47 protein-coding genes and 1 pseudogene are annotated in these 48,796 nt (G+C 63.3%); 26 read left to right on the top strand and 22 right to left on the bottom strand.

Annotated elements, in window-relative coordinates; all coding sequences use genetic code 11:
• The 6 genes from AB0N24_RS24615 to AB0N24_RS24640 all read left to right on the top strand — a co-directional run.
• The coding region (locus AB0N24_RS24615; protein WP_364130348.1) for an aldehyde dehydrogenase family protein at positions 1–282 on the top strand (282 nt) is incomplete at its 5' end.
• Positions 283–716: 434 nt separating this feature from the next.
• Complete coding sequence (locus AB0N24_RS24620) at positions 717–1,148, top strand: universal stress protein (protein WP_364130351.1); 432 nt, start codon at positions 717–719, stop codon at positions 1,146–1,148.
• A gap of 172 nt (positions 1,149–1,320) precedes the next feature.
• The gene (locus AB0N24_RS24625; RefSeq protein WP_364130354.1) at positions 1,321–2,658 is read left to right on the top strand and encodes an MFS transporter; all 1,338 of its coding nucleotides are present in this window, start codon (positions 1,321–1,323) and stop codon (positions 2,656–2,658) included.
• A gap of 29 nt (positions 2,659–2,687) precedes the next feature.
• On the top strand, positions 2,688–3,584 hold the full coding sequence (locus AB0N24_RS24630) for an alpha/beta hydrolase (protein ID WP_364130357.1): 897 nt from the start codon (positions 2,688–2,690) through the stop codon (positions 3,582–3,584).
• A 169-nt stretch (positions 3,585–3,753) separates the two neighbouring features.
• Positions 3,754–4,656 carry an NAD(P)-dependent oxidoreductase gene (locus tag AB0N24_RS24635; RefSeq protein ID WP_364130360.1) on the top strand — a complete coding sequence of 301 codons (903 nt, stop codon included), beginning with the start codon at positions 3,754–3,756 and terminating at the stop codon, positions 4,654–4,656.
• A gap of 144 nt (positions 4,657–4,800) precedes the next feature.
• A complete protein-coding gene (locus AB0N24_RS24640; RefSeq protein WP_364130363.1) occupies positions 4,801–5,931 on the top strand; it encodes an NADH:flavin oxidoreductase/NADH oxidase in 1,131 nt (376 codons plus the stop codon).
• Positions 5,932–6,036: 105 nt separating this feature from the next.
• Here AB0N24_RS24640 and AB0N24_RS24645 read toward each other — a convergent pair whose 3' ends face one another.
• A complete protein-coding gene (locus AB0N24_RS24645; RefSeq protein ID WP_364130366.1) occupies positions 6,037–7,236 on the bottom strand; it encodes an acyl-CoA dehydrogenase family protein in 1,200 nt (399 codons plus the stop codon).
• A gap of 315 nt (positions 7,237–7,551) precedes the next feature.
• Here AB0N24_RS24645 and AB0N24_RS24650 point away from each other — a divergent pair, with 315 nt between their 5' ends.
• Both AB0N24_RS24650 and AB0N24_RS24655 read left to right on the top strand, forming a co-directional pair.
• Positions 7,552–8,385 carry an enoyl-CoA hydratase/isomerase family protein gene (locus AB0N24_RS24650; RefSeq protein WP_364130369.1) on the top strand — a complete coding sequence of 278 codons (834 nt, stop codon included), beginning with the start codon at positions 7,552–7,554 and terminating at the stop codon, positions 8,383–8,385.
• The gene (locus AB0N24_RS24655; RefSeq protein ID WP_364130372.1) at positions 8,382–9,779 is read left to right on the top strand and encodes a CoA-binding protein; all 1,398 of its coding nucleotides are present in this window, start codon (positions 8,382–8,384) and stop codon (positions 9,777–9,779) included. Before AB0N24_RS24650 ends, AB0N24_RS24655 begins: the two co-directional genes overlap by 4 nt.
• A gap of 83 nt (positions 9,780–9,862) precedes the next feature.
• On the opposite strand, the gene AB0N24_RS24660 is transcribed toward AB0N24_RS24655, so the two are convergent.
• From AB0N24_RS24660 to AB0N24_RS24675, 4 genes are read right to left on the bottom strand one after another with little or no spacing between them, the layout of a single operon-like run.
• Entirely contained in the window at positions 9,863–10,825 is a 963-nt protein-coding gene (locus AB0N24_RS24660; protein ID WP_364130375.1) for a MaoC family dehydratase, read from the bottom strand.
• Positions 10,822–11,667: a CoA ester lyase gene (locus AB0N24_RS24665; RefSeq protein ID WP_364130378.1), complete on the bottom strand. Its 846-nt coding sequence runs from the start codon at positions 11,665–11,667 to the stop codon at positions 10,822–10,824. Before AB0N24_RS24665 ends, AB0N24_RS24660 begins: the two co-directional genes overlap by 4 nt.
• On the bottom strand, positions 11,664–12,890 hold the full coding sequence (locus AB0N24_RS24670; RefSeq protein ID WP_364130381.1) for a CoA transferase: 1,227 nt from the start codon (positions 12,888–12,890) through the stop codon (positions 11,664–11,666). Before AB0N24_RS24670 ends, AB0N24_RS24665 begins: the two co-directional genes overlap by 4 nt.
• 46 nt (positions 12,891–12,936) lie before the next feature.
• On the bottom strand, positions 12,937–13,695 hold the full coding sequence (locus tag AB0N24_RS24675; RefSeq protein ID WP_364130384.1) for an SDR family oxidoreductase: 759 nt from the start codon (positions 13,693–13,695) through the stop codon (positions 12,937–12,939).
• A 122-nt stretch (positions 13,696–13,817) separates the two neighbouring features.
• On the opposite strand from AB0N24_RS24675, the gene AB0N24_RS24680 reads away from it, so the two are divergent.
• Entirely contained in the window at positions 13,818–14,546 is a 729-nt protein-coding gene (locus AB0N24_RS24680) for a GntR family transcriptional regulator (protein WP_364130388.1), read from the top strand.
• 104 nt (positions 14,547–14,650) lie between these two features.
• Here AB0N24_RS24680 and AB0N24_RS24685 read toward each other — a convergent pair whose 3' ends face one another.
• The 3 genes from AB0N24_RS24685 to AB0N24_RS24695 form a co-directional block, all read right to left on the bottom strand.
• Positions 14,651–15,445, bottom strand: coding sequence for an SDR family oxidoreductase (locus AB0N24_RS24685; protein ID WP_364130390.1), 795 nt, complete (start codon positions 15,443–15,445; stop codon positions 14,651–14,653).
• Positions 15,446–15,538: 93 nt separating this feature from the next.
• The gene (locus AB0N24_RS24690) at positions 15,539–16,012 is read right to left on the bottom strand and encodes a MaoC family dehydratase (protein ID WP_364130392.1); all 474 of its coding nucleotides are present in this window, start codon (positions 16,010–16,012) and stop codon (positions 15,539–15,541) included.
• A 186-nt stretch (positions 16,013–16,198) separates the two neighbouring features.
• Entirely contained in the window at positions 16,199–17,407 is a 1,209-nt protein-coding gene (locus tag AB0N24_RS24695) for a CaiB/BaiF CoA-transferase family protein (RefSeq protein WP_364130395.1), read from the bottom strand.
• Positions 17,408–17,553: 146 nt separating this feature from the next.
• Between AB0N24_RS24695 and AB0N24_RS24700 the strand changes: the two genes are divergently transcribed.
• From AB0N24_RS24700 to AB0N24_RS24725, 6 genes are all read left to right on the top strand, one after another.
• On the top strand, positions 17,554–18,513 hold the full coding sequence (locus tag AB0N24_RS24700) for a CoA ester lyase (protein WP_364130398.1): 960 nt from the start codon (positions 17,554–17,556) through the stop codon (positions 18,511–18,513).
• Positions 18,514–18,523: 10 nt separating this feature from the next.
• Positions 18,524–20,479: an AMP-binding protein gene (locus tag AB0N24_RS24705; protein ID WP_364130401.1), complete on the top strand. Its 1,956-nt coding sequence runs from the start codon at positions 18,524–18,526 to the stop codon at positions 20,477–20,479.
• A complete protein-coding gene (locus tag AB0N24_RS24710; RefSeq protein ID WP_364130403.1) occupies positions 20,476–21,642 on the top strand; it encodes an acyl-CoA dehydrogenase family protein in 1,167 nt (388 codons plus the stop codon). Before AB0N24_RS24705 ends, AB0N24_RS24710 begins: the two co-directional genes overlap by 4 nt.
• A gap of 1 nt (position 21,643) precedes the next feature.
• Entirely contained in the window at positions 21,644–22,411 is a 768-nt protein-coding gene (gene fabG / locus AB0N24_RS24715; protein WP_364130405.1) for a 3-oxoacyl-ACP reductase FabG, read from the top strand.
• Positions 22,412–22,452: 41 nt separating this feature from the next.
• Positions 22,453–23,664, top strand: coding sequence for an acetyl-CoA C-acetyltransferase (locus AB0N24_RS24720; protein WP_364130408.1), 1,212 nt, complete (start codon positions 22,453–22,455; stop codon positions 23,662–23,664).
• 113 nt (positions 23,665–23,777) lie between these two features.
• The gene (locus tag AB0N24_RS24725) at positions 23,778–24,623 is read left to right on the top strand and encodes an acyl-CoA thioesterase domain-containing protein (protein ID WP_364130410.1); all 846 of its coding nucleotides are present in this window, start codon (positions 23,778–23,780) and stop codon (positions 24,621–24,623) included.
• A 1,356-nt stretch (positions 24,624–25,979) separates the two neighbouring features.
• Here AB0N24_RS24725 and AB0N24_RS24730 read toward each other — a convergent pair.
• The 5 genes from AB0N24_RS24730 to AB0N24_RS24750 all read right to left on the bottom strand — a co-directional run bounded on the left by AB0N24_RS24730 (position 25,980) and on the right by AB0N24_RS24750 (position 31,280).
• Complete coding sequence (locus tag AB0N24_RS24730) at positions 25,980–26,900, bottom strand: cytochrome b/b6 domain-containing protein (protein WP_364130413.1); 921 nt, start codon at positions 26,898–26,900, stop codon at positions 25,980–25,982.
• Between the two features lie 451 nt (positions 26,901–27,351).
• Positions 27,352–28,335, bottom strand: a complete 984-nt coding sequence (locus AB0N24_RS24735; RefSeq protein ID WP_364130416.1) for an electron transfer flavoprotein subunit alpha/FixB family protein — start codon at positions 28,333–28,335, stop codon at positions 27,352–27,354.
• An 11-nt stretch (positions 28,336–28,346) separates the two neighbouring features.
• Positions 28,347–29,123, bottom strand: a complete 777-nt coding sequence (locus tag AB0N24_RS24740) for an electron transfer flavoprotein subunit beta/FixA family protein (RefSeq protein ID WP_364130419.1) — start codon at positions 29,121–29,123, stop codon at positions 28,347–28,349.
• A gap of 317 nt (positions 29,124–29,440) precedes the next feature.
• A complete protein-coding gene (locus AB0N24_RS24745; protein WP_364130421.1) occupies positions 29,441–30,862 on the bottom strand; it encodes an MFS transporter in 1,422 nt (473 codons plus the stop codon).
• Positions 30,855–31,280, bottom strand: a complete 426-nt coding sequence (locus AB0N24_RS24750) for a MarR family transcriptional regulator (protein WP_364130424.1) — start codon at positions 31,278–31,280, stop codon at positions 30,855–30,857. The genes AB0N24_RS24745 and AB0N24_RS24750 overlap by 8 nt, the downstream gene beginning before the upstream one ends.
• Before the next feature lie 97 nt (positions 31,281–31,377).
• On the opposite strand from AB0N24_RS24750, the pseudogene AB0N24_RS24755 reads away from it, so the two are divergent.
• A pseudogene (locus AB0N24_RS24755) lies at positions 31,378–31,634 on the top strand (thiamine pyrophosphate-dependent enzyme); the annotation flags it as partial.
• 64 nt (positions 31,635–31,698) lie between these two features.
• Here AB0N24_RS24755 and AB0N24_RS24760 read toward each other — a convergent pair.
• The 3 genes from AB0N24_RS24760 to AB0N24_RS24770 form a co-directional block, all read right to left on the bottom strand.
• Entirely contained in the window at positions 31,699–32,007 is a 309-nt protein-coding gene (locus AB0N24_RS24760; protein WP_364130426.1) for a hypothetical protein, read from the bottom strand.
• Between the two features lie 196 nt (positions 32,008–32,203).
• Entirely contained in the window at positions 32,204–32,992 is a 789-nt protein-coding gene (locus AB0N24_RS24765; RefSeq protein WP_364130429.1) for an SDR family oxidoreductase, read from the bottom strand.
• Positions 32,989–33,870 (bottom strand): helix-turn-helix transcriptional regulator, encoded by an 882-nt coding sequence (locus AB0N24_RS24770; RefSeq protein ID WP_364130432.1) that lies wholly within the window; start codon positions 33,868–33,870, stop codon positions 32,989–32,991. Before AB0N24_RS24770 ends, AB0N24_RS24765 begins: the two co-directional genes overlap by 4 nt.
• A 93-nt stretch (positions 33,871–33,963) precedes the next feature.
• Between AB0N24_RS24770 and AB0N24_RS24775 the strand changes: the two genes are divergently transcribed.
• The 9 genes from AB0N24_RS24775 (at position 33,964) to AB0N24_RS24815 (ending at position 42,198) form a co-directional block, all read left to right on the top strand.
• Positions 33,964–35,421 carry an MFS transporter gene (locus AB0N24_RS24775; RefSeq protein WP_364130435.1) on the top strand — a complete coding sequence of 486 codons (1,458 nt, stop codon included), beginning with the start codon at positions 33,964–33,966 and terminating at the stop codon, positions 35,419–35,421.
• A 104-nt stretch (positions 35,422–35,525) separates the two neighbouring features.
• The gene (locus tag AB0N24_RS24780) at positions 35,526–36,557 is read left to right on the top strand and encodes an alcohol dehydrogenase catalytic domain-containing protein (protein WP_364130438.1); all 1,032 of its coding nucleotides are present in this window, start codon (positions 35,526–35,528) and stop codon (positions 36,555–36,557) included.
• An 18-nt stretch (positions 36,558–36,575) separates the two neighbouring features.
• Positions 36,576–37,460: an aldo/keto reductase gene (locus tag AB0N24_RS24785; RefSeq protein ID WP_364130441.1), complete on the top strand. Its 885-nt coding sequence runs from the start codon at positions 36,576–36,578 to the stop codon at positions 37,458–37,460.
• Between the two features lie 20 nt (positions 37,461–37,480).
• Positions 37,481–38,506: an aldo/keto reductase gene (locus AB0N24_RS24790; protein ID WP_364130444.1), complete on the top strand. Its 1,026-nt coding sequence runs from the start codon at positions 37,481–37,483 to the stop codon at positions 38,504–38,506.
• Positions 38,507–38,546: 40 nt separating this feature from the next.
• Complete coding sequence (locus AB0N24_RS24795; RefSeq protein ID WP_364130447.1) at positions 38,547–39,542, top strand: aldo/keto reductase; 996 nt, start codon at positions 38,547–38,549, stop codon at positions 39,540–39,542.
• Between the two features lie 136 nt (positions 39,543–39,678).
• Positions 39,679–39,810, top strand: coding sequence for a hypothetical protein (locus tag AB0N24_RS24800; RefSeq protein ID WP_364130449.1), 132 nt, complete (start codon positions 39,679–39,681; stop codon positions 39,808–39,810).
• A complete protein-coding gene (locus tag AB0N24_RS24805; protein WP_364130452.1) occupies positions 39,807–40,169 on the top strand; it encodes a nuclear transport factor 2 family protein in 363 nt (120 codons plus the stop codon). Before AB0N24_RS24800 ends, AB0N24_RS24805 begins: the two co-directional genes overlap by 4 nt.
• Before the next feature lie 61 nt (positions 40,170–40,230).
• On the top strand, positions 40,231–41,811 hold the full coding sequence (locus AB0N24_RS24810) for a Na+/H+ antiporter (RefSeq protein ID WP_364130454.1): 1,581 nt from the start codon (positions 40,231–40,233) through the stop codon (positions 41,809–41,811).
• A 54-nt stretch (positions 41,812–41,865) separates the two neighbouring features.
• Entirely contained in the window at positions 41,866–42,198 is a 333-nt protein-coding gene (locus AB0N24_RS24815; protein WP_364130456.1) for a carboxymuconolactone decarboxylase family protein, read from the top strand.
• 50 nt (positions 42,199–42,248) lie between these two features.
• Here the strand turns inward: AB0N24_RS24815 and AB0N24_RS24820 are convergent, their stop codons facing one another.
• Together AB0N24_RS24820 and AB0N24_RS24825 are read right to left on the bottom strand one after the other, a co-directional pair.
• Positions 42,249–42,401: a hypothetical protein gene (locus tag AB0N24_RS24820; RefSeq protein WP_364130458.1), complete on the bottom strand. Its 153-nt coding sequence runs from the start codon at positions 42,399–42,401 to the stop codon at positions 42,249–42,251.
• Positions 42,402–42,572: 171 nt separating this feature from the next.
• Entirely contained in the window at positions 42,573–43,595 is a 1,023-nt protein-coding gene (locus tag AB0N24_RS24825; protein WP_364130461.1) for an aldo/keto reductase, read from the bottom strand.
• Positions 43,596–44,429: 834 nt separating this feature from the next.
• Between AB0N24_RS24825 and AB0N24_RS24830 the strand changes: the two genes are divergently transcribed.
• Positions 44,430–44,594: a hypothetical protein gene (locus AB0N24_RS24830; RefSeq protein WP_364130464.1), complete on the top strand. Its 165-nt coding sequence runs from the start codon at positions 44,430–44,432 to the stop codon at positions 44,592–44,594.
• 459 nt (positions 44,595–45,053) lie between these two features.
• Here the strand turns inward: AB0N24_RS24830 and eda are convergent, their stop codons facing one another.
• The 4 genes from eda to AB0N24_RS24850 form a co-directional block, all read right to left on the bottom strand.
• Positions 45,054–45,695, bottom strand: a complete 642-nt coding sequence (eda, locus tag AB0N24_RS24835) for a bifunctional 4-hydroxy-2-oxoglutarate aldolase/2-dehydro-3-deoxy-phosphogluconate aldolase (protein ID WP_364130466.1) — start codon at positions 45,693–45,695, stop codon at positions 45,054–45,056.
• Positions 45,688–47,103 carry a mannitol dehydrogenase family protein gene (locus AB0N24_RS24840; RefSeq protein WP_364130469.1) on the bottom strand — a complete coding sequence of 472 codons (1,416 nt, stop codon included), beginning with the start codon at positions 47,101–47,103 and terminating at the stop codon, positions 45,688–45,690. Before AB0N24_RS24840 ends, eda begins: the two co-directional genes overlap by 8 nt.
• Before the next feature lie 41 nt (positions 47,104–47,144).
• Positions 47,145–48,089, bottom strand: coding sequence for a PfkB family carbohydrate kinase (locus tag AB0N24_RS24845; protein ID WP_364130474.1), 945 nt, complete (start codon positions 48,087–48,089; stop codon positions 47,145–47,147).
• A gap of 44 nt (positions 48,090–48,133) precedes the next feature.
• Positions 48,134–48,796 (bottom strand): enolase C-terminal domain-like protein (locus AB0N24_RS24850; RefSeq protein WP_364130472.1); only part of this gene is annotated, 663 nt, incomplete at its 5' end.

Below are 48,796 nucleotides of genomic sequence, written 5' to 3' on the forward strand. Positions count from 1 at the left end.
CCGGTCCTGAGCGTGATCCGTTTCGCTGATGAAGAGGAAGCAGTGGAGATCGCGAACGACACGAAATTCGGTCTCGCGGCAGGGGTCTGGACCCGGGATCTTGCCCGGGCGCACCGGGTCGCGGCGAGGATCGAGGCCGGACAGGTCTACGTCAATGAATACTTCGCCGGCGGGGTCGAGACACCCTTCGGCGGGTTCAAGTACTCGGGATTCGGACGCGAGAAAGGCCTCGAAGCCATGAAAACCTACTCACACACAAAAACCGTCACCATCCGGATCTAGGACAGGGAACCCCGCGAACCGTGGTAATAGACAGCGCTGAAACGGTCGAAACCCGGTTTTGGTCGCCCCCGGCGCATGCAAGCATGCAGCTAACGGACGAGTGGCAGTCCTTGGCCGGAACATTCGTTGACGTCACGCGCAACGGGAAGCCGTACCGGCAAGGACTCGTAGACGCCGCCATGCCGGATGCATCTGGATTTTGGCTTGCCTCTGACGGTGTGAACACAAGAGAGTTCATCGACAGGACTTCCGGCTACCAGGCATGGACCAGCCTGTTTCCACGATCTAAGCACGATTGCAGCTGAGCTATTCCGCCCGGTCGCCAGCCCCATCGGAAGCTGGTAACCAACATACGACGACCGCTCAGACCCTCGAGGGGAAGAGCAAATGACAGAGTGCCAACAGGTGCGATCGCCTTGGAAAAGGAGCAAATTATGACCGGAACAGTTGTTGTCGGGGTGGACGGCAGCGAAACTGCCCGCAAGGCTGCAGAGTCGGCAGGAAACCTCGCCACGGCTCTCAGCGCATCCCTGCTCATTGTTTCCGCGTTCAGCAGTGACCGCGGCGACGTAATCGGCACAGGGAGCGACAAGTGGATAGTCTCCGATGCTGACGACGCTGAAACGGCGGCCAAGAATGTAGCGGCAGGCCTGACCTCCGCGGGCTTGAAGGTCACGTACTCCATCGCCAGGGGAAAGCCTGCCGACGTGCTCATCAGGGAAGCCGCGCGGGTGGGAGCGAGCGTCATCGTCGTCGGCAATCGCCGCATGCGGGGGCTCGGCCGGGTGCTGGGGAGTGTGGCCAACAGCGTGGCTCATAAAGCGACATGCGATGTATACATCGCCAACACCTACGACGTCGACTAGGGGTCAGGCACCAACCCCTGTCGGCGGTACGGCACCGGCGCCTTGACGACGTCGACCGTCTGGTGGGTTTTCCCACCCCCTAGGTCAGAGCCTCATCCGGGCAAAACGCGACACCCGGATTGCGAGGCAGCGGGGCGGCAACGGTGCTGCCCCGCATGAAGAGGAGGAAACCATGGATCAGCACGACCACAGCGTGGCTGTTGAAACAGTCACTGCTCGCACATCAGAGGTTGTCTCCCTCAGACGAAAGAATCGTCGAGTCGCGGCCGCCAGTATGGTGGGCACGCTCATCGAGGGATACGACCTGATCATCTACGGCACCGCGGCAGCGCTGGTGTTCCCACAGATCTTCTTCCCGGCTCTGGGAGAGGCGGCCGGAACCGTCGCGTCATTGGCGACCTTTGCGGTTGCCTTTGTGGCCAGACCTTTCGGTAGCGTGCTTTTCGGGCATTTCGGCGATCGCCTCGGCCGAAAAAAGACGCTGATCGCGACCTTGCTCCTGATGGGGGCCGCGACTGTGTTCGTCGGCCTGATCCCGCCGGCGTCGGTCATTGGTGTCGCCGCGCCGATCATCCTGGTGCTCGCCCGGATCGTCCAAGGCGTGTCCGCCGGTGGCGAATGGGCGGGCGCCGTTCTGTTCGTAGCCGAGCACGTACCAAAGGACAAGCGGGGCTTCTTCGCCATGTTCCCTCAGCTTGGTGCAGTTCTGCCGCTTCCCTTTGCCAGTGGAACCTTCCTTCTGGTCGACCTGATGATGGACGACGACGCATTCGTAAGCTGGGGGTGGCGACTTCCCTTCCTGGCAAGCGGACTCCTGATCTTCGTGGGTCTCTGGATACGGCTCAAGGTCGAGGAAACCCCTGTGTTCAAAAAGGAAGTCGCCCGTGGTGGCGCATCCAAGATCCCGTTCTTCGAAGCTCTAAAGAGCCAGCCGCGCCAAATATTCCTGGCCGCAGGAGTCGGCCTGACGGTCTTCTCGTTCGCGTACTTGTCGAGCACATACCTCACCAACTACGGGCTAACGACACTTAAACTTGAGCGCACGCCAGTGCTCCTGGTCGGAGTGTTGGGAGGGTTCGTGTACGCAATTGCTGTCGTCATAGGCGCAATCGCATCGGACCGCGTAGGCCGCCGACGCGTCATCGCCGGAGGCAACGCCGCCGGAGTAGTTTGGGCCTTGTTACTGTTGCCGATCCTTGAGGTTCAGTCTGCTGTGACGTTTGGGCTGGCGGTTTGTCTCACCTTCTTCATCGCTGGAATCATTTACGGGCCACTGGGGGCGTATCTTCCCGAAATCTTTCACACCCGTTACCGCTATACCGCAACCGGATTCTCCTACAACTTGACCGGGGTGGTGGGAGGGGGCCTGGTTCCACTCCTCGCCCCTGTGATCATTAGTTCATTCGGGGGGATCGCCTTCGGCATCACACTCGCTGTTATTTGCGGGATCGCCGCCACATGCACACTTGTACTCGGTGAGACTCGAGACACCGAGCTGGATGGATCCTGAAGCCGCCACAGCGGTCTTGGAGGAGTGATATGACTGTGGAACAAGCCGGACGCATCAATTTCGGCATTGATATTGGCGGAAACCCGGAGATCCTCGCGGCTCACTTCCACCCGGCGCGGGCTCCTTCCCTTGGGCTTGTGCAAGTCCTCATCCACGGCAACACGTATGACCATCGATATTGGGATGCCGGGGTCATAAACGGACAGAACTACTCCTACTGCAATTACATGGCCGAGAGGGGCTACGACATCCTCGCCATCGATTTGCCGGGATCAGGACAAAGCTCCAAACCTCACGGAGACTCAGTCGATTTAGAGTCAGTTAGTACGGCAATCGATAAAGCCGTCGAATCTATGCGCGGTCACGACGGCCCGCTTAGAGGGGCAGCAGGCAAAGTGGCCCTCGTAGGACACTCGCTCGGCGCAGTCGTGGCGGTTGACATACAAACCCGGTCTCAATGTGCCGACTTCGTGGTTGTTACCGGCACGGGATTTGGTCCGACTGGCGGTACGGCAACATTCGGGCCTGGGGTCCGCGAGGAAGCCATGAGGAATGACTATACTGCTTTACCGCCGTCGGAAAGGGCCCGAGTCTTCTACCATCCGCCCACCGCTGACCCGGAGGTCGTTCAATTCGACAATCGAATCCTCCGGGGGCAGATGCCTCGGCGCTTGTGGATGGACGCTCTCGCTGCGAGACAACGGAACTCCGTCTCCGGAGTTCCGGACCTCGAATGCCCTGTCTATGTACAACTGGGTGAATTCGATCCCGTCCTGCCTGGTTCGCTTGCCGGGGCCGAACGGCTGGCCTATGGCGCAGATGCTGAGGTGGCCGTGTCCCAACTCGAAGACATCGGGCACTGTTTCAACCTCCACCGCAACCGTGAGATTGGGTGGCATGAGATTGATCGGTTTCTGCGCGACTAGCCCTGCCAAGGCTGACGGAAGGAGCCGCGCGCCGGAGACCATCACGACCTCCAATGGCACTTGGTCGTGATGGTAAGTGCTACGTCCCACCGCATCATTTATGTGTATTTTCAGTCAAGCCCCTTGGTCCAGAGCACTTACCTAAGGAGCGCCTAAGAGAGGGTTGGTTATGGAGATCGGATACGTTGGCCTCGGCAGCATGGGCGGGGCACTCGCAGGGCGCTTGCAGCTGACGCACAACCTGCTGGTGCATGACCAGAACGAGGCTGCGGTCCACCGCTTGATGGAAGCCGGCTCGAGCGCCGCCGATAGCTTAACGGACCTCGGCGGCCGTTGCGAGGTAATCCTGCTTTGCCTGCCGACGTCCGATCACGTCCGAGCTGTCCTCTTCGGGGACGACGGACTCGCCGCCGCTGTCAAGCCGGGTACCCTCATCATCGACCAGACCACCGGAGACCCCCACGTAACCCGGGCCATGGCCGAGGAACTCGGGCGTCGCGGCGTTGCATTGATCGACGCCCCCGTGAGCGGCGGTGTGCGCGGAGCTGAGGCTGGCACAATAGCGATCATGGTGGGTGCGACCCAGGAACAGTACGACCGGGCCCTCCCAATTCTCTCCGCGATAAGCCCGAGCGTATTCCATGCCGGCGGTGTCGGTAATGGCCACGTGATCAAGTTGGTCAACAATGTGCTCTCCGCGGCGCAGCGCCTGCTCACTTTCGAGGGGATGGCTCTGGCGGCGAAGAATGGAGTAGAACCTTGCACCGCCCAAACCATTCTGATGGCCAGCGGTGGCCGGAATGCGTACATGGAGAAGATCATGGGGCCCAACGTTCTGAACGGGAAGCTGGCCGCGGGCTTCACGCTTGGGTTGGCCCACAAGGACGTTCGCCTTGCTTGCCAGTTGGGTGTCGACTCTGGTGTTCCGATGCTGCTGGGCAACCTGACGCGCGAGATATACCAGATGTGTATGAATGAGATGGGGCGCGACGCCCAGGTGGACACAGCCGCGCTGGTCGTCGATCGGATTGCGGGAACCCACGTCGTCCCCTCTGGTTATACCCTCGACTGACCACATTAGGCTGATTGGCGGAGCCATTGCCCAGGATGCCAGGAGTCCCCGGGCTGACGCCCAGCGTGGACGCTTCCAGCTGGGCTGGTCGACCCTGAGTGGTATCCGTGCGCCACACCACTTCATTCTCTGACAGGAGTCGGGTTGAGTTTACTTTTTGATCCCATCAAGCTGCGCTCCGTCGCGATACCCAACCGCATTTGGATGTCCCCGATGTGCATGTATTCGGCGGAATCCGAAGGGCCCCTCACGGGAGCTCCCACTGACTGGCATTTGACGCACTATGCCAGCAGGGCGGCAGGGGGAGCCGGCCTGATCATGGTGGAAGCAACTGCCGTTCGCCCTGACGGTCGGATTACCCCATGGGATCTTGGCCTCTGGAACGGCGAGCAGGAGCAGGCTTTCTCACGGGTCGCCACTGCGATCAGGCGGTGGGGGGCGATTCCCGCCATCCAGCTCGCGCATGCAGGACCCAAGGGCTCCTCCGACAAGCCGTGGCGCTCGGGCGCTCGCCTGCATTCCAACCAAGGTGGCTGGGAAACAGTAAGCCCAAGCCCGCTGCCTCTCAGCGACACGACGGCGCCTCACGAACTTGGACCCCGAGACATCGAGGAGCTTGTTCAAGGTTTTGCCGAGGCTGCCAGGCGCGCATTGACCGCCGGCTTTGAAGTCATTGAAATTCACGGCGCCCACGGATACCTCATAAATTCGTTCCTTTCCCCCCACACCAACCGGCGGGAGGATAAATACGGAGGATCCTTCGAAAACCGTATCCGCTTCGCCCTCGAAGTCAGCGATGCGGTCCGTGGCGTCATGCCCACGGGCCTTCCGTTGTTTTTCCGGGTGTCGGCCACCGACTGGCTTGCTGAAAGCAAAAACGATTCCCGCAGAAGCTGGACCCTGCAGGACACTATCCGTCTGGCTTCAACCCTGGGTGACCACGGCGTCGACCTTATCGACACCTCAACGGGAGGAACGGTATCGGACGTCGAAATTCCAGCGGGACTTGGATACCAGGTGAGATTCGCCGATGCCATCAAGAACGAAGCGGACATATCTGCAGCAGCGGTAGGCCTGATCGTGCATCCCGAGCAGGCAGATGAGATTCTCGCCCAGCAGCGCGCGGACGTGGTCTTTATCGGACGCCAGCTGCTGCGCGAGCCCTACTGGCCTCGACGCGTCGCCGAGGCCCTCGGGCGGCAGTCCGACTGGCCCTTGCAGTACGGCTACGCCGTGAGGCGCCGCCGCTCCAGTAAATCAAAACAGACGAGATAGAGCGGGGCGGCGTCCCCCGAGGCCACCCGTTGCCGTCATGACATCGCACACGCCCTGAGACAGAGCGTGTGCGATGGTCTTATGACCTTGTTCGAGCGTGGATCCTCACATCGTGATCTTGTAATCCTTGAGGAGACTGCGGCCAATGATCATCTTCTGGATGTCGGAAGTGCCTTCGCCGATGAGCATAAACGCGGCCTCGCGGTAGAGCCGTTCGATTTCAAACTCCTTGGAGTAGCCGTAGCCGCCGTGGATCCGGAACGACGCCTCCACGACCTCCTTGCAGTACTCACTGGCCAGCATTTTGGCCATGCCGGCCTCGACGTCGTTCCGCTCTCCAGAGTCCTTCTTGCGGGCGGCGCGTACGACCATGGCGTTCGCGGCTTCGACTTTGGTGGCCATCTCGGCCAGGCGGAACAGGATGGCCTGGTGGTCGGCAATCTTCTTACCGAACGTCTCGCGCTGCTGTGCATAGGCAATGGCGAGTTCGAACGCCCGGTTGGCGATGCCGACAGCGCGGGCGCCAACGTTCACGCGACCAACTTCCACACCGTCCATCATCTGGTAGAAACCCTTGCCGGGGGCGCCGCCCAGGATCTGGTCGGCGGAGATCCGGTGCTGATCGAGGAACATCTCTGTGGTCTCGACGCCCTTGTAGCCCATCTTGTCGATCTTTCCCGGAATGGTGACGCCCTGGGCGGTCTCTCCGAACCCGGGTTCCTTTTCCACCAGGAATGTCGTGAGGTTGCGGTACACACTCTCGGCGCCCTCGTCAGTCTTCGTCAGCACCGCGACGAGCGTGGATGTCGCGCCGTTGGTCAGCCACATCTTTTGGCCGGTGATTTCGTACGAGCCATCGGTAAGCTGCTTGGCCTTGGTCGAGACGGCGGCAACATCGGAGCCCAGGTCGGGCTCCGACATGGAGAACGCGCCGCGCACTTCGCCGGTGGCCATCCGGGGCAGATACTTCAGCTTTTGTGCTTCTGTGCCATGCTGCATGAGCAGGTAGGCGACAATGAAGTGCGTATTGATGACACCCGAGACGCTCATCCAGCCGCGCGCGATCTCTTCGACGACGAGGGCGTAGGTCAGCAGCGATTCGCCCAGCCCGCCATACTCCTCAGGAATCGTGAGGCCGAAAATGCCGAGTTCCTTCAGCCCCTCCACGATCTCGGTCGGATACTCGTCTTTGTGCTCGAGCTCAGTGGCGACCGGGATGATCTCCCGATCCACGAACTGCCGGACTGCCTGCAGAATCTCTTCCTGGAGATCGGTCAGTCCGTCAGTGGTCATGAGACGTCCCATAATTGCTCACGCTTCCTTATTCATTCAATAGGGGATCAAAGGCGATAGGCTTCCCTGTTATTTACCGACTATATACTATATGTTAAGTGAAGTGTATGAGCTGTGGAGGAGGATTTAAATGGCGGTGACTCCGTGGTGCCGCCTGCGCCCGGATGGCTGGCGTGCTGTACCCGGCCGCCGCGTGTTCAGCCGTGCGCCGCTCGCACACCGCAGGCTCGAGGTGTCACACCTCCCACCGTCTCAGATCGGCCACCCGCTGGGACACGCCATACGAGACCACCAAATCCCGATGGGTACTAATTGAAAGGTACGACCATGATCGAGTTGAAAGAGACAACCATGATCGAAAAGTACAAGGAGCAGTTCAAACGCCTCACCTTCGAGAATCACCAGCCCGGTGTTCTGGAAGTGGTGTTCGACGGCCCCGGCCTGAACGCCGTTGACGAGGCAACCCACCAGGAGATCCCGCGCATCTGGCCGGTCATCGATCAGGACCCTGACGTACGCGTTGTCCTGGTGCGTGGCGCCGGACGTGCCTTCTCGGCAGGCGGGAGTTTTGACCTCATCGACAAACAGATCGAGGATTACGGCACGCGGGTCCGGATCATGCGGGAGTCGCGTGACCTCTTCTACAACATCATCAATTGCAACAAGCCGATTATTTCTGCCATCCACGGCCCCGCCGTCGGTGCCGGTCTGGTGGTAGCACTCATGGCGGATATCTCGATCGCCGCCAAGGACGCCCGCATCATCGATGGCCACACCAGGCTCGGAGTTGCTGCCGGTGACCACGCCGCCATGGTGTGGCCCCTGCTGTGCGGCATGGCGAAGGCCAAGTACCTTCTGCTGACCTGCCGGGAGATCTCCGGGGAGGCCGCTGAGCGCGCCGGTCTGGTCTCGGTCACTGTGGATAGGGAAGAGTTGCTGGACACTGCGCGGGAAATCGCCAGCGAGCTGAGCGATGGAGCCCAGGAAGCACTCCAGTGGACTAAATACACCCTCAACCAGTGGTACCGGCAGAACGCCCCGATTTTTGACGCCGGACTCGGACTCGAGTTCCTCGGCTTCGGCGGCCAGGATGTTGTCGAGGGCGTTGCTTCCCACCGTGAACGTCGTGCTCCGAACTTCAACGGGGTTGTCGCCCCATGACCAGTGCCGCAGACCTCTTCTTCCGACCACGCAGCGTCGTCGTCTACGGTGCTTCCTCTGACCCGGACAAGCTGTCCGGGCGGCCCTTGGCCTACCTGCTCAAGTTCGGTTTTCCCGGAAAGGTCTTTGCCGTCAACCCCCACCGTGACCAGGTTCAGGGAGTCGATGCCTACAAAGACATCGCTGCTGTACCCGGGCCGGTAGACCTCGCGGTCATCGTGGTACCTGCCGCCGCGGTTCTGGATGCAGTGCAGCGCTGCGCCGACGCCGGGGTGGGTGCAGCCACCATTTTCGCGTCGGGTTTCGCAGAGACCGGCGACACCGGTACGCCCCTCCAGGACGAGATCACCCGCATCGCCCGGGGCAGCGGGATGCGGGTCCTGGGGCCAAACTGCCTGGGCACCTTCTCGGCGCCGGACAAGGCTTTCGCAACTTTCTCCACCGCGTTCGACGACGACAGTGAGCGGCCGGATTCCCCCATCGCGTTGGTTTCGCAATCCGGAGCCGTGGGCACCTTCACATACAGCACCATGAACTCGCTGGGGCTCGGGGCTCGGTTTTATGCAAACACCGGCAACGAGTCCGATCTCACGTCAGTGGAGATGCTGGCCGGCCTGGTGGAGAACCCCGATGTGGAGATCCTGATGGGCCACATCGAGGGCGCTAAGGATCTCGACGCGCTAAGTGAACTGGCCAAGTCGGCCAGCGCCAACAACAAGCCACTGTTGCTGCTGAAGTCCGGCAGGACAGCGGCCGGTGCCCGCGCCGTCGCGAAGCACACTGGAAGCATTGCCGGCGACGATGCGGTATTCAATGCAACGCTTGCCCAGCACGGTGCCGTGCGCGTTGAAAGCATGCAGGCGTGGTCTGACGCGGCACTGGCATTCTCTGACGGACGCCGCGCTGCTGGCCGGCGACTTACCATCGTCACGCTGAGTGGCGGCGTGGGCGCCCTGGCGGCGGACCGCGCCGTCGAACTGGGCCTTACCGTGGACCCGTGGACCGAATCCGGTGACCGCGAGGAACTGGCGGCGCAGCTGCCCTCCTTCGCGTCCGTAGCCAATCCGATCGATATGACCGGCGCCATGATCAACGATCTTGACCTTCTGGACCGAGCCCTGCGCGTGACTGCGGAGAATGCCGAGACCGATGCGCTGATGCTCGTTCTGGGTAATGCGGACAAGGGGGCCGATGAGATCGTCAAGCGTCTGGTGGCTGGCTACCGGAGTACCGCCAAGCCGTTCGTCGTGGTGTGGACCGGCGGTTCCGGCCGTCCACTTCAGGAATTGCTCAACGCCGGCGTGCCGGCTTACGCCGAGGCTGACCGCGCAATGAGCGCGTTGAGCCGTGTGGTCGAGTACAGCCTGCGGCCCGTATTGGCGGCGAGCAACTAGCTTGTCGAACGGTGTGCAAAGCACTGAGGGGGTAGGCCATATATGGCCTACCCCCTCAGTGCTTTACTTTCGTGCCCGCGCAATTATTTGCTGAGCGCGGTCAGCGTCCAGTCGAGTACCGGCTCGGACGCGTGATTGTCACGCTTCGCTGACACGAGCACGCGCAAGGTGACGGCCATGATTCCGCCGGCCTGTCCTTCTTCTACGTCCAGGACTTCGATGGCCGACACCAGCGTGTCGCCTTCGCGGACCGGGCCGGTATGGTCGCAGCTGTGCCAGCCCGCGATGGTGATGAGGTTGGGCAGGGTTCGCGTCAGCTGCGCCAGTGCGAGGCCGATGGTGTGGCCGCCGTAGACCAGGCGCCCGGACGCCTGGCTGAAGCGATCGTGATGAACGTGGGCCAGATTGAGCGAGAGCCGGGCCAACTCGGTGGCGCCGGAGACGAGATCGCCTGCCTCAAGGACCCACGCGTCGCCCTTGGCGATATTCGACGCCGGAAAGCCGGACAGATCCCATGCGGCCACGGCGGCGCTCAGGGAAGCACTGTCCGGGGCGGTCCCAATGGAGCCCAGGTCATCCGCGTGCCCCGTTTGCACGTCCCGTGAGCTGAGGGGCAGCATCGCGCAGCGCCAGAAGTCCAGTACGAGGCGGTCTTCCTGGTCGCGCGTGGTGATTCGCAGCGCTGCCAACCCGCTCGGTCGGCTGGCATTTTGCCGCAAGCCGACTACTTCGGTCCTGGTGCTAAGGGTGTCTCCGATGGAGGGAAGCCGGTGGAACGCGAGGCCGCGGTAGAACAGGTTCGCCACCACTCGGCGGGTCACAAGGGTTGACTGTCCGATCGCCACGTCCCACACGAAGTTCGGGTCCGCGAGTTCCGTGCCGGCCACACGTTTTGCCAGACCCGCATCGAGCGACAACCGGAGCCGGTTGCCGAGGATGGACTGGTGGACCGCTGCCCGCCCAGCGCTCAGCGTCAGGGCCGGGGCGGTGTCAAAGACGTCGCCCACGCTCAGCTCATCAAAGTAGGGCCCTTCGTGGCCGCTCATGAGGCCACCGTCCTGGAAAGCACCCGGCGGGCCTGCACAGCGACAGCTTCGTCGAGCATTCGGCCGCGCCACTCCACAGCACCACGGCCTTCGCTCATGGCCTCGCCCATGGCGGCAAGAAGTCCCTGTGCTTCTTCGACATCCTTCGGTGCGGGTGTGAAGGCGTCTTGGACCGTCTCGGCCTGACGGGGATGGATCACCCATTTGCCGTCGAATCCGAGTGATTCGGCAGTTGCTGCTGCCGCCTCCAGTGCTTCGTCGGCGTGGACGGTCAGCAGCGGGCCGTCAACGGCCTGGATGCCGGCGATGCGCGCGGCCAGAATGACGGCGTCCTGCGCAAACTGCCATGAGGCCTCTGCGCGGCGGCCCAGCGATGCCCCCAGATCGGCGTAGCCGATGATGAGCGAGACTACCCGAGGTGACGCTGAGGCGATGCTACGGACGTTCCCGATGCCAGCTGCCGACTCGATGAGGGCCTGAATCTCGACGGCGCCGCCGCGGCCGTGCTCCTTCTCAAGCCGGGCGAGTTCCCGCTCTACCGCGGCGATATGGTCCGTGCTGTCAACCTTGGGCAGAACGATAGAAGTGATCGCGTCATTCGCGACGACTGCGGCCAGATCGTCCAGCAGCCAAGGGGAATCGGGGGCGTTGACCCGGACGGCGATGGTTCCGTGCTGGCGGCGCGCGATTGCACCGAGAGCCGTGCGTGCCTCGTCTTTGCGGGCGGGCGCTACAGCGTCTTCGAGATCGACGACGACCTCGTCGACGTCGAACGCCAAGGCTTTGGCCACTTTGGCCGGTTCGCTGGCCGGCACACATAGAACCGAACGTCGTGTTGTCATGCTGCTGCTCCGATCACGTTGTCATCATGTAGTTTTCCGAGCTCGGCCGGGCTTAAGCCCAAGAGCTGTTCGAGCACTTCGTCAGTGTGCTGGCCGAGGAAAGGCGCGACGCAGGTCGCGCCATATTCGGCGTCGAGACGTATTGCGGAGCGCGCCGAGACCACGTTCCCTATTCCTGGCTGTTCGACGTCGGCCAGTACAGACGGTGCCCCGGTGCGGCGGAACTCCTCCACCACCTCAGTCATGCTGCGGTAGCGGCTCCAGAGCGCATGCCCGTCTGTGAGCGCCTGCCTGACCTGGTCGATGGAGCGGGCCTCGAACCACGGGCGGAGGATCGCCGTAATGGTCTCGCGTTGCCGATAGCGGTCGCCCTCCTCGGCGAGGTCTACGCCGAGGGCCTCCTCCAGCGCCGCGAAGACCTTCTCGGTTCCGGTAATTTTTCGCAGGGCATCCCACTGCCGGGATGTGAGCGCAACAACCATTACGCGGTGCCCGTCCGAGGTTTGGAAGTCAACGCCGTAGCTGCCGTAGAGGTAGTTGCCCACTTTGGGACGGTCAGCGGCAAGCTCGTCGGCCTCGGCGTACCAGCCCATGTTTGCCAAGCCGGCGAGTGCGACATCACCGAGCGCCACCTCAAGGTACGCGCCTTCACCTGTTCGGTCGCGGTGCCTGAGCGAGGCCAGCAGTGCGGTGGTGGCAGTCATGCCAGTCAGGAGGTCCCAGGCGGGGAGAACATGATTGACGGGTCCCGATACGCCGTCCGGTCCGGTGATGCCCGGAACGCCCACTTCCGGATTGACGGTGTAGTCGACGGCGGGACGCCCATCGGCGTTGCCTCCAATACGCACCTGAATGATGTCTGCCCGGCGCTCGGCGAGCCTCTCGTAGGCGAGCCAGGACCGGCCAACCTGGTTGTCAACGAGCACGCCGCCCTCCGGACCGGGAGCCGCCGCAAGGGCCAGCAGCAGTTCGCGCCCCTCTGGTCTTCGCAGGTCAAGGGTCACGGACAACTTTCCCTTATTGAGGCCGGTCCAAAAGAGGCTGTCCTCGGAACGCTGCGAGACGGGCCATCGCTTGAAGTCCGGGGCGCCGCCGATTGGGTCCACACGGATGACCTTTGCCCCCAGCTGGGCGAGCGTCATACAGCCGGAGGGGCCGGCAACGAAACTCGCACACTCGATCACGCGCAGTCCGGCAAGTGGTTGCTGGGGCTGCTTGGACATGTGGCCTCCTGAGAGTGGTTGGATACGGGCGCGGATAGGAGCGCCCTCAGACGAGCGAGGCAGTTCTGCCGCCGTCGAGCTGGATGACTTGACCGGTGATAAGACCCGCATGCTGTGAGGCGAGGAACGCGACCGTCGCCCCGAACGCCTCGAGCGTGCCGGAGCGCTTCAGTGGCGTCGCTGCGATGCGGGCTTCCAGATCGTGGAACTGTGCGAACGTGGGAGTTGCGATAGTTGCGGGGGCTACGGAGTTGACGGTCACGGCGTGTTCGGCGATCTCCAGTGAGAGGTGCTTCAGCGCGGCCTGGACACCAGAGCGGAAGATGGATGAGATGGCGTGTCGCGGCATGGGCTGCTTGACGCTCGCGGACGTGGTGCCGATGATCCGGCCCAAGCCGTTGCCGGTGATCAGCGGAGTGACCTCGCGCAACACGTTCAGGGCTCCGTGGAGCTGATTCTGGTATGCCTCTGACCAACGGGTGTCATCGTCCTCGTCGAGGAAATCGCGCATAGGGCTCGGCGGCCGCGGAGTGTTGAGCACCAGGATGTCCACTCCGCCGGACTCGCGGAGCAGCCCGGCGAGCCCGATCACGTCACTACGCTTGGTCAGGTCACCCGCGACTGTCTCGACGCGAACCCCGTGGGCGGGGGCGAGGGCGTGCCGCACCGTCTCCAGCTGCTCGTGCCCGCGGGCGAAGATCACAAGGTTCACGCCCTCGGCGGCAAGGGCCTCACCGCTGGCAAGGCCCAGGCCGGAACTGCCGCCGATCACGACTGCTCGCCTACCACCGATTCCGAAGTCCATGACTCTCCCTTGAGCTGCGATACACGGGTGGGCCGAAGTGCCAAGCCGGAGGCCCGAGATCATCAACATAATATATCTTACACGAAGCTCGAATTGGTTGGGGCGGAGATATACTATGTGTCATGTCTTCTTTGCAGCCGTTGACGAAAACTCCTTCCAGCGACGTGTTCGCGTACCGACGGGAACGTGCCCCAAAACGCCAGCAACTGCCGGACGAGGTGGCCTCCTATGTTCGCGAACTGATCATCTCCGGTGCCGTAAAGCAGGGTGAATTCCTGCGTATGGAGCGCATCGCCGAGGCAGTCGGCGTGAGCAATACGCCCGTCCGCGAGGGACTGCTCCTGTTGAGCAGTGAAGGTTTCGTGAAACTCGTTCCACGCCGTGGATTCGTGGTTGCGACGTTCTCTCCCCAGGATGTTCGAGACATCTTCTGGGCGCAAGCAGTGCTTGGGGGCGAGCTGGCCGCCCGTGCCGCGCAGAGGATCACCCCGGAGAGCCTTGCACGGCTGGATGCGATGAATGAAGCGTATAAGAAGGCGGCCGCCAACGGCGACGACAAAGCGCTCGTGGATTTGGGCCATCTGTTCCACCGCGAAATCAACCTCGCCGCGGAGTCACCCCGGCTCGCGCTTGTGATGGGCACCGTTGTGAAGCAGCTGCCTAACAGTTTCTACGCGGCTATCGAGGGGCAGATTCTCGATAGCCGGGAGGAACATCCGCTCATCGTCAAGGCGTTGCGCGAGGGGGATGGCGAACGGGCGCGTGATCTCACCACGAAGCACATTGGTGGGGCGGCGGATCGCCTAATCGATATGCTCAAGCAAAGAGGGCTCTGGGTCGACGAGATTTAAGTCCTGCAGAGCCAAGGGCAGTCCGGCAACAACCTGAAGTCGTACACGTCGGTCTCTGCGCCGCCCGTCCGGTCCTGGGGACCGGACGGGCGGGCGCAAGCAAGTCACAAAGTGGTGGCGTGTCCGCCGTCGACAGTGAGGATCATTCCCGTGACAAATGACGATGCGCGGGATGCAAGATAGATCGCGGCACCCGCCAGGTCAGACGACTCGGCAAGCCGCTTCAACGGCACGTGCTCCACGAGGGCCGCCTCGCCTCTACTCTCTAGAGTGCCCTGAAGCATCTTGCTCCTGAAGAGGCCGGGGGCGATCACGTTGACCGTCACGTGCGACGACGCCAGCTGCCATGCCAAATGCCGGCTGAGCTGATGAACGGCGGCCTTGGACGAGGAATAGGCGTAGGTTTCGTGCTTGGGTACGTGGTAAGCGTCGATCGAGCCGATGTTGATGATTCGAGCCGGATCCCGTGGGCTTGCTGCAGCCTCCAGTAATGGCAGAAGCGCTTTAATAAGGAAGAACGGTCCCTTCACGTTCAGGTCGAACACCTTGTCCCACCCCGACTCCGGATAATCCGCGAGTGCTTCTGCCCAGAGGGCGCCTGCGTTGTTGACGAGGACGTCGATCTTATTCTCCCTGTCGCCGAGCTCACGGGCGAGTGCCTGGCACGCCTCGACTGTGCTGAGGTCGGCCGGAATCGGGTGGCATTCGCCGTACGCCGACAGTTGTTCAGCTGCGGCCTCGCAGTCTGCCTCTTTGCGCGAACAGATGTAGACACGTGCGCCGGCCTTCACGAAGCCTTCGGCGATCGCATAGCCGATGCCTCGGCTCCCGCCCGTTACAAGGACTACCTTCCCCGCGACGCCGAACAGCCCCTGAATCTCATCGTTGCTCTCTAGCATGACACTCCCATCTTCTCTGACGTCCGAGAAGCTCGGACAATATTCGAGGCGCCGCCGTTGATCAATACGCGTCGGCACCGTTTTGTCTCTGTGTCAGGCAACCGAGGCACCCTCGACGGCTGCCCTCTTGAACATCAGGCCGGCCCGATGGCAGTCAACAACGATCTCATCACGCTGGTTGATGCCGAGGTGGCGGAAAAACACGATGCCCGAGTCGTTGCGGCTCTTCGACTCGCGTTTGCTCACTATCTCGGTCCGGACATGGATGGTGTCGCCATAGAAGACCGGCTTGGGGAACGTGGTCTCTTGGAAGCCGAGGTTGCCCAGCGTCGTGCCCTGGGTGGTGTCCTGCATCGAGATGCCGGTCACGAGGCCGAGGGTGAAGAGGCTGTTAACGAGCGGCTGTCCATAGATTGATGCCTTGGCGTACTCCGCGTCGATGTGCAGCGGGGCCAGATTCAGGGTCATCGCGCAGAAGGTGATGTTGTCCGACTCGGTGACTGTGCGCCGCGTCGGGTGCTCGATGACGGTACCGGGTTCGAACTCCTCGTAGTAAAGGCCAGCCATGGCAGTTCCTTTCGATGATGACGTGTTGCCAGCTGACAGCACGACGATGTGGGTAGTGAGTAAACAGGGCGGGCACCAGACATAGCTGGAGCAAGCCTTTTATGCATAATATAAAATCTATTGGTTAAGAACAAGCAACTATTCCCGCAGGCCGCCCCGATCGACGAGCCTTCCTTGCGGATGCCGTCAGATTCGAGAGGCTTCTACTTTCGTGTTCCGGTCCGCGCCTGAGTAGAGGACCCCGTTCTCGATGAGATCATCTACACGCGCGTCTTCGTACACCTCGGCCGCGATCTCGCGGGTGTGCTGACCGACTTTCGGGGCGGGTACGTCCCGGGCGGGGCGGACGCCGTCGAAGCGCCACGGTGGCCGAACTTGGGTAACGCCATTGCGTTCCGGTTCGTACAGGTCAAGCCACTGCATCTGCGGGTCAGTGCGGAGTTGGGAGATGGTGTTCACGGGTGAGAACGGTACGTCGAATTCAATCAGGAGCCGTTCCCAGTCTGCCGCCGGTTTTTTGAGGAACTCGTCCGCGATGATCGGGGCGAGTTCGAAGTAGTTCTCAACGCGTGCGGTATAGGTGGCGAAGCGCGGATCGGTCTTCAGCTCCGGGCGGCCCACCGCCTGGATCAAAGACTCGAAGAATTTCTGGGAGGAGGACACGTGAATCGTGATGAACTCCTTGCCTGCAGTTTTCAGGCAGAATGTCAGAGCCTGCGGGTGGCGGGTCTGGCGGCTCGGGTCCACCGACCTGTTTTCGAACAGTTGAGTCATGGCGTCCACGGTGATGGCGCTGACAGCCTCGGCGATCGAGGTTTCGACGTGCTGCGCACCCGAGGTATGTACCCGACCGACCAGCGCGGCAAGGACGCCGGTGGCGGTCGAAAGTCCGGTGACCAGGTCGGCGAGGCAGGTGCCGGTGGGCTGCATATTTCCCTCGTCGCTGAGAACGGCGATAACGCCGCCGAAAGCCTGGCCGATCATGTCATACGCCGGGCGTTGGGCCAGCGGTCCACCATTGCCGAATCCGGTGACGGAGACATAGACAATGTCCGGGCGAAGCAGCGCGCAGTCAACCTTGCCGAGGCCGAGTGCATCCATTTTTCCTGGGCGGATGTTCTCGACGATGACGTCGAATTTCGGGATTAGCTCCTTGACGAGAGCGATCCCCTCGGGGGTCTTGAGGTCGACCGAAAGCGAACGCTTGCCGCCGTTGTACTGGATGAAGTAGGGACTCTGGTCGTCGACGCCGCGCCGGAAGTCCTCGCCAATCACCGGACGTTCGACCTTGACGACGTCCGCGCCTAAAGCGGCGAGGATCGACGTCGCATATGGGGCGGCAATATACCCGCCGAATTCCAAAACCCGGATACCTGTTAAAGGCTTGTTCTGCATCGATGACCTCATCGTCGTACTAGGAAGGGGTAGAGCGCCCGAAGGCGACTGCCACAGTCGAATATATACATTGTCCTCGTCCTGCGCGGCACAACACGATGGCTGGAGCGTTGTATTGTGTCCATAAGATATATTGTGTACGATCAATGAAAATTGCACAACTGAGGAGAATGATGAGACCACTTCGCTCACTGCTGTTCGTGCCTGGACACCGCGGGACCTGGGTTGAGAAGGCTATCGCCGCAGGCGTTGACGGCCTTCTGCTGGATATGGAGGACTCGGTTCCGGCCGACCTCAAGCAGGAAGCTCGCGAGGAGGTCGCTCGATCGATTGCTCGTGTACGCGCATCAGGTTCCGACATCCCGATCTACGTCCGCGTAAACGCCCTCGAGACCGGCATGGCCGGCGATGACATCGAGGCGGTGGTGATCCCTGGACTGGACGGACTCAGCCTGCCCAAGACCTACGGCCCCGACGATATCGTGAGGTTCGACGCCCTCGTGACGCATTTCGAGCGCCGCAACTGTGTCACGCCCGGCACCATCGAGTTCATCTGCAATCTCGAGACTGCCGAGGCCTATGCCACTTGCGACCAGATAGCGGTCGCGTCACCACGCGTCGCGACGCTCTTCGCCGGCACGGCCCGCGACGCGGATGTGTCCCGCTCGATCGGGTTCCAGTTCACTCCGGAGGGGACCGAAACGCTCTACCTGCGCAGCAAAGCGCTCTTGGCCGCCCGTGCGGCCGGCATCGAGTTCCCGCTTGTCGGCTTATGGCAGGACCTGGCCGATCCCGAGGGAGCTCGGCGCTTCTCGGAGCAGAACCGCCAGCTCGGATTCCGCGGCCAGGTGCTCATCCATCCCTCGCACGTCGCGGTGGCAAATGAGGTATTCAGCCCTTCGGCGTTTGAGATCGCGTTCTACACGGGGATGATCGAGGCGTTCGAGAAGGCAGTGGCCAACGGAGCCGCGGCGGTCTTGTACGAGGGCATGCACGTCGACTACGCGCACATCAAGACCGCGCGCGAAGTGCTGGAGTACGATCGCCTGCTCGGCGAGCGAACCACGGAAGCGGTCCTCGATGCCGCTTCGTCGGTGGCCGGGTAAGGGGCGCCAGATGCGAGGCACATCTGAGTTTGGCGCTTCAGGAGACCCGGTCTGGATTCCCGGGAAAGATGTCCGCGACCGAAGCCGGCTGCTGGCCGCGATGCGGCGCTGGGGCATGGCGAGCCTGGAAGCACTCCACGCACGGTCAATCGACGATCCCGAGTGGTTTTGGCGTGCCGTCGTGGAAGACCTTCGGATAGACTTCGCGACGCCGTTCGAGCGGGTCCGCGATGACAGCGAGGGCAAACCGCTTCCGCGCTGGTTCGTCGGCGGACACGTCAACGCCGCTTCACTCTGTGCGCACCGGCATGCGGCGGGGCCGCTCGCAGGCAAGGAAGCCGTCGTTTACGAGGGTGACAGCGGGGTGCGCCGTTCCCTGACGTATGCCGAACTGGACGCACAAGTCCGGAAGCTTGCCGGCAACCTGGCAGAGCTGGGTGTGCGCCGCGGAGACCGGGTAGTGCTCTTCATGCCGGTCGTCCCGGAAGCGCCTGTCGCCTTCCTGGCCTGCGCGATGCTCGGTGCGATCTCCGTTCCGGCATTCTCCGGATATGGCGCCGAGGCGCTCGCCACGCGGCTGCGTGACTCGGAGGCAGTGGTCCTCATTACGGCGGACGGCACCACCCGGCGCGGCAAGCGGATCCCCATGAAGGACACCGCGGACGAGGCCCTGAAAACGGCGCCCGGTGTAAAGCACGTCATCGTCGTCCGGCACCTCGGCGACGGCGCAGCGATGACGGCAGGCCGGGACCTTTACCTGGACGAACTCAACAGCGACCCAGCCCCTGTTGAGACCGCCGAGACCGGGTCAAACGACCCCCTCACCATCATTTACACCTCCGGCACGACCGGGGCTCCGAAGGGAATCGTTCATTCCCACGCCGGATTCCTTGTCAAGGCCGCAACCGATTTCGCCTACGGTTTCGACATCCACGAGGACGACGTCGTCGCCTGGATCACGGACATGGGGTGGATGCTTGGTCCGCTCATGATCATGGGCGGCCTCCAACTTGGCGCGACGCTCGTCATGACTGAGGGCGTGCCCGACTTCCCCACCCCGCAGCGGCTGTGGGAGGTCGCCGAACGTAATCGGGTGACCTTCCAAGGAATCGCCCCGACTGCGGCGAGGGCAGTCATGGCACGCAATGACGTGGTGACTGCCGATTTGAGTTCAGTTCGCAGCTTCGCGTCGACGGGGGAACCTTGGGACGAACACACGTGGCAGTGGCTTTTTGAAACGGTGGGAGACAGTAAGCGTCCCATCATCAACTACAGCGGCGGCACGGAGACCGGCGGCGGCATCCTGGTTAGTTATCCGTTCCTTCCCATGCATTTGGGTGGGTTCAACGGTCCGCTGCCGGGGATGGACGTGGCTGTCCTTGATCAGAACGGCGAAGTTGTCCTTGGTGAGATCGGCGAACTGTCGGTCCTCAATACCTGGCCAGGCATGACACACGCGTTCTGGCAGAACAGGGACCGGTATTTGGAGACCTACTGGAAACGCTGGGATGGAGTCTGGGTCCATGGTGACCTTGCAAGCGTCGAATCCGGCGTCGGCTGGAAGCTTTTCGGACGCTCGGACGACACCATCAAAGTCTCGGGCCGACGGGTCGGCCCGGGGGAGATTGAGGGCGCGCTGCTGAAGGATCCCCGGATTCTTGACGCCGCAGCCATCGGCGCTCCCGACAAACAGCGAGGACAACACGTGGTGGTGTTCGCCGTTGTCCGCGATGGCGACGTAGACCGCGACGACGTCAGGGCCAGCGCGGAGCGCAACGTTGGCCGAGCGTTCGCGCCGCGCCTCCACTTCGTCGCAACCGTGCCGAAGACCAAGAACGGCAAGATCATGCGCCGGGCGATCCGGGCGAGATACCTCGGCACTCCGCCGGGTGATCTTTCCTCGCTCGACCCGTCCACCCCGCTTCACGACATCCCCATCCACGAAGAAATAGGAGACCCACAGTGACCATCACCGAAGAGAAGATCACTCTCGACGAAGTGCGCCAGCACTCCCGCGAGATCGCCCGTAGGTTCGATTTGGACTACTGGCGGGAGAAAGACAGCAAGCCAGAGTACCCCTGGGAGTTCGTTAAGGCCTTTGCCGAAGCCGGCTGGCTCGGGGCGATGATTCCGGAGGAGTATGGCGGCCTCGGGTTGGGTCTCCAGGAGGCGGCAGTCATGCTTTCAGAGGTGGCGGGTTCCGGTGCCGGCGCTGCAGGCGCCTCAGCCATCCACTTTTACATCTTCCCGCCGGGCCCGATCCTGCGCCACGGTTCAGAGGATATGAAACGGAAGTACCTGCCGAAGATTGCCAAGGGTGAGCTGCTCATGGCGTTCGGCGTGACCGAACCGAATGCGGGCGTTGACACCTCGCGCATCACAACGAAGGCCGTCAAGACCGACGGCGGCTGGGTGGTCAACGGTCACAAGATCTGGATCACCAACGCCCAGAACGCGCACCGTATTCTGCTGCTTGCCCGGACCTCGCCGCGCACGGAGGAACGCCCGTTCGATGGCATGACCCTGTTCTTCACCGATCTGAATCGCGAACGCATCACGGTGCGGGAGATTGAGAAGCTCGGACGGGCCGCCGTCGACTCCAACGAACTCTTCATCGACAACCTGGAAGTGCGCGACGACGAGGTGGTCGGAGAAGTTGGCAAAGGCTTTTCCTACCTGCTCGACGGCCTGAATCCAGAGCGGATCGTAGTAGGCATGGAGCAGCTCGGCTTGGGTAGGGCCGCACTCGAAGTAGCCACCAAGTACGCCAAAGAGCGAATTGTCTTCGATCGTCCCATCGGCAAGAACCAGGCGGTGGCGCATCCGCTTGCCGACTCGTGGATAAGGCTCAAAGCGGCCGAACTGGTATCAATGGACGCGGCTGCCCTTTACGACGCGCACCAACCCTGCGGCCCTGAAGCCAACGCCGCGAAGTTCCTGGGAAGCGAAGCAGGGTTTGAGGCCTGCGACCGTGCGATGCAGACACTTGGCGGCTACTCATACGCCAAGGAATACCACGTCGAACGGTTCTGGCGTGAGTCGCGTCTGCTTAAGATCGCACCTGTCTCCCAGGAGATGGTGCTGAACTACATCTCCACGAAGGTGCTGGGCCTTCCGAGGTCCTACTGACATGAGCGGGACCACTGAGCCGGCGTCGCAACTCTTGAGGGGCCGGACTGCCATCGTAACGGGCGGCGGGCAGGGCATCGGCCTCGCCATCGCCGAGAAGTTTCTCGCACACGGGGCGAGCGTGCTGGTTGCCGATGTTGACGGGGAGAAGGCGGCGGAGGCAATTGCGCCTCTCGCCCGAGCTGGCGGGAACATCGCCGCGCAGCGCTGTGACGTCACGGTGGAAGATGACCAGACGCTGCTGGTCCAGGCTTGCCTTGACCGCTTCGGTCGCGTCGACATCCTCGTGAACAATGCAGGCGTCACCCGGGACGGATACATCAGCAAGCTCAGTGAGTTTGACTACGACCTGGTCCTCGACGTGAGCCTGAAGGGCGCCTGGCTTGGAATGAGGGCGGTCGCACCACTTTTCCGTGGGCAAGGCGGCGGTGCGATCGTCAACATGTCTTCCCTCTCAGGCAAGGTCGGCAACCCGGGCCAGACCAACTACAGTGCGGCGAAGGCCGGCCTGATCGGGCTTACCAAGGCCGGCGCCAAGGAACTGGGCCCATCCGGTGTGCGGGTGAACGCCGTCCAGCCCGGGCTGGTCCGCACCGCGATGACGCTGTCGATGAAGCCGGAGATTTACGCAGCGAAGGAAGCGGAAGTCCCTCTCGGCAGAGCAGGGCTTCCGGATGAAGTGGCCGACGCTGTGGTGTTCCTGGCCTCGCCGATGGCGTCATACATCAACGGCGCCGTCCTCGAAGTCACGGGCGGCCGCGGCATCTAGATGCAAGTCATGAGGAAAACAATGAAGAAAGTGAGCATCCCATGCGCGATGCAGTGATCTGTGAGCCGTTGCGCACCCCGGTCGGACGATACGGCGGAGTGTTCAAAGACGTACCCGCGGTGGATCTCGCCGCGGCCGTCCTGAAGGAGCTGGTCAGCCGGACCGGGATCGAGGGCGGCGATGTCGACGACGTCATCTTCGGACAGTGCTACCCGAACGGAGAAGCGCCCGCAATCGGCCGCGTCGCCGCGCTCGACGCTGGCCTTCCGGTCACGGTGCCGGGGATCCAGCTGGACCGCCGCTGCGGATCTGGCCTCCAGGCGGTCATCGACGCCGCCATGCGCGTGCAGACCGGTGTGGCGGACCTCGTCATCGCCGGCGGCGCGGAGAGTATGAGCCAGTCCGAGCACTATGCGCTCGGAGGGCGGTTCGGGTTCAAAGGAGACTCGACGCCGTTCATGGACAGGATTGCACGTGGCCGCGTTACTGCGGGCGGTCGTTTCTACCCGGTGGCCGGCGGAATGCTGGAGACCGCAGAGAACCTGCGCAAAGAGTATTCCGTCAGCCGTGAGGAGCAGGACCGTCTTGCCTACAACTCGCACATGAACGCCATCTCCGCGCATGACGAGGGGCGCTTCGCCGACGAGATCGTACCAGTGACAGTGTCTGGCCGAAGGGGCGATACCGTCGTCGAGCGGGACGAGCACCCGCGGCCGGAAATTTCCCTCGAGGCCCTTGCGGCACTCAAGCCGGTCAGGCGGTCCATTGACCCCGAATCAACGGTTACGGCCGGCAATGCAAGCGGACAGAATGACGGCGCTGCCGCCTGCATCGTGACAACCCCGGAACGCGCCGCGCAGCTGGGGCTTCGTCCCCTGGCACGACTGGCCACTTGGGCTGTTGCAGGCGTGGAACCATCGCGCATGGGAATCGGGCCGGTACCGGCTACCGAGTTGGCGCTTGCCAGGGCAGGTCTGGGCCTGAAGGACATGGATCTCATCGAGCTGAACGAGGCATTTGCCGCGCAGGCTCTCGCCGTCACCAAAGCGTGGGGCTTCGCAGAGTCTGACTTCGAACGCTTCAACGTCAACGGCTCAGGAATCTCACTCGGGCACCCGGTGGGCGCCACCGGCGTCCGCATCCTCGCCACGATGCTGCGGGAGCTGGAGCGTCGGGAGGGCCGTTATGCCTTGGAGACGATCTGCATCGGCGGCGGCCAGGGTATCGCAGCCGTTTTCGAGCGGATGAGTTGATCAAAACCCCGTTTCAAGCTCCGTAGTCTTTGCCAACCAGATCAGGCGCCGGCCACCCCACAAGCGATCGATACTCGTGGGGTGGCCGCGCGTATAGGAAAGGTGCAATACCGATGACAGGTCCCGCTTTCTTTCGGCTCGGACAGGACGGTGAGGTCCTCCTGCCCGAGCCCATCTCTGGCAGCGGATGGGACGGTGGGCAGTTAAGGGGGATGGCGGTGAGCGGCGCGCTGGCGCGCGCGACTGAGCAGGTGGTCAGCAGCCTCCGGATGGAGAACCTGCGCCCGGCGAGGTTTACGCTCGACCTTTACAAACCGGCGCTCCAGGTCCCGACAATTATCAGTACCAACGTTGTCAGGCAAGGCCGCAGGTTATGCCTCGTTGATGCCGCCTTTGTGCAGGGCGGCAAGCCAGTGGCCCGATCTGTCACCCTGTACCTGAAGGCCGGGGAGACGCCGTCGGGGGCAGTCTGGTCACCTGGCCGGCATCCAGTGCCGCCGCCTCACCACCTGCGCCCAGAGGCCGAGGACCTGCGCCTCTACTACGGCGAGGAAGCCGGTTGGAGCCCAACACCTTCCGCACAGCACTCCGCGGACCGAAAGCAGTCGTGGCACTTCGCAATGCCGATCGTCGAGGGTGAACCTCTTACGCCCTTTCAAATGGCGGCGTCCATCGCGGACGTTTCGAACGTGGTCTCGAACTGGGGGAGTGGCGGGCTGCAGTTCATCAATGCCGACGTGACGCTGGCGCTCGCCCGCCTCCCAACCGAGCTGGAGTTCGGGCTCTCGGCTGTAGACAGGGTAGAGGCCGACGGACTGTCGGTGGGAACGGCGGTAATGTTTGACCGTGCGGGCGTCTTCGGCACGACAACTGTCCTAGGCCTTGCGAACGCATTGCGCAGTGTGGATCCACGGACGCGCGCCAGGCTTGTTGGGCACGAGGCCGCACCAATAGCCTAGTTGTGCTGGAACCGTATCCGGCCTGGGCGGGGGCACTGATTGTGCTCCCGCCCAGGCTGCCTGTGGTTGTGGTGGCGGGTATGAAACTCGAATAGTCGGGTTAGGCATCCGGCGTATCTGCAGGTGACCCTGAGAAGCGGCGTCTTCGTTGTGGCGAGGAGTGCATCATTCACGATCCTCCTCCGTTCACCGGGTGAGAGTGGCGAGACAGTTGAGCGCTTTTACTCGTTCGATCTGAGTGATGATCGGTTACGCTGCCGCGGGGTTCCGCCGGGTGAGAGTCGCCACGACCCCTCAAAAGGATCGATATACGGAGACCAGGGGTGCCATTTAGCGCTGCGAGAATGCCGCCACCTACTTCACACCGGACCGGCAAACAGGAGTGTGCTGTGAGGGACCGGCTTGGGGACGTCCTTCTGACCTTGGATGAGGGCGTGAAAGACTCCAATCCATGGTGACCGCTGTGCATTACTTCGCGACTCTTGAAGATCAGATGATGCGGCTCGACTATATGGGCGAGCCAGCCAAGGTGACCTTGCATCCATGGCCGGTAAGTACTAGTCCTCTCAGTGCCTTGAGCCGGGAAGATGCTTTGGAACGATCGCGCGTGATGGCAGTCGTCGGTTTGCCCGTTCCCGTGTGCATGGGCGACCCTGCACCGTTGCACTCCCGGAAGCGCTAGAGGCACTCGAAGAGCATGCGTGGTCGCGAACTGCGAAGCTGTCGAAGTCCTCCGCAATTTGTCGAAGTCGGCTGCGTCCCCGAAAGACTGAGGAACCAGGGAAATGGTGTCGCCCGGCGACATCGTGTGGCTGGATACGTCACCGGACGGCGAACCGATTGGTGAAGCGGTACTCCGCCGGGAATCCGACTAAATCGCAGCCATCAGAGCCCTCCGCATTCGGAATGGGAATAGAGCGGTGCAAAAACTGACAGTGACCTCGTCATTCGAATCTAAGACGTTCACGCGCTTGTCGCATGTCGGAACCCGCATACGACCACCACGGCCCCTCAATAAACGTGCCGTCAGTCCGATGGTCCTAATATCCAGTCCTAGGATCAATCTGCCTGCGAGTGCAAGTGCCTCGGTTACGACCGGGGCTTGGGAAGCCGGCCAATAAATTCACCGCTTGGCTCGCAGTGTGCTCCGCTTTGAAGATTCGATGGAAGGAACGAAAGGTCATCGACGGTCATAACTGGACCGTAAGGGTTTGAAGCCAGGACTTTGCGTCACTCGACCGCGCCCACAAGCCGATTGACCCTCGAGCACGAGGGGTTACATTTAGCGCTGCGAAAACGCTTCCACTTACCGCCGCTATCCACACCTCTTGTGCCCGGGACATCGACCGTGAGGCTTCAGCGCCCGAGCTTTCCGGTGAGCTGGGCGATCGGTGCCAACACGAGTGGCCGTGCGGCGAACACTGCGCCCGCCATCACAACCAGGGAGGCGAAGAAGATCCAGAACCCAGCCCAACTTCCTGAGTCCTGGGCTGCATACATGTGGTTCAGGTTGCGCAAGGCACCGGTGGCGAGCACCAGCGTCACATGCGCGACGACGAAGAGCACGAAGTAGAGCATGACAGGGAAATGGATGGCGCGTGCCAACTCGATCGGATAAACCTTATTGAGCCGCGTTGCACGGATTGGCCACGCACCGGACATGCGGATGCCGGTGATGGCTGCCAGGGGCGCGGCCACGAAGATAGTGAGGAAGTAAGCGAGCAGTTGCAGGCTGTTGTAGTTGACCCACCCGTTCTCCGTTGGCCAGTCCAGGGAAAGGTACTGCAGAGCGGCAGAGACGGCGTTGGGGATGACCTCCCAGGACGTGGGAACAACACGCACCCACTGGCCGGTTGCGAACAGCAGAACGATGAAGACTACACCGTTGATGATCCACAAGGCGTCGAACGTAAGGTGCGCCCATAGGGTCAGGCTGATCTTCTTCGGCGGGTTCTTGGTCTTCAGGAGTCCTTTGTTGTTGCGCTCCCACATCGCGGGCGGCCGCTTCTGGGTGCGCACCTGCCATCCCGTCCGGATGATCAGGACGATGAAGAACGCGTTGAGGAAGTGCTGCCAGCCCAACCACGCAGGCAATCCGACGGGCGCCCCCTCGGGAAGGTGCGTTTCACCCGGATAGGTACTGAGGAAGTCCTTCATGAACTCCAGCGAGACGAACCAGCGGGCGCCCAGAACAGTCACCGCCACAACTGCAATAAGGCCAAGGACACCAAGGGTGATAGTCCGGCGCTTCTTGGCCGAAGAAGGTTCCTTCTGCATCGGGGGTGGCGTCGGCGCCGTCGTTTGGATCCGATCAGTTGGGGCCGGCCCTGCGACGGATTTCTCCGCCGCGACCTTTCCCGCGGACACGGCGGCCCCTTCGGCCTTCGCCACTGCCGGGGCGTCCCCAGCCCGTGGAAGACCGGATCGACGCCCGGTGCCGGGCGACGTCGTCGTACTCGAATCGGTTGCCGCTGGTGCAGCGGCCCCCTCCACGGAAGCTGCCGATGCCGCCTGGTCGGCGGTTCTCGGCAAGCCAGCGCGCCTACCCGGGCGGGCAACCGGAGCCGCCGGGACTGCAACGACCTCCGGCTGCAAACCTGTGCCCAATGGTGGAGCCACCTCGTTGGTTACCTTCGCGGCCGGTCCCTGCGCTGGTTCGCCTGGCCGCCGTGGCAGCCCGCGACGGACCGTTGTGGGCCGGCCCATGCTCCCGTCCTCGCTCACGCCGCTACGCCTTCCGCGCCTCGAGAGCCGAAATCAACTGTGGCACCACTGTGAACAGGTCGCCCACAATTCCGAAGTCGGCAATATCGAAGATCGGGGCATCTGCGTCCTTATTGATCGCAACGATGGTCTTGGCCGTCTGCATACCCGCCCGGTGCTGGATCGCGCCGGAAATGCCCAGCGCAACATAAAGCTGCGGTGACACCGACACTCCGGTCTGGCCCACCTGATGGGTCTGCGGAATGTAGCCCGCGTCGACGGCAGCGCGGGAGGCGCCAACAGCCGCACCCAGCACGTCAGCAAGCTCTCCCACCAACGCAAACTTCTCATCCGAACCCAGGCCGCGCCCACCTGACACAACCTTCCCCGCACCGCGGAGTTCGGGCCTGGTTGAGTTTGAGGTGCTTGCCTCGAAGCCTGTGACGGTAGCGGCGCGCGCGCCGGAAGGAACGACGTCGAGCGTCGAGACCTCCGCTTCGCGGGCTTCGGCGCGGGCGTCGATAGCCCCCTGCCGCACTGTGATGACAGGAGTGCCGACGCTGACTGCAGCGTCAATGTTGTATGCGCCGCCATATACAGAATGCTTGGCGACAATGCCTTCCTCGTCACGCTCGATACCGACAGCATCCACGTTCAAGCCAGAGCGCGTGCGCGCTGCGTAACGGCCAGCGATGTCGCGGCCGTCAATCGAATTGGAGATCAGCACTGCGTCGGGCTGAACCAATGCCGTGGCGGCGGAGAGGGCGTCGAGTACCGGAAGCGTGAGCACGTTCATCGCCTCGGGAACTTCAGCCACCAGCACACGGGCGGCGCCCCACTTGCCCAAGGCTTCCGCGGCAACGCTGCCCTGACCAGGGCCGGTCACCACAAGGGCGACGGGGCTCCCCGCCAAAGCAGCGGCGCCCAGCAAGCCGGCGGCACTCGACTTCACGTTCCCATCGGGATCGACGTCGGCTACAACCAGAATCGAATTATTTGCAAACTCCATAATGTTCCTCCTTAAGCCAGTCGGTTCGTGACCAAAAACTCGACCAATTGACTGGCAGCATCGCCCTCGTCAACGATCTTCACTCCAGCCTGGCGCGCGGGGCGCTCGGCGACGGCTATCAGGATCGATCGCCCAGCAGACTCGTCTGCGGCATCAACACCGAGCTCGGGGAGCGAGAGTGTCTCCAACGGCTTCTTCTTCGCCGCCATGATGCCCTTGAAATTCGCGAACCGGGCTGCGGCCAATGCCTCAGTCACGGAGATGACGGCGGGGAGCTCGGCCTGCACGGAAACCACACCGGACTCAGTCAAACGCACTCCGCTCACTGCCGAGTCGCTGATAGTCACAGAGCTCAGGCTCGTCAGATGCGGCACACCCAGCAGTTCCGCGAGCATCGCGGGAAGAACGCCGCCGGATCCGTCTGTAGAGAGGTTTCCGGCGATCACCAGGTCGAACTGCCCGCGCCTGAGCGCTGCCGCCAGCACCTCCGCGGTGAGGCTAAGGTCAGCGCCGAGCAGGGCGTCGTCGACGACGTGAACGGCGTTGGTTGCGCCCATCGCCAGACCCTTCCGTAAGGTCGAAACCACCGTCTCAGGTCCCATCGACAGAAGCGTCACCTCGGTTCCGGGATGCCCGTCGGCGTGTGAGAGTGCCACCTCCAGCGCGCGCTCACCGATCTCGTCGAGGACGGCGTCTGTGGCACCCCGGTCCGCCAGTCCGGTTTGCAGGTCAAGCTTGCGCTCGCCATATGTGTCCGGAACTTCTTTCAGCAAGACAGCAATTCTCATCCGTCCCACACTCCTATCGCACGTTCATTGCGCTTCCAGCCATGGCCTTTTGCCATAGTTGGGCGACTCTCGAAGTGGATGGCGCCCCTTCAATCTGCGTCCGACAAAGCGCACTTGTACCGCAGCGCAGGGCAGTTGGGCGCTTTGATGTGACGACAGATCCACTCTCCAATTTCGAGAGCCGAGCCTCAAACCATTCAAAATATATTATGCATGCTTGGCGCGGGTTGTGTCTAGCCGTCTCTTGAGGCTGGGCGTTTCCTGGCGTTTTCACGCGAGCTCTGGGAGCCGAAGCGCCGTCAGGGGAGAATCGTCCGCTACCGCGCTCCGCGAACCGGGTCAGGCCGCCCGTCGGGTGCCCTGCGCGAACGCTTTACCAGGGTGTGAATGAGCAGGGCGATGAACACCACCATGCATAGGATCGCGCCGATCTCGAGGGTCGTACTTATTCCAGCACCCGTCGGGTGAAGGTCCGGGGCAATGTTCGCGGCGAGAACCGCTCCCGAGACTGCGGTACCGAATGAGCTTCCGACCGTTCGCAGGACCTGATTGAAGCTCACGGAACTGCCCAACTCTGCAGCGGCCACGCTGCGGGCGATCAGCGCCGGCATGGCCGCATAACTCGTTCCCATTCCCAGCCCGAACACCAGCATCCCAATCAGGATCTCCCAAAGTTCCGCGTGGGCAACCCAGAGCAGCATTCCGGCTGCCGCCATCATGCCGGCGCCGATCGGCAGCAGCGTCGCCAAACGGATCCGGTGTGACAGGCGGCGCACCAGCCGGTTCGCAATGAAGCTTCCCACCGACAGGGGGAACATAACGAAACCGGCCCAGAAGACCGGCAGGGCGAGGCCATAGCCGGTGGAGGCGGGGGCTTGGGCAAGGAAGCTGGAAATCGAGAGGCCAATGTACATCGCGGCGCCCAGCCCGACCGCCGTACCGTTGGCCAGCCGTACTTGCCCGATCCGGAGGACTCGAAGGTTTATCAACGGATGCCGTGTATGCAGCGCAGCCCTGACCCAAGCGGATAGGACGGCTGCCGCGAAGACGAAGGCGCCGATGCTCAACGGTGAGCTCCATCCCCAGTTCGGCCCTTCACTGACACCCAGAAGCACGGCGCCGAGACCGAGACCCAGCAAACTCGCGCCCGTGTAATCGAATGGGACCCGGGCAGCCCGCTCGTCCGGGCCTGCAGGCACAACGCGAAAGACCACGACGATTGCTGTGATCACGAACAGCGCAGCAAACCAGAACGCGAACCGGAAATCGAAGAGTCCCGCGATTATTCCGGTCAGGGGGTAACCGATCCCGATCCCGGTTGACACGGTCACGGACAGGCTCGAGATGGAGAATTGCACCTTGTTGGCAGCGACGTAGCGGCGGGCCAGGGCGATCGTCACCGGAACAATGCCGTAGGTCAGACCCTGGAGCGCCCGTCCGATCAGAAAAACCGTGAAGTTTGGCGCTACAGCGGCGATGACGGACCCGGCGAGGATGATCGACAGTGCCGACAACAGGAGTCGCTTCTTGTGCGGTCCGTCGCTGAGCCGACCCATAACGGGGGTCGCTACAGCGCCGACCAGGAGGTTGATGGTGAGCATCCACTGCGCCGTACCGACGGAAACGTCCATCTCGCGGGAGATGGTCGGCACCAACAACATGCCCAGCGAGCTCACGATCGCCGTGGACAGCGCTGCGTAAATTAGGGCCCGTATCAAGCGCGGGCGTGGCTCAGCCATCGGAGGCCTCCGACGAAAGCTTACGAAGGATGGGGATGACCGCTTCGAGTTTTTTCTGCTCGTCCGGCGTCAACCGCTCTGCAATGGCCCGGTCAAGCCAGCCGTGACCGGCCGCGGACTCCTGAGCCAGCTTCTGCCGCCCGGCGTCGGTGAGTTCGATCCAGACCCGGCGACGATCCCTTTCATCGGGCACGCGCACAACGAACTGCGAACGTTCGAGTTCACGCGCGGCGAGCGAAATGCCTTGGGGGCTTACCCGCCCGACGATAGCCAGTTCCGAGGTGGTCGCCCGCCCGTGTTCCGCCAGATGGCGGAGTACGCCTAGCTTGCCCGGAGAGATCGTTCGTTCATCATTTAGTCGCCCCAATAGCGGATGCAGCGTCTCGAAGAAGGATTGCGACATTATCTGTTCGGCCATCGCTCAACTATACAAGCAACTTGATAAAGTTGCTTGTATATCTTGCGGTAGCTCGGCCACCTGCCGTCCCCGGGTTGCTGACATGCAGACCTTCGCGCTTGCCACCGCCAGGCAGCACAACGTCCCGGTCACCTGGCTGGTCGTGGACGACGGCGGCTGCGTCATCCTCCGCTAATACGTGGAAGGCGCCTTCGGAAGGCCTTCGCCACCGAACTCGCCCGGCCCGACTTCGTCAAACTCGCCGAAGCCTTCGGGGTGACTGCTGTCTGGGTGGCACAGGAGGATGCGAGGGAGGCGCTGAAGGCGGGCTTCGCCGCGTTCGGCCCGAATGTCGTCGTCGAGACCCTGCTCAAGTCGTGTGGAGTGAAGGCGCGACTGGTCGACCGGTTAGTGCAGGTACTTGGGAACGTCTGGTTCTTCACGTCACGGCGTGCGGTTCAAGCGGGTGACACTCGGGAGCGCGGTAGCCCGGCGCGGAATCGAGGCTGACGCCGCCTGTCGGGCAAACTGCGCTTGCGGGATGGCCCCCCGATGGCGGCGCGGTAATCCGGGCCGCCGGCAGGGCCCGCCGGGAAGAATTAATGTCCGTCAGGCCCCTTTCCGGGACCGCCATCACTTCGCCCATGGTGGCCACCCCGGATAGCAGCGAGATGTTGAGCTGAAGCATGTGGTCCCGTAGGGGCGGCGCTACGCAGGGGCTTACCAGGAACTGGGCGCCGGCGGACACTGCGGCCTCGGCCTGGACGGGGGGAGAGGATGGTGCCGGCGCCCACCGTGGACTTGCGGAGGCGACGAAAATACGTAGCTTTGGAACTAGTGGGCGATGGAGCTGTGCGTGCGGCGGGCTCGCCCCGGACGTTCCTGTTCGGTCCGTGTCCGTGATAACAAGCCTGCCAAGTCAACACAGGCGAGGAGCTTCGACGCTAGGCTTCGGCTCTGTGGCCTCCTGCCGAGATCGTGGCGAGGTCGTCACGGAACATTGCGGGCTCACTCTCCGGGGGGAGGTCCACAATGTCTTCGGCTGCGTCGAGAGATTCGTTTGAGTCTGGGGTGAGTGAGGCAAAAACGGTGGTTAGGTCTTTTTGTTCGGGTCCGTGGTCGGCGATGAGTTCGAGTGTTTTGTGGTTGGCGGCATCGATGTGAAGGCTGTCGATGAGTACGCGGGCGATTTGGTCCCGGGCGATGACGCCGTCTTTGGGTGAGCCGGACTGCCGTTTGTCGCCTTGGAGCATGACGATCTTCCGCTGGTCGGGTTGGTTGTAGTCGAACCAGCCGGGGCGCACGATTGTGTACGGGTTGCCGCTGGCGCGGATGAGCCGTTCGCTGCGCAGCTTCCACTGGGCGTAGGCGAAGCCGGGTCGGGTGGTGCCAATAGCAGTCATCAGGGCAATACGCACCGGGCGGCTGTCCAGCGTCTTGAGGACGTTGGCGACGCCGGCGTAGTCGTTGTCCCGTACGTCGCGTTCGCTGGTGGTGGTCCCGTGGGTGAACACGATCGCGTCGACTCCGTCGACGGCGGGGCCAAGGGTTTCGGGACGGGTCAGGTCACCGATCACAAGGTCCACCTCGTCGGGGAGGATGCGGGCAGCCCGCAACTGGTCCCGCACGAGGGCCCGGACGGCGTAGCCGTGTTGCAGTGCCTCGGCCACTGCGTGGCGTCCGATGCTGCCGGTGGCACCGACGATCAGCACCGTGGAGGGACTGGAGTTCATTTCTTCTCCTTGACTGTGGCCTCTTTTGTTTCGCGCTGGGTGGCGACCCAGCTGGCCAGGACTTTCAGTGCGTCCTCGGAGGGGGTGGCGGGATCTGCTGTGTAGACGTTGATGCGCAGTCCCGGGTCCGCGGGAAGTTCCAGTGCTTCGAAGCTCAAATCGAGGTCGCCAACGATCGGGTGGTGGAGCCGTTTGCGGCCGGTGCGGTGGTGCTTTACGTCGTGACGGGCCCACCGTGTGCGGAACTCCTCGCTGCGGGTCGAGAGTTCACCGATCAGGTCCGTGAGGTCCTTGTCGTAGGGGTTTTTCCCGGCCGTCGAGCGCAGGACCGCGACGACGTCGTCCGCGGCACGCTCCCAGTCGGCGAAGAAGTCCTGCGCTTTCGGATTCAGGAAGGTGAAGCGTGCGCTGTTCGGCGGGGTGGGCACCTCTGCCATCATGTCCAGATAGAGCGCACGGCCCAGCTCGTTGGCGGCGAGGACATCCCCGCGGTCATTGCGGACCCAGGCGGGTGCAGTCGTGATCGCATCAATGACGCGCTGCACGCTGGGCCGCACTGTTTGCGGGCTGCGCTTGCGCCGCACCCGGGGGGAGGCGGTGGCGGCGCGGGCCAGGTCAAAGAGGTGGGCCGTTTCGGCGTCGTCGAGCTTCAGGGCACGCCCAAGCGCTTCGAGGACGCTGTCGGAGGCGCCGGAGAGGTTTCCGCGCTCCAGGCGGATGTAGTAATCGATGCTCATCCCGGCCAGCATGGCGACTTCCTCGCGGCGCAGCCCGGTAACGCGCCGGTTTCCCCCATAGACCGGCAGGCCGGCTTCCTCGGGCGTGATCCTTGCACGGCGGGAGGTCAGGAACTTCCGCACGTCGTCGCTGTGTGTCATGGCATCCACGCTACGCGCGGCTTACCGAACGAGGGAGGCACTGGCGTTACCCGGAACGACCGTGACTCCCGGCCCGGAAGGAATCACGGTTGCATGGAAACCATGAAACCTGAACCCACAACCGCTCCCCGCCCGGCGGCGATCCTGGCGATCATCCTCGCCAGCTACTTCATGATCCTGCTGGACAACTCGGTCATTTTCACTGCCCTGCCCAGCCTGCAGGCTGACCTGCAGCTGTCCACGGGTGAGCTCTCCTGGGTCCAGGACGCTTACACGCTGGTCTTCGGCGGTCTGCTGCTCCTCGGCGCCCGGGCCGGAGACCTGCTCGGCCGGCGGCGGGTCTTCGTGTTCGGTCTGGTGGTGTTCTCGATCGCGTCACTGCTGATCGGCCTGGCACCGGCCGGATGGTGGGCGATCGCAGGCCGGGCAGTGCAGGGTATCGGGGCGGCGATCGTCGCACCCGCTTCGCTGTCCTTGCTCACGGCGAGCTTCCCCGAGGGCCGTGAGCGTACCCGGGCCGTGGCTTTGTATGGCGCTACAGCAGGTATTGGCGCCAGCCTCGGTTTGGTCATCGGCGGGGCGCTGGCCCACTGGATTTCCTGGCGGGCCGGGTTCTTCGTCAACGTGCCCATCGGTGCGGCGATGATCGCCCTGGCTCCGAAGTTCCTCCCCGAAACGGGCCGGGCCAGGGGACGCTTCGACGTGTTCGGAGCCCTCAGCGCGACCCTGGGTGTCGGGGCTCTCGTGTTCGGCATCATCAACACCGCTGAAGCGGGCTGGGACTCGCCGGTCACCGCCACGGCCGTCACGGCCGGCGTCGTACTCCTGATCGTGTTCGTGCTGATCGAACGCAAGGCAGCCCAACCGATCATGCCGCTGCGCCTGTTCGCGAGCCGCCGGCGCACCGGCGCCTACCTGGCCCGCTTCCTCTACCTGGGGGCAATGATCGGGTTCTTCTTCTTCACCACCCAGTTCATGCAGGAAGTGCTCGGCTTCGACCCCCTGCAGGCCGGTCTTGGGTTCCTGCCAATGACGGCGGTGAACTTCGCCGTCGCGATGAGCATCCCGCGTCTCGTGGGGCGGATGCCGGGCTCGGTTCCGCTGCTGGCCGGGATCCTGCTCACCCTCGCCGGGATGTTCTGGCTCAGCCGCGCCGGCCTCGACTCCTCCTACCTGACCGGGGTGGCTTTGCCGATGATCCTCATCGGCGCCGGCCAGGGCCTGGCCTTCGCGCCACTGACCTCCTTCGGCATCATCGGCGCGCCGGCCTCCGATGCCGGGGCAGCGTCGGGCCTGGTGAACACCTTCCACCAAATCGGCACCTGCCTCGGGCTCGGCATCGCGGTCGCCGCCGCAGCAACCGTCGCTTCCGGACCGGCGACGGCGCACCTGGCCGCTCAGGTCAGCATGGCGCTCACAGCAGGCAGCATCCTCCTGCTCCTGGCCCTGGCCGTCACCGCCGCACTCATCCTGCCCGCAGACCTGGCCGCCCGCCGCGCCAGGACGATGCCCGCGGCGCGCCCCGCGGCCCTGGCCGAGACCACCCGCTGAACCACCAACCCCGCATTTCATGGGGGGTACTGACATGCACTCCCAAGAGGTCCGCTACCGGTGTTGACTGGAAACTGGCCGACAACCTAGTAAGGAATCCCACCATGCGAGCAACACTGATGTACGGCGCCGGCGACGTGCGCGTCGAGACCGTCCCCAACCCCACCATCCAGGAGCCGACCGACGCGATCGTGCGCATTGTTGCCGGCTGCATCTGCGGCAGCGACCTGTGGCCCTACGCCTCCAGGCCGGAGTCGGCCGAAGGCTCCCGCATGGGTCACGAGTTCGTCGGCATCGTCGAGGAACTCGGTTCCGAGGTGACCGGCCTGACAATCGGTGATTTTGTTATTGCACCATTCGTCGCCTCCGACGGCACCTGCGACTTCTGCAAGGAAGGCCTGCAGACCTCTTGCCGCCACGGCGCGCACTGGGGCGGCCACGGCGACGGCGGACAGGGCGAATTCGCCCGGGTCCCGCAGGCCTCCGGCACTCTCGTCGTGGTCCCCGCCGGCTTTGATGAGAAGCTGATCCCGTCACTGCTGAGCCTCTCCGATGTCATGTCGACCGGTTACCACGCGGCGAAGAAGGCCGGCATCCAACCCGGCGAGACGGTGACCGTGATAGGTGACGGCGCGGTCGGCCTCTCCGCCGTTCTTTCTGCCAAGCTGATGGGCGCCTCGCGCATCATCCTCATGGGCCGGCACGAGGCCCGCACCGAACTCGGACGTGAATTCGGTGCTACCGACGTCGTCGCCGAACGCGGAGAAGAGGGCATCGCCAAGGTCAAGGAACTCACGAACGGCGACGGAACGCACGTCGTGCTCGAAGCCGTGGGCCTCAAGCCGGCGATCGAGATGGCGATCGGCGTCGTCCGCGACGGCGGCGTCATCAGCCGCGTCGGCGCGCCGCAGTTCTCCGAAGTCCCGCTCGGATTCCGCGAGTTCATGCGCAACATCACGCTCACAGGCGGGGTCGCACCCGCCAGGGCGTACATCGAGGAACTGCTGCCTCTTGTGCTCGACGGCACCATCAACCCCGGCAAGGTCTTCGACCGCACCATCGGCCTGGGCGACGTTCCTGCCGGCTACAAGGCCATGGCCGACCGCGCAGCGCTCAAAGTCCTCGTCCGCCCGTAACGACAGAATCAGGAAACCATGAACATCACACTCAACAACGGGGTCAACATGCCCGCTATCGGGCTCGGCGTCTTTCAAAGCGCCCCGGAGCAGACGACGGCGGCTGTCGAGGCCGCATTGGCTGCCGGCTACCGGCACATTGACACTGCCGCCGCGTACGGCAACGAGCGAGAGGTCGGGGAAGGCATCCGCAACTCGGGCGTGGGTCGTTCTGACGTGTTCATTGAGACCAAGGTCTGGGTCAGCGACTACGGCTACGACGAGACGCTGCACGCCTGGGAGAAAGCCGTCGGAAAGCTCGGCGTCGACCAGCTGGACCTTCTGATCCTGCACCAGCCGGTGCCGAGCCGCTTCGAGAAGACCATCGCCGCCTATAAGGCGCTGGAAACCCTACTCGCCGACGGGCAGGTGCGGGCGATCGGTGTCAGCAACTTCATGCCTCACCACCTGAAGCAGCTGATCGCCGAAACCGACATCATCCCGGCGGTGAACCAGATCGAGCTGCACCCCTACTTCACCCAGCCGGACGTCCAGGCAGCAGGCGCCGAGCACGGCATCCTCACCCAGGCATGGTCGCCGATCGGCGGCATCACGTTTTACCCCGGGTGGGGCGGCGAGGGCCGGCGTAACGTGATGGAAGACCCGGTCATCGCCGCCATCGCACAGACACACGGCAAGACCCCGGCTCAGGTGATGCTCCGCTGGCACCTGCAGCAGGGCCGCTCAGCCATCCCGAAATCGACGAACCCGCAACGCATCAGTGAAAACTTCGACGTATTCGACTTCGAACTCACTGCCCACGAACTCGCCGCCATAGACGCACTCGACACCGGCGTGCGCAACGGACCGGACCCCGACGAGGCCCGCGAAGAGCGGTTCGCCATGGTCATCCCCGAGGCCTAAGACAGGGAGCAGGAACCAGTATGGAATACCGCCACCTCGGCCGCACCGGCGTGCAGGTCAGCCCGCTATGCCTCGGCGCGATGATGTTCGGCCCATGGGGTAATAACGACACCGCCGACTCCATCCGCATCATCCACCGCGCCCTCGACGCGGGGATCAACTTCATCGACACTGCAGACGTCTACTCAGGCGGGGCGTCCGAGGAGATCGTCGGGCAGGCGTTGGAGGGTCGGCGCGACGATGTGTTCCTCGCCACGAAGTTCTTCATGCCCATGAGCGAGGACCCCAACCACCGCGGCGGATCGCGCCGCTGGATCATGCGCGAGGTTGAGAACTCCCTCCGCCGCCTGAATACCGACTACATCGACCTGTACCAGGTCCACAGGCCCAGCCCCGATACGGACGTCGAGGAGACCCTCGGCGCACTCACCGACCTCGTCCGCCAAGGCAAGGTCCGTTACATCGGTTCCTCGTCCTACGCCGGATCGCAGATCGTGGAGGCCCAGTGGGCATCCCGGGACCGGAACCTGGAGCGGTTCGTCACCGAACAGCCGCCCTACTCGATCCTGGTCCGCGGCATCGAAGAAGACATCCTTCCAACCGCCCAGCGGCACGGAATGGGCACCCTCACCTACAGCCCGCTCGGCGGCGGATGGCTCTCCGGACGGTGGCGGAAAGACTCGGCATCGGCACCCACCTCCAGTGCCCGCCCGAGCGCACGGTTCGACATGACGAGCCCGGCCAACCAGCGCAAACTCGACATCGTCGAAGAACTCGCCCAGCTCGCCGAACAAGCCGGGCTGAGCCTCATCGAGCTGGCGATCGCGTTCGTGATAAACCACCCCGGTGTCACGTCCGCCATCGTCGGACCACGGACCATGGAACAACTCGAGTCCTACCTGCCCGCGGCGGACATCACCCTGTCAACCGACGTGCTGGACCGCATCGACAAGCTCGTCGCCCCCGGCATGACCGTCAACCCGGACGACAACAGCTACGGCGGGCACGAACTCACCGTGCAGGCACGGCGAAGGAAGCAATCGTGAGCGCCGCGGCGGTAAACAAACGAAGCAAAGGAAAGCTGCAATGAAAACACGCAAGCTCGGCGACGGCCTTGAAACCTCAGCAATCGGCCTTGGCTGCATGGGTCTGAGCTTTGGCCTCGGCGCCGCCACTGACCGGACGGAAGCGCTGGCTGTGATCCGGTCAGCCGCCGAACGCGGCGTCACTCTCTTCGACACCGCTGAAGGGTACGGCCCCTACGTCAACGAGGAACTCGTCGGCGAAGCGCTGCAGCCGATCCGCGACGACGTTCTGGTGGCCACCAAGTTCGGGTTCGACATCAACGAGAACGGCGAAACAGTCGGCCTCAACAGCCGGCCCGCGCACATCCGGAAAGTCGTCGACGCCTCACTGCGCCGGCTGCGAACCGACCACATCGACGTGCTGTACCAGCACCGGGTCGACCCCAACGTCCCGATGGAGGACGTCGCCGGCGCCGTCAAGGAACTCATTGCCGAAGGCAAAGTCCGCCACTTCGGACTGTCGGAGGCGAGCGAAACAAGCATCCGCCGCGCCCACGCCGTCCAGCCCATCGCCGTCATCCAGGACCACTACTCACTGTGGATGCGAGAGCCCGAAACCAAGAAGTTCGGGGTCTGCGAGGAACTCGGAATCGGATTGGTCGCCTGGGGACCCCTCGGACAGGGATTCCTCACCGGCGGCATCACCCGGGACATGCGGTTCGACAACCCCAAGGACCTCCGCGCCGACTTCCCGCGCTTCACCCCAGAGGCACTGGACGCCAACTTCGCCCTCGTCGACTTCCTCAGGCGTTTCGGGGCCGAAAAGGACGCATCCCCGGCACAAATCGCCCTCGCCTGGCTGCTCGCCCAGAAACCATGGGTTGTGCCGATTCCCGGCGGTACCCGCATCGCGCACCTCGACGACAACCTTCCGGCGGCCGACCTCGAACTCACGGCGGGCGACCTCCGGCGAATCGACGAAGCCCTCGCGGCCCTCGACCTCGTCGGCGCACCGCTCTCGGCCGGCCTCGACGCAGCAATCGACCGCGACCAGTAAGCCCAGCTGCCAGGTAGAGCAAGATTTGCCAAGGGGTGTGGGATTCCTCGCGGTCTCTGCACGTTGGCGCAGAACTCTCTGCACCGGCCCAGCAGCTCAAAGGAGTACCGACGTGCCCTCCCATATGCCCAGCTATATGAATACCGTGAAAGGCATGGCCATGGAACTTGATTTCAATAACGGTGCCACGGTGCCCGCCCTCGGACTGGGCGTCTACCAGAGACCGCCCGAGCAGACGACGACTTCGGCCGAGGCCACGCTACCGTGACCGCCGAGGAAATTGAAGCCGTCCACGAGGTGATGTGCGAGGCGATGGTGGCCCGGGACCTGGCAGAGCTGGATGTCATCCTTGCCGACGGATTCACGCTCACGCACATGACCGGCTACGTGCAGTCAAGATCGGAATGGCTTGAGGCTATCGAAACCGGTGAGATGCAGTACCACCGGATGGAAACGGTCCAGGCCAACCACGGGACAGACCTCACCATGCCGGAGCTGACCGCCAAAACTCTTACGGACGCCACGATCTGGGGATCCAGGGCCACCTGGCGCCTGACTTTACGCTCCTGGTTCGAACCCCGTGGAGACGGCTGGGTCATTACACGCACGGTCGCATCAACCTGGTAATCACCGGAACCGGCAACCGTAGGGCGCCGGCAATTGAACACATAGATGGAACGGAGATGTCATGGAGGGTCTGGAGACAGTCGTGCTGTTGGGCGTGACCGTGCTGGCTGGTGCGATCCTGGCTCCCCGGCTCCGGGTGGCCGCACCGTTGCTGCTGCTGGTCTTCGGCCTCCTCCTCGGCTTGGTCCCGCAGCTGCGGCAGATCGAGCTGCCACCGGAGACGGTGTTGCTGATCTTCCTGCCGGTGATGTTGTTCTGGGAGAGTCTGACCACCTCGCTCCGGTCAATCCGCCGGGACCTGCGTGGCATCGTCTTGCTCAGCACCCTGCTGGTGGTCGCCTCCGCCCTCGCCGTGGCCGGTGTGGCACACCTCCTTGGCCTGCCATGGAATACGGCACTTATTCTCGGTGCAGCCTTGGCTCCGCCGGACGCGACAGCGGTCGCAGCTTTGGGCCGGATGCTGCCGCGCCGGAACTTTATGCTGCTCAAGGCCGAGAGTTTGACCAATGACGGCACCGCTCTGGTGCTGTACGCCATTGCTGTTGGCGCGGCACTTGGCGGCAGCTACACGCCCCTCAATATCGCCGGGTTGTTCGCCCTCTCCTATGTTGGAGGGGCGGCCGCCGGCATCCTGGTGGCGGCCGCGGCTTACCTGCTCCTGGTCCGGGTACGTGACCCGCTCATCATCAACATCGCCTTGCTGATCACCCCGTTCGCCGCGTTCCTGCTCGCCGAAGCCGTCCACGCGTCCGGAGTGCTGGCCGTTGTTGCCGCGGGGTTGATCATCTCCTTCACCTCCGGCCGGATCAGCACGGCAGCATCGCGCCGCCAGACCGAGTCCGCATGGCCGCTGGGCTCCCACCTCCTCAACGGTGCCCTGTTCGTCCTCATCGGCCTCCAGGTGCAGGCCGCCATGTACGAAATCGATGCCCGCGATGTTGGCCGGCTCCTGCTGTCCACAGTTGCCGTGTGGCTGGTGCTCATCATCATCCGGTTCGTGTTCCAAACCGTGAGCGTCGCCATCATCCGGATCCTGGACCGGCGCCCCTCCCAACGCGGGCGCAGGATGAGTTACCGGGCCCGGATCGTTAGCTCCATTGCCGGCTTCCGCGGGGCAGTCTCCCTCGCGATTGCGCTGTCCGTACCATTGGCACTCGATGACGGCACCCCGCTCCCGGGACGGGACGACGTCATCTTCATCAGCGCCGGCGTAATTGTCCTGACCATGCTCGTCCAAGGCCCGCTGCTTCCCATTGTTGTCCGGTGGGCCAAGCTTCCGGAGGAACCGGAAGAGGAAGAGCTCCGCGTGGCTGAACTGGCCATCATCTCCGCCGCCGTCACCGCCGTCGACGATCTCGCCAACGAACTCGGGACCAGCGCGGGTGTTCGCGGCCGCGTTGCGGACGAGTATCAAGCCCACCTGTCGTTGATGCAGGCGCTCAAAGCCGGTTCCGATCCGGATTCCACCACGGAATCGCGCCAGGAAGAAATAACGCTCCGCCAAGCCGTACTGGAGCGGAAGCGGGAAGTACTCCTGGGGCTCCGCCTTGCCGGCACGGTCGATGACATCGTCGCCCGGCGAATCCAGACCAGGCTGGATGTAGAGGAACAACGCCTCACCGGCGTCGAAGACATCGACTGAACAGTTTCCCGAACAATTGAGCACCTATGAGTCCAGACCGGAAGAAGGAACATCATGACTGACCAGCCCAAACAGATCGGCGGCGGCCGGAAAATGTTCGGCGACTTCGCCCCGAAGCTCGCCGAACTCACCGACGACGTGCTCTTCGAGGACGTCTGGAACCGGTCCGAGCTGAGCGCCCGCGACCGCAGCCTCATCACAGTGGCCATGCTGGCCGCCGGAGGGAACACCGAGCAGCTGGGTTTCCACCTCGGCCGCGCAGTCGAAAACGGTGTGACCCAGGAAGAGCTCATCGAAGCCATCACCCACGTCACGCTCTACGCCGGCTGGCCCAAAGGCATGTCGGCGATGGGCGTCGCCATGCAACTCTTCACGGACAACAAGTAACGACGACCTGAACCGCAGCCAGCGTCTCCCCACACGCCACCGACCCCACTTCACACGATCTGCAGGAAGGCTTCGCGGCTGCTGTTCCAGAGGTCGTAGTCGGCCGGGACATCGACGACATAGAGCTGGATCGGCCGGCAGGTTCGAGCGGCACACCCCAAAGGATTCAACGCCGCGTTGGAGGAAATCAGAACCCAGGCCAACTAGGGCTGAGGCTGGACCGTGAAGCGAGCAACATTCTCGGATCGGCAAGCCCGCTCCGTTCACAGGACGGCACATGGGGACGGCCTGATAGAACTCGGGTGCCGGGCGTGTCGATAGAGAGCAGATTTTGGGGTCGGCATCCTCGGCATCCTCTCCAACCAACCTGTCAGCTACCCTGAGTTGGCGCTCCGGGAGGAATCATCGTCGGCCTTGTACACCCCGAACGTCACCCTCGGCATGTCGGCGAAGTCGATCGGCGTCTCCCAGCCCTCAATGATCCTGACGTTCTCCTCCACCTCATGAGGCCAGCGCATCCCGACGATTCCCGAGTGGATGCGCGAATCGGACAGCACGAACTTCAGGGCGGCGTCGTAAAGGCGGTGCGCCGCATCCCACTCGGGTGCAAGGAATGCAGCCTCCCGCTGGAAGATCCCGGAGGTCATGGTCCGCATGGTGACGACACCGGCACCCGCCTCAGCGGCCTGAGGCAGGAAGTGGCGCGCGGCCCCTTGGTAAATGAGGTTATAAGCAATCTGATAGACCTCGATCTCGCCGGTGGAAAGGAATGGGATCACAGTCCAGGGCTCCTCTGAGGTGATACCGATATGTCCGATCTTCCCCTGCTCACGGAGTTTGACCAGCGCCTTGAGCGGGCCCCCATTGATGACATGGTCAACATCCTCCGCAGTGAACATGCGGCCATGGATCTGGAGCACGTCAATATGGTCGGTCTGCAGGCGTTCAAGGCTTCCGTGGACGCTCTCTTCCAAGCCCGCAGCGTCCAGGTGGAACCAAGCCTTGCTAGCAAGCACACATTCGTCCCGGCGGTCCTTCATCACACGCCCGATCAAGGTCTCGCTGTAACCGTCGCCGTAGGCCTGCGCAGTGTCGATGTAGTTGACCCCGGAATCCAGGCACGCGTTCAGGGTATCCATCACGACTCCCGCGCCTTCCTCACTCAACGGATTCCAGCCTGCGGCCTCGTGGACATACGTAAACGCTGCCCCGCCGATAGCGATCGGCGAAACCTCAAGACCTGTTCGGCCTAAAAACCGCTTCTGCATGACAGTCCCCTTCTGGGAGTGGTCGGAATGGATGGAACCGTGGAGGAACGGTGGCGTGCGAGTCCAGCCGTCAGCGGGGAAACCTGCCTGTTCCGGGTTGAACCGGGCGGCGGCAAGCGAGGAACCCACTGGCCTCCCCCCGGTTCATCCATGCCCCTACCCTAAGTGGCGTCTGCCGACTGCGGGAGGCACGGGCATTACCTGTATCAGCAGCCCCTCCCACACAATCGCAATCTGCCTTTTAGTGGCCGGAGTAGCCGTCATGGCCAGAGCAGTGTTAGGGCGGTGCAGGAGGACTCACGGTTCACGGTAGGGGACACCGTACGGTCGGGGACCGGAAATGGGGCGTGCACGCCGCTAGCGACCATCGCCGGCGTCTCGTAAATCAACAGCCTATTGAGACACCCGGTCGGGCGCGAAGGCATGCTGTTTGTCATTTTTTAAAGTCGTCTGCACTGATATCCCCATAGTTAGGGGGCTGGTGCAGCCGGGTACGGACAGGTAGTTGTCATTTTCAGAACTCGTCTGCACACGGATCTGGACCGACAGCGCGGCGTGCTGTGAACCTAACGGGCAGGGGCCCTTGGCAGTCCTTGGTAGAACGAAGGCCTATGGGGGACAGGCGGGCCTTCGCAACTAAACGCTACAACGCTCTTGATAACTATCGAGTGGACGAGAGCGGAACCTCTAGAGAGCGGAAATCTGGCGTTCTCCCGCATCGGAACCGACGCGGCATAGGGCAGCCCTGAAAGCGACTTTGACCGGGCGCCCGCGATCATGATCATCATCTTCGAACCTCAAGGCTCCGCTGACATGGGGGACTGGACGTATCGGGGGAGCGTAGACAGCTTGCGATGTCAGCGATGTAGCTTGGGCTGGTTGCCCTGGGTGTGGATTCAATGCCCACCGTCATACGGGTACCCGCCAGGTGTGTTGGCCTGCAGGGAGGTTGAAAATACTTCATTGTTCGCTGGCCTGCTGGTATTGCTTTCCGGTGCCACTGCCTTTGTTGGTGCAGGACTCGGACTCGTTGCCCTGATCCGCCGCGAGCGGCCGTTGCCCGCCCTGTTCCCGATTGCCACTGCGGTTGTCTTGCTGGTGAACTGGATTCTCCGCTGGCGCGATTGACCATGTGACAAAAAGCAGCATGACGTTTCGGGCCCGCTCGGCGGTTTCGTCCCACCGCGTCGCTCATCCTCGCCCATTATCCGCGGGACCAAACCCGGAACGGCACCACATACTGCCCTAAAGCATGGAACCATGCATTCGATGCAGGAAACTTACAGCTGCAAGCGATCCAAAGCCAATTCACATCTGGCGGCCAAAAGTAGCCATAGCCCCGAAAACTTCCTGACCAGCGGAACACCGAATTCTCGGAAGCAGCTGGTTACGAGAACTGCTTTACGAAGAGAAGAAACTCCGACCCGCCCGGCCGCTCCGGGTCCATACCCGCTTCTTACTGACTTACCGAACATCCCCTTCACACCACGGAGGGCCGCGTTAGCGTCATCGACCTGCTGGACGAAAATCAGGCCACCCGCTTCAGCGGATACAGACACTCCTCCCGGCTCCACGCCAGAATGGGTGTCAGCTGAGAGTTGCTTCGGCTCGCAACCCAGCCGTGTCGTGGGCAAGGTTCGTGATCCTCGCCCAGTCTTCGTTTTCAATGGCGGCGCGGGGCGTGAGCCAGCTGCCGCCGATGCAAGAGACGTTAGGCAAGGCGAGGTAACTGGGTGCGGTGGCGAGGCTGATCCCGCCTGTGGGGCAAAATTGTACGTGCGGGATGGGAGCGCCGATGGCTGCGAGGTAACGGGGGCCACCCGCGGGTCCTGCAGGGAAGAACTTCATCTCAGTCAAACCGCGTTCCAAGCCGGCCATGACCTCGCCGACGGTCGCGACGCCGGGCAAGATGGGGATGCTTAGGCTCAGCATGTGGTCCAACAGTGACGGTGTAACGCCGGGGCTGACGAGGAACTGGGCACCTGCGGACACTGATGCCTCGGCCTGGGCCGGGGTGAGTATGGTGCCTGCCCCCACCAGGATCTCGGGGACCTCGTTAGCGATGAGTTCCAGCGATTCCAGGGCGCTCTGGGTACGCAGAGTGAGCTCGATAATGCCAACGCCGCCCGCGGCCAGGGCCCGGGCCACGGGAACTGCGTGGCGTGGATCATCGATGGTCACGACAGGGATGACGGGTGAGATGTGCAGGACGCTGGTGGCATCAGCCATGGTTGATCTCATTTCTCAGGCCGTCAAGCCCGTGAGTGTCGATAATGCGGTACCAGTGAAGGAGAACGTCGGCGAAACCCTCGTGACTGCCAAGCGGGTCGTCAAAGATGCTGCGGAAGCCCAATAAGGCGGGGACCACTGCTTCCGGTGTGCGTGAGGCCGGCAGTACGCCCTGAAGTTCGGCCGCGAGGGGATCGTTGAGGTCCGACGGAGCAGTGGTGGCGACGTGGTGCATCCACGCTGCCACGGCGAGAGCGGCCCACCGTGGTTCGCGTCCGGCGTCGAGGTTTGCCCGGACTGTGGTCAGCAGACGCAGGCCAATTTTCTGCGAGCCGTCGCTGCCGACCTTTGCGGTGGTGTGTCCCAGGGCCGGGTTGGCGAAGCGTTCCAGGACCTGTTGGCAGTAGGTGCCGCCGTGCAGGCCCTGCGGCAGGCTGATGGTGGGGAGTGCGTCTTCGGCCAGCATCCGGCGGCACGCAGTGCGGAAGGAGTCCTCGCTCACGGCGTCGCTGATGGTCTCCTTGCCGGTGGCAAGTCCAAGGTAGGCAAGCATCGAATGGCTGGCGTTGAGCAGGCGCAGCTTGGCTGCCTCCCACGCGGCGACGTCGGTGCTGAACAGGGCGCCGGCGTCCTCCCAGGCTGGCCGCCTACCGGCGAAGTTGTCCTCGATGACCCACTGCATGAAGGGCTCCGCCACTACGGCGGCCTCGTCCCGGAGGCCCAGTTCATGTTCGACGGCGTCAAGGTCGCCCTCGGTGGTGGCCGGCACCATCCGGTCCACCATGGTGGACGGGAATGTCACGTTGGCGTCAAGCCAGGTCAGCAGCGGCCCTGACTCAGTGTCCGGGAGGGCGGCGGCGAATGCGCGGACCAGGGTTCCGGTCAGCTCGCCGTTGCCCGGCAGGTTGTCGCACGAGAGAACGGTGAGCGGCCCGGCGCCGGTACGTGCCCGCTGCTGGATGCCGCGGGTGATCTGTCCGATAGCTGTTTGCGGTGGATGGCCGGTAAGGTCGGCCCGAACTTGTGGATCGGCGGTGTTGAGCGACCCGGTGTGCGGATCAATCCGGTATCCCTTTTCCGTGACGGTCAGCGTCACCACGTGCGTCGTGGCGGCGGCGATCCTGTCCACGACGGTTTCCGGGTGGTCCCGGCCGGAGATGGCCTCGACGATGCTGGACACAACGCGGAGCGGTGCGGCGCCGCTGCCCCGCTCCGCCACGGTGAACAGTCCGTTCTGTGGTGCGAGCTGGCGGGCGACCGTGTCGGACCGTTGCGTCACTCCGACGATTCCCCAGTCCGACGAACCGGTGGCGAGCATGGCGTTTTCGGTGAACACGGCCGTGTGGGCGCGGGCGAAGGCGCCCAGGCCGAGGTGGACAATGCCGGGACGGAGCGTGCCTGTGGGCAACAAAGGACGGTGTTGGTCGTTGGCGGCGAGGGTGGCTGCATTTAGGCGTGCGATGGTTGTGCTCCTTCGGAGGGCAGGCCTGATGAGGCTGTTCCTGCGTGGGCGCGGGTCTGTTCCAGGGTGGGAATGAAGCCGGTGCCGCCCTTGCCGCCCACTACCAGTGACGCCGCCGCCGCACCGAGCCGGGCGGCCGCGGGAAGGCTGTCGCCCAAGACTATCCGGGCGGTCAGGGTACCGACGAAAGCGTCGCCCGCCCCGGTCTGATCCACCACGGAGGGCGCCGGGATGGAGTTGACCCAGGTGCTGTCCTGGCCTTCGCCGTCCAGCTGGATTCCTTCGGCTCCGCAGGTCACGGCCACGTTGGTGGCGCCGAGGCTCCGGAGCTTGGCCGCGGCTTCGGCCGCTGTGGAGCTGCCCAGGAGGGTTGTCGTTTCGCCGGGAAACGACGGGGTGGCCAGGAAGGTCCGTGGTGCGAGCTGGAGGAGGGTCGCCGTGGCGTCTTCCACGGACGTGAGCCGTGGGCGGTAGTTGGGATCGAACACGAAGCGTTTGGCCAGCGCTGCGGCCTTGAGGACAGCGGCGCGGGACGATGCCGAGATGGCGCATGCGATGCCGCCCGCCACTACGGCGCCGGCGGCCGGGAACACGGCTGGGTCGACGTCGTCGGGGCACAGGGAGGATCCGACGCTGCCGCTGCGGGCGTAGGAGAACTCGCGCTGCCCGTCGGGGTCGCAGTGGACCAGGTACACGCCCTGCTGCCCGCTCCGGAATTTCAGCAGGTCAGGGGAAACGCCGAGCTCAACGATCCGTGCGGCAATCGCCTTACCGAGGTCGTCGTCGGGCAGTACCGACAGCAGACCCACGCGCGCGCCGGCAGCTGCCGCGGCGGCCGCGACGTTCAGGGCATCCCCGGAAATGCCGAGCTGGGCCGGAACGCCGTGGGCGAACGCGACGTCGGTGGCGACCTCAACGAGGATTTCGCCCATCACAACTACGTCGAACGGCGCGGAGGTCTTATTGTTTATGTTGCTCACCAGTCATGCACCGATCCGTCGAGCCGCCTGTTGATGGGAAGGTATTTCGGGTCGTAGGGGAACCGGGCGGCGGCTTCCTCGTTGAACTCTACGCCGATGCCGGGGGCGTCCCCGGGGTGCATGTAGCCGTCCTTGAAGGTGTAGGACGGAGTGAAAACCTCGTTGGCCGGCTCCCGGTGACCCATGTATTCCTGGATGCCGAAGTTCGGGATGCTCATGTCCACGTGCAGCGCCGCCGCAAGCGAGACCGGGGAGAGGTCGCCCGCGCCGTGCGACCCGGATCGCACCCCGTACAGGTCCGCGAGGGAGAAGATCCGGCGCAGGTGGGTGATGCCGCCAGCGTGCGACACGGAGGTCCGGATGTAGTCGATCAGCCGCTCGGTGATCAGCTGCTGGCAGTCCCAGATGGAGTTGAACACCTCGCCCACCGCGATGGGGGTGGTGGTGTGCTGGCGGATCAGGCGGAACGCGGACTGGTCCTCTGCCGGCGTCGGATCCTCGATCCAGAACGGCCGGTACGGTTCCAGGGACGCACCCAGCCGGCCGGCCTCGATCGGCGACAGGCGGTGGTGGACGTCGTGCAGGACGTGCACACCGTAGCCGAACTGTTCGCGCACGTGCGCCATCATCTTCGGCGCGAAGTCCAGGTACGACGTGGT

Source organism: Arthrobacter sp. NPDC093128, from assembly GCF_040683875.1.
In the GTDB taxonomy this organism is placed as follows: Bacteria; Actinomycetota; Actinomycetes; order Actinomycetales; family Micrococcaceae; genus Arthrobacter.

Coding starts and splice junctions, on each gene's coding strand:
- AB0N24_RS24620 (WP_364130351.1), top strand. CDS start 717: ATGACCGGAACAGTTGTTGTCGGGGTGGACGGCAGCGAAACTGCCCGC.
- AB0N24_RS24625 (WP_364130354.1), top strand. CDS start 1,321: ATGGATCAGCACGACCACAGCGTGGCTGTTGAAACAGTCACTGCTCGC.
- AB0N24_RS24630 (WP_364130357.1), top strand. CDS start 2,688: ATGACTGTGGAACAAGCCGGACGCATCAATTTCGGCATTGATATTGGC.
- AB0N24_RS24635 (WP_364130360.1), top strand. CDS start 3,754: ATGGAGATCGGATACGTTGGCCTCGGCAGCATGGGCGGGGCACTCGCA.
- AB0N24_RS24645 (WP_364130366.1), bottom strand. CDS start 7,236: ATGGGACGTCTCATGACCACTGACGGACTGACCGATCTCCAGGAAGAG.
- AB0N24_RS24650 (WP_364130369.1), top strand. CDS start 7,552: ATGATCGAGTTGAAAGAGACAACCATGATCGAAAAGTACAAGGAGCAG.
- AB0N24_RS24655 (WP_364130372.1), top strand. CDS start 8,382: ATGACCAGTGCCGCAGACCTCTTCTTCCGACCACGCAGCGTCGTCGTC.
- AB0N24_RS24660 (WP_364130375.1), bottom strand. CDS start 10,825: ATGAGCGGCCACGAAGGGCCCTACTTTGATGAGCTGAGCGTGGGCGAC.
- AB0N24_RS24665 (WP_364130378.1), bottom strand. CDS start 11,667: ATGACAACACGACGTTCGGTTCTATGTGTGCCGGCCAGCGAACCGGCC.
- AB0N24_RS24670 (WP_364130381.1), bottom strand. CDS start 12,890: ATGTCCAAGCAGCCCCAGCAACCACTTGCCGGACTGCGCGTGATCGAG.
- AB0N24_RS24675 (WP_364130384.1), bottom strand. CDS start 13,695: ATGGACTTCGGAATCGGTGGTAGGCGAGCAGTCGTGATCGGCGGCAGT.
- AB0N24_RS24680 (WP_364130388.1), top strand. CDS start 13,818: ATGTCTTCTTTGCAGCCGTTGACGAAAACTCCTTCCAGCGACGTGTTC.
- AB0N24_RS24685 (WP_364130390.1), bottom strand. CDS start 15,445: ATGCTAGAGAGCAACGATGAGATTCAGGGGCTGTTCGGCGTCGCGGGG.
- AB0N24_RS24690 (WP_364130392.1), bottom strand. CDS start 16,012: ATGGCTGGCCTTTACTACGAGGAGTTCGAACCCGGTACCGTCATCGAG.
- AB0N24_RS24695 (WP_364130395.1), bottom strand. CDS start 17,407: ATGCAGAACAAGCCTTTAACAGGTATCCGGGTTTTGGAATTCGGCGGG.
- AB0N24_RS24700 (WP_364130398.1), top strand. CDS start 17,554: ATGAAAATTGCACAACTGAGGAGAATGATGAGACCACTTCGCTCACTG.
- AB0N24_RS24705 (WP_364130401.1), top strand. CDS start 18,524: ATGCGAGGCACATCTGAGTTTGGCGCTTCAGGAGACCCGGTCTGGATT.
- fabG (WP_364130405.1), top strand. CDS start 21,644: ATGAGCGGGACCACTGAGCCGGCGTCGCAACTCTTGAGGGGCCGGACT.
- AB0N24_RS24720 (WP_364130408.1), top strand. CDS start 22,453: ATGCGCGATGCAGTGATCTGTGAGCCGTTGCGCACCCCGGTCGGACGA.
- AB0N24_RS24725 (WP_364130410.1), top strand. CDS start 23,778: ATGACAGGTCCCGCTTTCTTTCGGCTCGGACAGGACGGTGAGGTCCTC.
- AB0N24_RS24730 (WP_364130413.1), bottom strand. CDS start 26,900: ATGCAGAAGGAACCTTCTTCGGCCAAGAAGCGCCGGACTATCACCCTT.
- AB0N24_RS24735 (WP_364130416.1), bottom strand. CDS start 28,335: ATGGAGTTTGCAAATAATTCGATTCTGGTTGTAGCCGACGTCGATCCC.
- AB0N24_RS24740 (WP_364130419.1), bottom strand. CDS start 29,123: ATGAGAATTGCTGTCTTGCTGAAAGAAGTTCCGGACACATATGGCGAG.
- AB0N24_RS24745 (WP_364130421.1), bottom strand. CDS start 30,862: ATGGCTGAGCCACGCCCGCGCTTGATACGGGCCCTAATTTACGCAGCG.
- AB0N24_RS24750 (WP_364130424.1), bottom strand. CDS start 31,280: ATGGCCGAACAGATAATGTCGCAATCCTTCTTCGAGACGCTGCATCCG.
- AB0N24_RS24765 (WP_364130429.1), bottom strand. CDS start 32,992: ATGAACTCCAGTCCCTCCACGGTGCTGATCGTCGGTGCCACCGGCAGC.
- AB0N24_RS24770 (WP_364130432.1), bottom strand. CDS start 33,870: ATGACACACAGCGACGACGTGCGGAAGTTCCTGACCTCCCGCCGTGCA.
- AB0N24_RS24775 (WP_364130435.1), top strand. CDS start 33,964: ATGGAAACCATGAAACCTGAACCCACAACCGCTCCCCGCCCGGCGGCG.
- AB0N24_RS24780 (WP_364130438.1), top strand. CDS start 35,526: ATGCGAGCAACACTGATGTACGGCGCCGGCGACGTGCGCGTCGAGACC.
- AB0N24_RS24785 (WP_364130441.1), top strand. CDS start 36,576: ATGAACATCACACTCAACAACGGGGTCAACATGCCCGCTATCGGGCTC.
- AB0N24_RS24790 (WP_364130444.1), top strand. CDS start 37,481: ATGGAATACCGCCACCTCGGCCGCACCGGCGTGCAGGTCAGCCCGCTA.
- AB0N24_RS24795 (WP_364130447.1), top strand. CDS start 38,547: ATGAAAACACGCAAGCTCGGCGACGGCCTTGAAACCTCAGCAATCGGC.
- AB0N24_RS24800 (WP_364130449.1), top strand. CDS start 39,679: ATGAATACCGTGAAAGGCATGGCCATGGAACTTGATTTCAATAACGGT.
- AB0N24_RS24810 (WP_364130454.1), top strand. CDS start 40,231: ATGGAGGGTCTGGAGACAGTCGTGCTGTTGGGCGTGACCGTGCTGGCT.
- AB0N24_RS24815 (WP_364130456.1), top strand. CDS start 41,866: ATGACTGACCAGCCCAAACAGATCGGCGGCGGCCGGAAAATGTTCGGC.
- eda (WP_364130466.1), bottom strand. CDS start 45,695: ATGGCTGATGCCACCAGCGTCCTGCACATCTCACCCGTCATCCCTGTC.
- AB0N24_RS24845 (WP_364130474.1), bottom strand. CDS start 48,089: ATGGGCGAAATCCTCGTTGAGGTCGCCACCGACGTCGCGTTCGCCCAC.